This window comes from Caballeronia udeis (assembly GCF_044909315.1).
In the GTDB taxonomy this organism is placed as follows: Bacteria; Pseudomonadota; Gammaproteobacteria; order Burkholderiales; family Burkholderiaceae; genus Caballeronia; species Caballeronia udeis_A.
In genome coordinates, this window is record NZ_JBIYEB010000040.1 from 1 (window position 1) to 57,671 (window position 57,671).

A 57,671-nucleotide genomic window follows, 5' to 3' on the forward strand; every position below is an offset into this window, starting at 1 on the left:
TCAACCGTCGGCATGCCGTCCGTTCTGCTACCAACACATTGTACGAACCAGAATCCTTTATAAACCACTGGACAGGTCAAATACATATCAGTGTCGTGAGTTAGAAGTTCGTTAAATCAATTCCCTGTTCATTCCGGAATCACAAAGTGCTGATTAAACAGTCGCTCGGACTCGCGCAGTCCTTCTTCCGTAAAGATCACGGACTTCGTCTTGTTGACAGGGTCTTCGATGAAGCCTCGTTCATGGAGTCGATTCAGCACATCCCAGTCGAAGCCCTTCCATGCACGGTATCGGTCATGCAGGGTCAGGTAGAGAAGCGCCAGGGACACTTCATCAATTGCGTCGGTATTGATATTCATGATGCTCCTGCCGCAGCCTTGCGGAGCCGCACACAAAACCGTTCGAGGCTGGCCAGGATCTCATCGGCCGACTTACTCCAGACAAACGGTTTGGGGTTCGAGTTATAGACATCCAGGTAATAACGGATCGCGTCTTCGAGTTGACGTGTCGACCGATGCGTACCGCGTCGAAGGTATTTTTCAGTGAGCGTGGCAAACCATCGTTCGACCTGGTTAAGCCACGACGCCGAGGTGGGTGTGAAGTGAACATGGAAGCGAGGATGACGAGCGAACCAGGCTTTGATCGAGGGCGTCTTGTGCGTGCCATAGTTGTCCATGACCAGATGCACCTCCAGGTAAGACGGCACGCTGGCTTCGATGGTGCGCAGAAAGCGCACAAATTCGCTGCTGCGATGGCGCCGATGTACCTCGCCAATTACTTCACCAGTAGCGATGTCCAGCGCCGCGAACAGGGTGGTCGTGCCGTGGCGCATGTAGTCGTGGGTACGTCGCTCAGGGATGCCGGGTGCCAACGGCAACATGGGTTGCGTGCGATCGAGCGCCTGAATCTGGCTCTTCTCGTCCACGCACAGGACCATGGCCTTGAGCGGCGGGTCCAGGTAAAGCCCGACGATATCTCGCACCTTGTCGACGAACATGGGATCGCTGGAGAGCTTGAACGTTTCCTGCCGATGCGGCTGCAAGCCAAAAGCACGCCAGATTCGTGTGACCGCGGTCTGCGACAATTTCATTTCGCGAGCCATCGTGCGCGTGCTCCAGTGAGTCGCTCCGACAGGCACGGACTCGAGCGTCTTCGCGATGAGCGCATCGACGCGCGCGTCATCAATCGTCCTCGGTGTGCCGGGCCGAGGTGCATCGAGCAGGCCATCCATACGATGGATCACGAACCGCGCACGCCACTTCGAAACCGTTTGCTGTGTGACCCGCTGTTTCGCCGCAACTGTCTTGTTATCCATGCCATCGGCACAGGCCAACACGATGCGCGCCCGCAATGCCAAGGCCTGCGCGGTCTTGCGTCGCATCGTCAGCGCTTGCAGGTCTTCGCGCTCCGATTCACTCAGCACCAGCTCCCCCTTGGGCCGTCCACTCATCGCCACCTCCGCATATCAAGTGCTACACAGAACACTTTAGTACGTGATCGGTATCATTCAATGAATTTTCAACTCATGATACTAGTTCTTTGTGCCCCCCCTTTGTGAGTGTCCACAATACTTGACCACTACAGGACGACTTTCTCGCTCGCCTGCACTATTTGCGTCACAACCCTTCTATTCACTCTTCATGAAGCGATTACTTGCTTCGGCTTCTCCACTCCAAACAACGCGAGACGGATAAGCGAAGAACGTCGCGTTGCTACAGGGGAAAGGGCGGACAGATTCGCAACGTCGCCCCCTGGGCCGAATACGTCCGCGCATGACGATTTGTTGAGGAGGCGAACAAATCGACTTCTGTTCAGGGCATGATGTTTATCCTGTGTGGTACAGAATTCGCAGCTGAGAAAAAGGATTTTGAGGGAATTATGGAGCCGACTCTGCCGGGTCTTGAGAGGAGCAAGTCACTGCCCCGCGCGCTGATATTGATTCCCGTACTGACCCTCGTCGTCCTTTGTGTGCTGTGGATCACGATCTCCGTGAGACTGCATATCGAGAAGGTCGGGGTGTTGCGCGAAACGGAGGATGCGGCCCAGACCTTGGCGCGCTCGCTTCAAAACCACACCCTGAAGACTGTTCACGATGTCGATGAAATCGCGTTACTGATCAAGTACGGCTATGAAAGCGCACCACAAACGTTCGACCTCGCACAGTACGAAGCGCGCGGGTTGATCAGCGCAGACACCGCGCTCCAGGTGACGGTTGTTGGCGCGGACGGCCATGTCTTGGCCTCGACCCTCAAGTTTTCCGGGGTAGTCGATCTTAGCGATCGCGAACACTTCCTTGTGCATCGGTTAAATCCCGCAGTGGGACTGTTCATCAGCAAACCGGTGATCGGGCGAGTATCGAAGCAATGGTCAGTTCAGGCGACGCGGCGCATCAACCGGCCCGACGGCACGTTCGGCGGTGTCGTTGTTGTCTCAGAGGACCCCGCCTATCTGACCGACGGCTTCTACAACAGCGCCGCGCTTGGCGAGCATGGCCTGATCGCCGTCGTTTCCAGTCATGGTTTTACGTTGTCTCGCCGGGCGGGAGAGGCACCCAGCACCACCGGTGGTCCACTACCCGACGGGTACGCCACCGTTCTACGCACGCACGACGGTACCGTGGTGGACCCCGTCGATCATATCGAACGAATCGTCGCTAGCCGCTCAATCGACCGTTATGACCTGATGGTCGTCGCTGGTCTCTCGGTTGCCGAAGCGCTGGATGACTACTTCAAGATGCGACGCGTGTACGTGGTCATGGCCCTCGTCATCTCACTCATCCTTATTGGTTTCTCATTGTGGATAATGGCACTGGTCGCCAAGCTGCTAAAAGGCAAAGAAGAACTGCGGCGCCTGTCGGAAACTGACCGACTCACCGGTTTATTTAACCGGGGACGTATTACAGACCTGCTGCATGGGGCGGTCTCGTCACCCGATGCAAGCGGCAGAGTGGCGGCGATCTTCGTAGATCTGGACGATTTCAAGCAACTAAACGACACGCACGGACATCAGGCAGGCGACGAGGTCCTTGTGGTCCTTGCAGACCGGGTCCGGATCGCGGTGGGTAATCGCGGTGCGATCGGCCGCTTGGGCGGCGACGAATTTCTCGTGATTGTCGGAGCGGCACGCGCGGGGGAAATCGCCACCCAAACCGTTGAGGACATAGCACAGGCTTTCGCCACGGCGATCTCGGTGCGCGGCAAACCGCACGTCATGCGCGCGAGTCTTGGAGTGGCCGTGCTTGCGCAGGGCGACACCGCAGATGATCTTGTCAGGAAAGCGGACGAAGCCATGTACGAAGCCAAGGAACACGGCCGAGCCAGTGCTACGAGTGCATGGCGCACCTATGACCAGGTCGCCATCCGACACATTAGTTTGACGGGCGACGACCTATCTGGGAAGCAGGACCTCCGAGCGCAAAACGAATGTGGGGAGCCTGCTCATTGCTCCAGTGGAGCAGAAGTGATACTGCCTTCCAACCCGTAGATTGGCTCGGATTCGTGAGCTGGCATCGATAGCTGTTATTGGCCGAACCCGCTCCTGGGTTGACTCGCGGAGCGGCCCACCATTGATCGGCCCGCCTCAGGTCTCTTTCGGCGATGTCATACGGACGAGGTCGGTTATCAAAGGCTTTCCCGCCTTTATCGTTGTCGATCCCTTGCGGGATCTGTTCCCTATAAAATGGAAGTCAGTCCGATCGATTTGGAGACCTCTCATGGTCAAATGGCTGCTTGCGATCGCCGTCGTGTCGGCGGGCGTTGGTGCGGTGACTCCAGCTCGCGCAGATGTGGATTCAGACAGGGCCGCCATCACGGAACGGCTGCAGCGTTGGAGGGTGGCATTTAACGCTCGCGATGCCGCAGGGGTCTGTGACGTATTCGCCCCTGATCTGGTTTCGACCGTTCCTGAAGTGCTCGATGGTAGCCGCGACGCGCTCTGCGGGAAACTCAGTGCGGTGTTGGCGAAGCCTGAGTTGCAACTCGACTACGACAGCCCCGACATCCGCGAGATCATCGTGTCCGGGGATATCGCCGTAGTCCGGTTGTTCTGGACGCTTACTGCGCAGATGCGTGGCGAGTCGAGCGTGAGTACAGAAGCGGGGATGGACATTTTCAAACGGCAGCCCGACGGCAAGTGGTCCATTGCCCGGTTCATCTCGTTCAGCGCGACGCCGAACAAAGTCCTTCAGTAAGTGGTCGTTTGCCGTCCAACGGCCGTTCGCCCGTGCACGATCATTGATCGCTTGTCGACCGCCTTTCAGTCGTCGGTAATGGCTTATCCAACAATTGTCGCTGACACGACATTCGCCAGGCAGCAACTGCACTGCTAGCGTTCCGTCCATTTTCAGCGAATGCGTTTTTTCACTCCAAGGTCGGCGACAGTCCAACCGCCAAAACCTCGCAAATCCGAATAGAACGCCGATTGCAAAGACGAGGTTGAATTTGCCCTGTACGGGCGGTATTCCACGGCGAGATCAGCCTTGCCGAATCCCGCCGTGCTTCAGATCGATCTCGGTATTGCACCGCTGATTGACTGCCCAGTCCCGGCCCCACGGCTCGCGCTTCGACGCATGCACGCTTCCATCTCATGCGCCGGCAGTGGCGGGCTGAACAGGAAGCCCTGTGCCTCGTCACACCCCATCTGGCGCAGCAGGTTAAGTTGCGCTTCATCTTCGACGCCTTCAGCCACCACTCGCAGCCCGAGCGCATGCCCCATCGAGACGATGGCACGCGCGATCGCGGCATCGTCTCCGTCGATTGCCAGGTCGCGCACGAACGAACCGTCGATCTTGAGCATGTCGACCGGGAAGCGCTTGAGATAGCTGAGACTCGAATGCCCGGTCCCGAAATCGTCAAGCGCGATGCGCACGCCCATCCGCCTAAGACGATGCAGCACGTCGATCATCTGCGCCGGATACTGCATCACCACGCTTTCGGTCAGCTCGATTTCGAGTCGCGTGCCCGGCAGGCCAGCTCGTGCCAGCGTGGCCGAAACATGGTCGAGGAATTCCTGGGGCTTATGCATCTGCCGGCCCGATACATTCACCGCTACCGGCAGCGCGGGCAGGCCCGCATCCTGCCAGGCACGCGACTGCGCGCAGGTGCGGGTGATGACCCATTCGCCGATCTGCACGATGAGGCCATTCTCTTCCGCCGCAGCGATGAAGTCGCAGGGCATGACCAACCCTCGCTGGGGGTGGCGCCAGCGCAGCAGCGCTTCCATGCCGACCAGCTCACGGAGCTCCAGATGGATACGCGGCTGGTAGTGCAATTCAAACTCGCCGAGCGTAAGCGCCTGCCGCAACGCGCCCTCCAACTCGAACTGCACGCGTGCGCACTCACTCATCTCGGGCGCGTAGAAACGAACTCCGTTGCGGCCTTCTTCCTTGGCGCGGTACATCGCCACGTCGGCGTTCTTCAACAGGCTGGCAACGTCCTCGCCATCTGCGGGGCAGATCGACGCGCCGATGCTTGCGCTCACGAACAGCGTCTGGTCCTCCACCACGACCGGCAGCTCGATGGTCGCGAGAATCTTGGCAACCACCGAGTTCACCGCGCCGACCTCCGTGATCCCGGTCAACAGGATCACGAACTCGTCGCCACCCAGGCGTGCGACCGTGTCGGATTCCCGGACCGCCTCCCGCAATCGCTTGGCGATCACCTTCAGCAGCGCGTCGCCGACGCCGTGGCCGAAGGTGTCGTTGACGTGCTTGAAGCGGTCGAGGTCAAGGAACAGCAGCACCAGCAGTTCGCCTGCGCGATGCGCGTGCGCGGCCAGCACCTCGACGCGCTCGGCAAGCGCCGTGCGGTTCGGCAGGCCGGTCAGCGCGTCGTGATTGGCCATATATTCAATGCGCGTCGCGTGTGCCTCAAGACGGGCACGGTACTCCATGCTGGCCATCGCCTGCGTCGTAAGCGGTGCGAAGCGTTCCAGCATGTCGACGTGGTGCCTGTCGAAAAACGCGGTGCGTGAATGGGTGAACACGAGCACCGCACAGCGCGTGCCGGTGCGCAGCGGCACGTGGATGGCCGATCGCACCCGTTCGCGCACGGAAGGCGGCTGCGCCTGCCATTCGGGCAGGGCGGTGACGTCGAACGCCGCGACGATCTTGCCGGTGGCCACCCGCCGAAGCATGTCCTCCGCCGTCCAGTTGCCCCCCTCGAATTCACGGCATGTCGACTGCGTCACTTCGAAGCGATCGCTACCCTCCTCCGCCTGCATCAGGAACGCCGCCTCGAACGGCACGAATCGCTGCAGCACCGTGGTGAGCTCGTCGAACATCTGGCGCGTGTTCTCCGCGCGGGTGAGCACGCGCAGGCCCTCGAGCAGGCCTTCGGTCTGGAGACGCATCTGGCGCTCGTGCGCGCGTGCACGATCCAGATCGATCAGCGCCTCGCGCAACTCCTCGGCGGAGTCGCGACTCTGCGAGTCCGGATCCGGGATCCGGTGGGGTGGGCGTCCAGTGGTGCCGGACACTAGCGTGAGAACACAATCGACGAGACCATCAGGTTGCCGTGCACGCTCTCGCGGCCGACCACGCAGCCTTGCTCACCATAGGTGAAGCCACCGAGAAAGGGCTTGCCGCCGAGCGACGCGTTAAGGCCGCTGACCACCCGGGGCATGTCGTCCATCACCGTGCGCAAGCAGCCGGCGCAATACACCACGAGCGCACCGAGCACATCACTGCGTTCAACACTATCGAGTTCGAGCGCAGCGCTGGTGACACGAGCAGCTCGAGACACAAGGCTTTCGCGCGAACCGGTCATGAGCCAGATGTCCTCGCCCGCATGTACCTCAGTGAACAGGCTCAGGCCACCGTCCTCGGTCACGGCGTCCAGGTGCGACAACTGGTAGTAGGCGATGCGTTCGACCGTGCCGGCGACCCGGCCAAGAGGGGCAAACGAGGTCATCGTCACGAGGTTGCCGCCGCCGAGCATCGAGGAGATCATCCCGCCGGTCCATTCGTTGTAGACCTCGGCAGCCGGCCGTCCGTCGATCTGCTGCAGCACGCGGCCGGCGGCAGCAGTAATATGGCCGCGCTTTTCTGTCGGTGAATATCCACTTTGAAATGACGACGACATGCGGTGGCTGGAGTACAGCACACTGATAGCAACGGCGTCATCCCCAGCCGTCTCGCGTGTCAGCACGCTCCAACGCCCGGTGCCTTCGTTGTCGCCCGCAGTGCCGCCCAGCACCGGGACGGAGTTGCCCAGCACCTCGCGGATACCCGCGAGCACGGCCTCTTCGCTGCCGGGTGCCGCGCTGATCCACACCATGTGCGGCGCCTCGCCCGGCCGGCCCGCCTCGGCCAGCGCTTGTTCGAGCGCCTGCACTGCGGCGCGGCCGGGATCCGGCTGGAGCGATGCGATACCGACACCGAACGCGCCTTCGGGATCGCGCAGACCCCACAGGCCCAGGGCCCGGCCATCGACGCCGTGGAAACCCTCCTCGGTCATTACGGCAGCACAGCTCGACGTGGCGTGCACCCGCACTCCGGGCGGCAGCTCACGCACTGCCGCCAACAACTCGGCCGCAGGGTAACGTTCCGTGTGGAAGGCCAGTAGCAGGGAAGCATCTCCACTCAGCTTCGCGCGTAGCTGCAGGTAAGCGGTTTCGAAAGCGAGGCGCGGATCGGGCTCCGTGCTCCAGGCGGTGGCGATGGTCATTGGGTTGTTCCTTGTCGAGTTCAGGCTCGTCCACGCGGACTTAAAATTGACCCGGGGTGTGGACCGGTCTGAATGCGAACCGGTTGTGGATAACTGAATCGCCCCCGGGAATTCCGGAGAATATGTTGCTTGAGTCACGCCCCATGGTGGACCCCGTGAGTTGCTCATAGTAAGGAGCTTCGGCCTCGGCCGGCAGGATCAGGTGATCCACCGACCTGTCGAAGATTTCGTGGTACGTGAGGAAATCTACGGCTTTCATACTCGATCTCCTGACGCGAGATACGGTTTGTACGTGTCCTTATAAGGGATATCGGCACCGCGCCACCCCCTCTTTATCGCGATTAACCCGAAGTGGGGTTCAGTTGATTTAAGGAGTCTGATCCTCATGCCAGAGGCCTACGTGTCCCACGCATTCGAAGCGATGGAGCAACTACGTAGGCTCCTCGCCGTGCTAAGTGACACAAGCGAGCAAAGTGACGTGCGTGACATGCACTTTTCGGGCATTGTCAAGTTATCGGGTCGGTCACGTAAGATGGCACGATGACGAAACCGAAATCCCTTTATCACGGTCACCGTTTTCCAGCTGAAGTCATCAGTTGCTCCATGCGCTGGTATTTCCGCTTTCAGTTGAGTTTGCGTGACATCGAGGAACTGCTCCTCCAGCGTGGTCTGACCGTGACATATGAGACGATCCGATGCTGGTGCAACAAGTTTGACGAGGGCTTTGCCCATCGGGTGAAAGCGGCGCGACAAGGCGGCCGCCAAGCGCTTCTTCAAGCGTGTGCTGCGATCGAGCCTGGTGCCCGCTCCGATTTCGAAAGCGCGTCTAAGGTTAATGCCGGCGACGCCGTTAACGCAGTCAGCGAATGTTTGTATTTTCGATCTGACTCCCCGTGCTTCATGGTGGCAAGCTGCCTTGCACCAAGCAATTCGAGCGCTGAGCCGTCATACCGGGTGACCGTTGTCGCGAATAGTTTGTTTCGATAAAAAGGCGCTGAAGCCGATCTTGGCGAATGCAGGAAGTCTCCTCGCTTGTGGACTGCTAGCGGCAGGAGCCGCTACGAGCGTCTTCGCCGACTCGAAACAGCCCTTGCTGCGATTGGCGACCTGATGCGCGACGCAAGTTAAAGGTGGTTTCATGGCATTTGAATCAGTAAGCAAAAATATCGATGCATTGGTTCCATTGCGAACGCTGCTCAACCACGCTCGACGCAAGAATCTTGTACCCGCAGTTGCGTTCGCAGGTATTTGCCTTCTCGTTTGCATTTCGCAACTAGCCCGGGGTATGCCGCCGTCGTCCGCTGGACAACCCGCTTCGGCCACTACCCTATCCCTCGCCGAAACGCAGCGGATCATCGCCAAAGCGACGCTCCACGGTGTTCCGTGGACCGGGCCTGAATCGGGGCCGCCTGCTCAACCCGGCAAGAGTATTGCTTTCATTTCGGAGGATCTGCGCAATGGCGGGATCCTCGGCGTCGCACAGGGGGTGCGTGAGGCAGTACGGACGATGGGCTGGACGCTCAAGATATTCGATGCCGGCGGTACATCGGCCGGCCGCCTGACGGCGTTCGAACGAGCAATGGCGTCAAAACCGGATGGTCTTATTCTATGTGGCGCCGACGCACAAAACAGCAAACCGGAGCTGGCACGAATTGCAAGCCGGGGAATTCCGATCGTTGCGTGGCATGCTGGGTCAACGCCGGGTCCTATCGCCGGTACTGCCGTTGCAATGAACGTGACGACCGACCCCGTCGAGGTCGCTCGCGTCACTGCCTTGGGGGCGGTGGCGCAGTCGAACGGTCATGCCGGGGTTGTGATCCTGACGGACTCCAGGTTTGAAATTGCGGTAACTAAGTCGAATGTCATGGCGGACATCATCCGGGCCTGTAAAGGGTGCACATTGCTGGAGGTGCGCGACGTTGCCATTTCAGAAAGTGCTGAGAAGATGCCGGCAATAACAAAGGCGTTACTCGCGCGATATGGTAAGCGCTGGACCGATGCGCTTGCGATTAATGATATCTACTTCGACTATGCCACTCCTGCGCTGACCAAAGCCGGCGTGCCAAGCAGCGGGCTAAGCTTGTTGTCGGCCGGCGACGGAAGTGCCACCGCGTTTCTGCGCGTTCAGGCGAAAACATATCAAACCGGTACTGTTGCTGAGCCGCTCAATCAACAAGGGTGGCAACTGGTGGACGAGTTGAACCGTCTGTTTGCAGGCCAGCCGGTCAGCGGCTTCGTGGCACCGGTTCACCTGGTCAACGCCGACAATATTGCGTTCGATGGTGGCGAGCGCTTTCAGTACGACCCTAAGAATGGCTATAGGGACATCTATCGGCGCATCTGGAAACGTTAGGGGTGGCCTTGACTCACATCGTCGCACGCGTGTTCCACCGCATGATGCCGAAATCGCTGCGCGGCCAGTTCGCCCTTGCGCTTTCGGTGTTGGCGCTGCTGATCATTGCGGGCGCCATGACGGCGGTCCACACGCTGCGTGCGTCGAACAGCGCTGCGCAACAGCTGACAGAAGAACGGCTGGTGCGCATGCAAGACGTACAGGACCTGCTAGAGCACACGGTCTTGATAGAGCGCGCAACCTATCAGTTGCTGGCCACCGAATCGCTCGACGCGATGCATTCGAGTTACGCCGACATCGTTGTGCGGTTGAACACGCTCGATCACCTGGTGATGCGCGTGGGTGCGTTCAGCGAAGATGTAGACGTGCTCGACTTGCAGCAGTCGAGCCAATTGTTTCGCAGTACCGCCAATATTGTGGCGCAACTGCGCGAGAGCACCCTGAGAACCGAAGTCGATTTTTCCCGGACGCTAAAAACGCGTATCGCGAGCCTTCAGGCGGCTCACACGCGAGAGGGTTTCGCGCTGGCGAATGTGCTTTATCGTCTCGACGGCGCGAGCCGCATAGAGGACGTGACGCAACTGCGATTCCAGTTCGAGAAGGAGCTTAAGGCGGCAGGCAGTTTGCCTAAACCTTTGCGAGCCAGGCTTGACGATTTTGGGTCGAGGAAAGCTGACAGTATTGATCCCGATCCGCAGGATCCATTCTCGCTACGCATGAGGCTTATCAAGGATAACGAAGGTCTGCTGCGCTTCCGCGATGAGTTGCAGAAGCAATCGATCGCACTGGTTTTAGCTGCACGGCGGCAATCCAGCTACTTTGCGCGGGACTACCGGGAAGCGGTGCAAGCGCTTGTCGGTGTCTCGAATCGCAATCAACAGTGGGTACTGGCCATACTCGTCTGCAGCCTGACGCTGGCGTGGCTGATCGCGTACTTGTTCATGGGGCGGCACGTACTTGCACGGCTGCGCGGCATTAGCAAGCATCTTCGTCAGCAGTCGGCAGAGGACACAACCGTGACGGGGCCGTTGAGCGGCACAGATGAAATAGACGAGATGGCGAACGCGGTCGGGCAATTGCTGAAGGACCGCAATCAACTCAAGCAAAAAACAAGCGAATTAAGCGTTATCAAAGAAAGACTGGGTACGCAGAATGCCGACTTGCAGCGCGAGGCAATCGTTCGCTCGCAAGCGGAGCAGGAAATTGTTGCCCTGATGACAGAACAAAAAATCATTCTCGACCACATTGGCGTCGGCATCGCCTTTCTCGCGGATCGCCGCATTGTCCGATGTAACCATTCGTTTGCCACCATGTTCGGCTATCAGATTGATGATCTGACGGATGTCTCGACCGATCGACTGCATCCGTCGAAGGATGGATATCAAGAGGATGGCGATGCGGCATCTGCTGCGGTCGAAATAGAAGGCGTACACGCCGTCGATATACAACTGAAGCGGCGGGATGGAACGGTTTTCTGGGTTGAACGGACCCTGATCGCAGTCGATCGTGGCGACTTGTCCAAAGGTGCGATCTGCGTAGTGCACGACATTGATCAGCGCAAAAGAGCGGGAGTTTTGCGTATAGAACAAGGTCGGGTCCTGGAGATGATCGCGATGAGCACGCCGCTCGACAAGGTTCTGGACAGCCTCGCGCGCCTTGTCGAATCGCAATTGACCGGAATGACCGCCTCCATCCTGCTTCTCGACGTGGATGGAATACATATGCGCCATGGTGCTGCACCAAGCCTTCCAGACGCGTACATCCAGGCCATCGACGGCGTTGCAGTCGGCCCGAAGGTGGGCTCTTGCGGTACAGCAGTACATCGAGGCGAGCCCGTGATCGTTACCGATATCATGCAGGACCCGCTATGGGAAGACTATCGGGCTCTGGCCAGCACTTACGGGTTTCGCGCCTGCTGGTCGACCCCTATTCTGTCGCATCACGGCAAGGTCATGGGGACGTTTGCGTTGTATGCCATGGAAGTACGCAAACCGGCCCAGATCGAGACCCAGATGATTGATATCGCTACCCGCATTGCGGGCATAGCCATAGAGCGCAAAGACACAGAAGACAGCATTCGACACATGGCACTTCATGATGCGCTGACTGGCTTGCCAAACCGCGTACTGCTGGAAGAGCGCATTCGACAAGCCTTGCTTCACAGCGACCGCGACGGTCGCGGGGTAGCAGTCGTGTTTATCGATCTCGACCAGTTCAAACTGATCAACGACAGCCTGGGCCATAGCGCCGGCGACGAACTGCTTAAAACGGTGGCCGACCGGATGGTGAAGTGCGTACGAAGTATCGATACGGTCGCACGCCTGGGCGGCGACGAATTTGTGATTGTCCTGTTCGATGCGCCCGACAACATGGACGGCATCGCGCACACGCTGCAGAGAATCCAGGACGTGATCGGGCAGCCCCTGCAGATTGGTGCCCAGAAACTTCAGGTCACATGCAGCGTGGGGGTAGCAACCTACCCTGAAAACGGGACGGACATAGATACATTGCTCATGAATGCGGATGCCGCAATGTATTCCGCCAAAGAAATGGGGCGAAATAACTACCAGTTCTACGCGAGCGAGATGAATGCGAAGGTTCAAGAAAAGCTCGTGCTGCAGGATGGATTGCGCAGGGCAATCGAGCACAGTGAGTTCTTGTTGTTGTATCAACCACAGGTCGATTTAGGCTCTGGCCGGATCACGGGTGTGGAAGCGCTAATACGTTGGCGACATCCCGAGCTGGGCGTGATTTCACCGGCCAGGTTTATTCCGCTAGCCGAAGAAACTGGTTTGATCGTCCCTATCGGCGAATGGGTGCTTCGAACGGCGTGTGCGCAAAATAAAGCTTGGCAGGAGGCGGGGCTGCCGTTGATCCGCATGTCGGTCAACGTATCCGCCCGCCAATTCGCTGAAAAAAACCTGATTCATCGCGTGGCGAGAGCCTTGGAGGATAGCGCTCTGGATGCCTGCCATCTTGAACTGGAACTGACCGAGAGTCTCATCATGCAAGACGTGCCGCAGGCAATCGTAAAGATGGAGGCGCTGCAGACCATGGGCGTCCAGATGTCAATTGACGACTTCGGAACCGGCTATTCCAGCCTGAGCGCATTGAAGCAATTTCCTGTGTGTCGGCTGAAGATCGATCAGTCCTTCATTCGTGACATCTCGACAGACCCGGATGATAAAGCGATCGCGATGGCCGTCATATCGCTGGGCCACATGCTGAACCTGAAAGTTATCGCGGAAGGGGTCGAAACTGAACAGCAACTGGCTTTCCTGCGCGAGAACGAATGCGACGAAGCACAGGGGTATCATTTTGGCAGACCCGTTTCATCCGATAAGATTGTGACACTGCTCCACCGGTCTGAGAGAACGCGGTCGGTCATCAATATCGAAGCCAGACAGGGCAGGTATAAAACGACGTAAAGGGTTGTGTAGAACATCGTCATGAGCGAGGACCGCGCTATCGCGCTGTTTCGCCTCGTCCAGGAGGCGCTGACGAACGTCGCCCGTCATGCGGCGGCCAGCGAAGTGATCATTACGCTCGAACAAGCGCCCGACGCCTGCGTACTGGAGGTTCGCGACGACGGCAAGGGGTTCGACGCGCAGGCGATCAGAAAAACATCGTTCGGCCTGGCGGGGATGGAAGAGCGGGTCTTGATGCTGGGCGGTCACATCGAGGTGGTGAGTGCGGCGAGAGCCGGTACCGCGATCAAGGTCAGTCTTCCCGATCGCCAGGCGGCGTCCAGCTAGTTGTGTTTGAAGGAGAGCGCGCCATTCTGTTCTGTCGCGGTAACGGTGGACGACTGAGCCTGATTAATATAATCAGGATTACTTATATCACTAGCGATTATAACGGGTGTATCGGCGGGCCAATCAGGGTGCCAATGCGCAGTTATCTGGCCGCGGCGGGACGGATAAAACACCTACGTTTTTAACGTCGAGCTCGCGCATGATTTCGACCCGCTGCAAGTGGTTGTTGTTCCGTTCGAGCAAGCATTCGGCCACCAATGAGCAGATCAGCCGGCATTATCGAAGCTCTGCTTGTAGCCAAAGTCACGTGTTGCCTGATGTATTGGTGCCGGATCGCGCGCAGGCAGAGCGTCCGGGGTGTATAGAGCGGCGCTGCTATTCAGCGGTGGCATAAAAGAGAGGCCGGCCGCGAAGCGGCAAATCAACGAAAAGAGGCCAGAAACAAGGCCTGTTCGTGATGCAAACGCATGCACATTACCCATAGAATTCAGTTGTGTACTGTCACGCGTTCGATACCTGTCAGATCGCTTCCTAACACACGGATTCCCGGTTAATTCAGCATGACACCGCTTGCACGGCACTACGTCCCAGAACAACCGCAGCACGTTATCTTGCAGGGGCTCACGGGGCCCGCATTCCTGGATGAAGGAGACTACCTGTACTTCCTCGCCTGCCTGGCGGACGCGGCGCGCGTCGCCGATCTGGCAGTCCACGCGTGGGTACTCATGCCTGACGCGGTACAGTTCCTCGTCACACCTTCATACGCGTCGAGCGTGGCCATGGCGATGCAGGCGGTCGGCCGTCGCTACGTCGAGACCTTCAACCGCCGCCATGGACGCCGCGGTTCGGTGTGGCGTGGCGGTTACTGGGCAACAGTGATCGAACCCGACCGGTATTTCCTGCTCGCGAGCCAGGTCATCGATCATGCGCCGGTGCGCAACCGCCTTGTGGCAGAGCCGGGCAACTACCGGTGGTCTAGCTTCATGCATCACATCGGGCTGCGTGCCGATAGCTTCATCAAGGACCATCCACTCTACCGGACGCTCGGCAATACACCGTTCGAGCGCCACCAGGCTTATCGCGATTTGGGCGCACACCCCCCTGACGAACTTGAGGTCAATAACCTGATGCAATCGACGCTCAAGGGCCGGGTGCTCGGCAGCGCCGCGTATTGCGAGTGGGCGGCGCAGACAGCCAACCGGCGTTTGATGCCGCTGTTGCTGCGCGACCGGCCGCCCAAGGTTCGCACGACAGGCGCCCTCACACACGTGGGCTGATCCTTCGACCTGGCGCGCCCTCACCGGCAGCTTCCAGGTGTAACGGTCATTCCCGCAGTGTTGTCAGCCGACGTGGCCGATCGAACCAAGGGACCGCAGCGAAAGACCCTGCGTAACGTGAGCTTTATCGCCTACGCTTCCGGGACTTCGATTGTCCCTTCAAGATACTGAACGGCCTGACCGGAGATATACACCCGGTCGTCTTGTACGCGGCAATGAAGCAACCCGGTACGGCGTGAGACCTGCATGGCCACGAGTTCGGGCTTGCCCAAACGCTCGGACCAGAATGGCGCGAGCGCCGCGTGAATGGATCCCGTCACCGGATCTTCATCGCCACCATTGGCAGGCCAGAAGTAGCGGGACACGAAATCGTGGTGATCGCCGCGCGCCGTGACAACGACATCGAGCGGAGCAAGTGTGGACAATAGATTGAGTTCAGGTACGACGGATCGTACCTCGTGCTCTGTTTCGTAGATGGCGACGTACGCTTGCTGGCTTATCAGCACTTCTTGAGGCCGTATCGAAAGCCCCGAGATCAGGTTTTCAGGTATCTCGTTCAGTCTTTCAGGCCGGCGCTGTGGGAAACTCATTTCGATCAGACCGTCACGCATACGGCAAACAGCAAGCCGACCGACCGCTTTCGCAACAAATTCGATGACTTCCAGATCATTACACGCCTTGAAGATCACATATGCGCTTGCCAGCGTGGCATGTCCACAAAAGGCGATTTCGGTGAGCGGTGAAAACCAGCGGATGTCGAACGCGTCGTCAGCATTTTTAACGAAGAATGCTGTTTCAGATAGATTATTCTCGGTAGCGATCGACTGCATCAAGCTATCGGGCAGCCAGCGGTCGAGCGGCACCACCGCAGCGTAGTTGCCCTTGAAGACCTTGTCCGAAAATGCGTCAATCTGATAGATCGGCAGTTTCATAAGATGCTCTTGTTCAAAGCGGTAGGTTAGTCAGTGAGTCAGCAACCCGCAGTCCAATTCGTTGAATACGATACCAGCCCGTCAAGCTGGCGAACATGTACAGTTTGCGATGCCGGGCACACAATGCGACCGTGCCCAGCGGCCGTCCCATGTCCCATGCGAAGACCTTGACGTGCCTTTGGCAGCAGATAGGGGGAGTTCGTCATCGACTCCATACCACCGGCAATGGCCACAGTGGCAGTGCCGCAGCGAAGCAGATCATGCGCAAGCATGACCGCCTTCATGCCGGAGCCGCACATCTTGTTGACAGTCGTTGCCGGAACCGAATACGCCAGGCCTGCGCCCTGTACCGCCTGACGCGCCGGCGCCTGCCCAAGACCGGCGGGCAGACAGCATCCGAGATGGCCTCGTCGATCGTTGCCGGATCGATTCCCGCCTGCTTGATCGCAGCGTTGATCGCCACAGAGGCGAGACGCGGCGAAGAGAGGTCCTTGAACTGCCCTTGAAAGGCACCGATAGCCGTGCGCTTTGCGCCGACAATCACAATGTCATCCTGGTGAATTGTCATCGTATGCTCCTGTTAATCAGTATCAGCGCGGTGCCATGCGAAGTGCGCCGTCGAGGCGGATCACCTCGCCGTTCAGATAGGCGTTCTCGGCAATATGGCCGACGAGCGATGCAAATTCACCGGGACGACCGAGGCGTTGGGGGAATGGCACGCCTTCGCCCAATGCCTTCTGCACCTCTTCAGGCATGCCGCGAAGCATGGGCGTTTCGAAGATGCCGGGAGCGATCGTGACGACCCGGATTGCGTGGCGGCCAAGCTCGCGCGCCGCGGGTAGTGTCAGCGACACGACCCCGCCCTTGGACGCGGCGTATGCTGCCTGACCAATCTGTCCGTCGAAGGCGGCCACCGATGCCGTGTTGATGATTACGCCCCGCTCGCCATGAGCATCCAGTTCGTTGCCCGCCATCGCCGCGGCCGCGATACGCATCACGTTGAAAGTGCCAATCAGATTGACCGAAACAACCTTGGCGAACAGATCGAGCGAGTGCGGTCCTTCGCGACCAATAATGCGCTGCGCCGGCGCAATCCCTGCACAATTCACCACGCCTCGCAACGGACCAAAACGGCTTGTCACTGAAGTGACCGCTTCCTCGACGCTCCCGCCGTCAGTCACATCAACCCGAACCGCAAAACCGCGCTCCGCGTTACGGACTGCTTCCGCCTGAGCCCCCTTCAAATCGATGTCCGCAAACGCGACGTTCGCGCCGCGCTCGAGCAACAAACGGCCAACCGCTGCGCCAAAACCAGAGCTGCCGCCCGTGACCAGAAAAGTGCTATCGCCAATCACCATATTCACCTCCTCCTTGTTCGCTTGTGCAAACCGATTACTAACCGCTCGTCAGCAACATCGCGCGGTACCGTTGACGCACCGGACGGGCGTTTTCGTAATTGCGCTCCTTGATCACGCCGAAGCCTCGAATTGATGACGGCACGCGCAGCAGAGCGATTGCAGTCTCGATCGTCCCAGGTGTGAGACTTTGAACGGCCAGACTGACGTCTTCCTCGAATTCGCCGATCAACGCACGCTCGATGACCCTGTCCTGCTGGCGGCCAAACGGATCCAGCGGTGTCCCGCGCAAGACCTTGCCGTGCTTCATCACGCGCAGCAGCGGGTCGAGCCACGCAGCGCGAAGCGCAATCTTGTTTCTGCGGCCGGTGCGAGGGTCGCGGCGGGTGAGAATCGGAGGCGCCATGTAAAACGTCTTCTTGCCGCCGCCATCGAAGGCGCTGGACAGATAGGACCGGAAGCTGCCGTCGGTATGCAGCCGCGCCACTTCGTACTCGTCCTTGTAGGCGAGAACCTTGAAGTAGTTGCGGGCAACCGCTTCCGTGAGCTCACCAACAACCCCCGCCACGCGTCGCTCGGTTTGCTGCACGCTATCGACAAGCGCCTTGTACCGGCGGCCATAGGCGGCGTTCTGATAGCACTCGAGGTCGCGCACCCGATCGGCCACGAAACGCTCGAGTTCGAACACGCTTGATTCTGCAGCCTTCGTGCCGGAGACCCGCTCGATCACGCTGGCGTCGTGTGCCATCAGACGCCCCCAGAAGAACGCGCGCTCATTCATCTTCACGGCTGTGCCATTCAGTTCGATGGCTCGCCCGATTGCTTCTTCCGAGAGGGGAATCAGCCCCAGTTGATACGCATACCCAACCATCATCATGTTCGATGCAATCGCATCACCGAAAAGGGTCTCGGCCGCGCCGGAACCGTCCCAGAAAACGGACGGGGATCCGCCAATTGCGCTTTCGATAGCGCTCTGATGGATCGCTTTGCTAATCGGCAGGTCGCCATCGCGCACGAAGTCCGATGTCGGCGTAATCCGTTCGTTCACGATAGCCCGCGTCATCCCCGAGGCAACCCGTGAGAGCGCTCCGGCGGACGCCGCGACCACCGCGTCACAGCCGAGCAGTACATTCGCGGCATGCGCACCAATGCGGGACGTAACGATTTTTTCCCGGTTACTCGCGATCTGTATGTGACTGATAACAGCACCATTCTTCTGAGCGAGTCCCGTGAAATCCAGCGTGGAGACGCCCTTGCCTTCCAGATGTGCGGCCATGGCGAGAATTGCACCAATCGTGACCACACCTGTGCCACCGATGCCTGTCACGACAATGCTCGCGTGTTGCTTCATTTCGGCCGGCACGGGCGCAGGCGCGGGAACCCTTGGTCGCCATTCTTCTTCGATGGCGCCGATGAGCTTCTGGTCCGGGCGCTTCGGCTGCAGTCCTTCGATCGTAACGAAGCTCGGGCAGAATCCTTTAAGGCACGAAGTGTCCTTGTTGCAACTCGACTGATTAACCGCGCGCTTGCGGCCGAGTTCCGTTTCCAGCGGTTCGATCGCAATGCAATTCGACTGCACGGAACAATCGCCGCAGCCTTCACAAACAGCCGGGTTGATTACAACGCGCTTAGGCGGGTCGATAAGCTTTCCGCGCTTACGCCGGCGGCGCTTTTCAGCCGCGCAGGTCTGGTCGTACACAATGACCGAGACGCCTTTGGTCTCACGCAAGGTCCGTTGCAATGCGTCAAGATCGTCGCGATGCTGAACTTCGACAGTTGCGGGCAAGCCGGAGCGGCGCGAATACTTTTCCGGTTCATCAGTGACAACCACCACCTTTGTCACGCCCTCGGCGACCACTTGGGCTGTCACGCGCTGGACGGTGAGGTTGCCTTCCGCGGGCTGGCCTCCTGTCATCGCCACCGCGTCGTTAAAGAGGATCTTGTATGTGACGTTCGAATTCGCCGCAACCGACTGGCGAATGGCAAGACTGCCCGAGTGCTGATATGTACCGTCACCAAGATTGACGAACATGTGCGGGATGTCCATGAACGTTGACATCCCGATCCACTGGACCCCCTCCCCGCCCATCTGGCAAAACGTCGCGGTGTCGCTCGCTTCGCCCAACGCCATGATGTGACAACCGATACCGGCGGCAGCATATGAACCGTCCGGCAATTTGGTCGACGTATTGTGGGGACATCCTGCACAGAAGAAAGGCTTGCGGGTAAGCGGTTCAGCATCCTTGCCGAGCGCAAGCGAAATCACGCGCAAGCCGCGTCGTTGAACGGGCGATGCGAGCGAGGCCGGGGCGCTCAGTTCAACCTGGGTGTGGGCGAAGAACCGTTTGAGCGCCGCCACAATTTGCTCGGGCGCGAACTCCATCGCGGTGGGCAGCAACGGGCCCGCTTCTCCCAAGTCCTTGCCGAACACGGCAGGCCGATCGTGCGTCGGCAGGTTGTACAACGCTTCCTTGATCTGCCGTTCTACAAAAGAGCGCTTCTCTTCGACTACGACAAGCGCCCGCATGCCGCGGGCAAATGTGCGGACCCCTTCGGCTTCGAGTGGCCAGATCATGCCGATCTTGTAGACACCAATGCCAAGGCGCTCCAGTTCTTTTGGCGAAAGCCCGAGTGCTTCGAAAGCAGCCAGCACATCACCGTGCGCCTTGCCCACCGTGACAATACCAACACGTGCAGCTTGCGGCCGCACCAGCGTGCGGTCGAGGGGATTTGTGCGGATAAAGGCCAGTGCTGCGGGCAGACGCTCATCGAGCACACGTCGCTCGAGCTCGTCTCGCTCAGCCGGCCAACGAAGATTCGGGTCGTAGTTGAAACCCCGAACTTCCGGAATCTGAATGTCTGCGGGCAACCTGAAGCGCAAAGCCGCATCCGCACCATGGCCCTTCACGGTCATCGAGCGTCCACTTTCGACGGTCTCGGTGATTGCCTTGAATGCGACCCAAAGGCCTGAGAAACGGGACATCGCGTAGCCCGTCAGGCCGAACTCGATATATTCCTCCACCGACGCCGGGAAGAGAATCGGCATCATCGCGCCTTCGAACACGTGGTCAGTTTGGTGCGGGAACATCGATGATTGCGCCGCGTGGTCATCCCCCGCTACAGCCAGCACGCCACCCTGCTTCGACGTGCCCAGGATATTGGCATTGCGGAAGACGTCGCCGGTGCGATCAACGCCTGGACCTTTGCCGTACCACATGGAAAACACACCGTCGACACGCTTGCCCGGAAATGCGTCGACCTGTTGGGCACCCCAAAGCATGGTTGCGCCCAGATCTTCGTTAAGCCCCGGCTCAAAGCGAATGGCATGCTCTGCGAGCAGCTTCTTCTGACGCCAGAGTTCCTGGTCAAATCCCCCAAGCGGCGATCCACGGTAGCCCGATACCAGGCCCCCAGTGTGGATGCCGGCAGCGCGATCGTGGCGAGCCTGCTCAACCAGAATTCGCACGAGCGCCTGGGTACCTGTCAGGAAAACTGTTCCGTTCTCCCGACGATAGCGGTCCTCAAGACGGTACTCCATGTCGAGTTGGTGCTCGATCTCGACTGCTCGCATATTCATTGTTTGTCTCCGTTGCTGCATGTGTGGGATACGACCCATTTTAGTTAGCCGATGGAGACGACTTGTGCCAAACTTGACCATCAAATTGACGAAAATTGGCAATCAACGCCGAATTCAGCCGTTTTGCAGGGAAAGTTAGCCAATGAAATTCGATCGTAATGATGTGACCATCCTGCACGCACTTCAGCACGATGCACACGTGAAAGCAGCCGACCTCGCCGAGTCTCTGGGCCTGTCGCTATCTCCATATTACCGACGCATCCGGTTACTCGAAGAGTCCGGTGTCATCACCCAGTACGTGACCCTCCTCGACCAGGAAAAAGCGGGGTTTCCGGTCAACGCTTACGTGTCGGTCGCGATTGAAAAAAAGAGCGAAGTGCGGCTTGCCGCGTTTGAGCGCGCAATCGCAAACTTCGAGGAAGTGATGGAGTGTTATCTGATGACCGGCGCCTTCGACTACATGCTTCGTGTAGTCGCCAGCGACATTGCCGGTATCGAGCGGTTCGTGATGACCAAGCTCACGAAGATTGAAGGTGTGCGCGACATCCACACATCGGTAGCCCTGCGCCGCGTTGAATACAAGACAGCGCTACCTGTGCGCATTCGCACCGAATGATCGCAGACCAATCCAGCGGCACGTAGTGTTTGCAACTGCCGATAACCAGGGCTGCCTATATTGGAGCGCCGCAGTGGGACTGTTGCGCAAGATACGCTCACAGGCGCTTGTATCTCTCCAATCGGCGCGGCGGCTCCTCAGGGCTTGAGTACCAGCGAGGCCGTCCGCTCACGGGACTCAAGTTCAGTATGTGCCTGAGCGGCGTCCCGTAGGGAAATCGACTGAATCTCGCCAGCTTGAATGATGTTGGCCGACAACGCATCAAACAAGCTCGCTGCCGCCTCGCGCAACTTCGTGGGAGTGCGGAGATACTCCATTACGTTGGGGCGAGATAGAGAGTTTGATTTCGGAAAAAGTTGCGAGACCTCGAAAGGCTCCACAGCGCCGGAGGCCTGGCCGAAGTTGGCCAGATGGCCACACGGCGCGAGGCACTTTAGTGAGCCGAAGAACGTGTCCTTGCCTACGGAATCATAGGCAACCTGCACACCTTCGCCAGCGGTAATATCGAGCACGCGCGCAATGAAGTCTTCCTCACGATAGAGGATGACAGATTCACAGCCGGCCGCTAATGCCGCCTCGGCCTTCCTTGGTGTGCCTACTGTTCCAATCACGCGGGCACCAAGATGCCGCGCCCACTGACAAAGAAGCAGACCGACACCACCAGCAGCAGCATGGACCAACACCCAGTCACCTTTTTTCACGCGATAGACCTGCTCGATCAGCACCTGGGCCGTAAGGCCCTTCATAAAAATTGCGGCGGCCACCTCATCCGATACGTTTGGGGGCAACAGTACCAAGCTCTCTTGACCGATGACACGCTTCTCTGCATATGCCCCATAGGATTTCGTGACATAAGCAACACGGTCGCCAGGGCGGAAATCTGTTACATCAGCGCCAACCGCTTCAACAACGCCTGCCGCTTCAATACCGAGAACGCCGGGCAATTCCAGGGTCTTGTAGGCACCTGATCGTACATACACGTCATGAAAGTTGACACCGATCGCGGCGTGACAAACGACAACTTCGTGCGACTGCGGCAGTGGCACGCTGACCTCTTCGAATTTCAGAACGTCTGGGCCGCCAGGGGCGTGCATCACGATGGCAAACGGCATTAAAATCTCCTTCAGGATGTTTGTATCCGGAATCGATGTCTGTTGTTTGTGCCGATAGGTGTGCAATAAAATAAGGAATCCATATAATCTGGAATTCTCCTGGTTTCCCCATCATTGCGTGCAGTTTTCCTCAGCGATTGCGCGCCGGTCTCAGTCAGGCAACGTTACATCGGCTGGAATCTCGGCTATTGCCTCGATCTCCACGGCCGCACCCAGAGGAAGCCAAACAACGCCTACAGCAGTACGAGAGGGGAAAGCGCCGATGAATAGTTCTGCCATGATACGGTTCACATGAGCCCAGTCATCCCTCTCAACGAGGAAAACTGTCAGCTTGGTAATACATGCAAGCGTTGCACCGGCCGCCTCGCAAATTGCCTCAATGTTGGCAAACGATTGGCGGATCTGCGCTTCAATCCCGTCGACTAACTTCAGCGTTCCTGGATCCAGACCGATTTGACCCGAGGTATAGAGCATGCGACCGGATCGAGTGCCTTGCGAATAGCTCCCCAGTGCAGTCGGCGCCTTTGTGGTCTCAATTCTTCGTCCAACGCATTTGTTAGATTGATGCATTTGTAACTCCTGATCCAATTTTCGTTTAGGGGTTGTTCTCGAGAAACGGGAAGGACAAGATCCCGAACAAAAGTTCATCTCCCGTTGGTGGGAGCGCTATGCTTGAAGCATCCATTCGCATCCGGTAACTGACCATACGGGACCGACGCCAGGGAAAATGATAGTCCCTCCAGATTCTTTTGAAAGCCATACATGCCAATATCAGATATCGAACCTGCTTATAGCTTGACGCTGGCTGAGATACGAGCCTTTTGCATGGTTTGCGAATTCGGCAACCTAAGCCAAGTCGCGGTCCACCTTGGTATCAGCCAATCCTCCGTCTCTCAGATGGTGCAGCGGTGGCGCCAAGTGGTGGGAGACCAGCTATTCGTGAGATCGCGCTACGGTGTTACTCCGACAGAGGCTGCGCTAGCGCTCCGGCAACGAATACAGCCGCTGCTAAACGAAATGCGCCTGGCGCTGGCCCAACCGTTAGGCTTCGATGCCATGAAGTCGGACCGTATTTTCAAACTGCACATGTCTGACATAGGTCAGTTGGTTTTCCTTTCAGAGCTGGTATCGCATTTGAGCAAAAGAGCGCCACATGTACGTCTGTTTGTGCGCAATTTCGCATGGGACGACATCGAGACCGCGCTCGGCTCCGGTGATGTGGATATTGCGATGGGGTCGTTACCGATGATTAAAGGGCGTGTACACGCGCGTACATTGCGTGCTGAAAGGTACGTGACGATCATGCGGCGCAAGCACCATCTGGCAAAAGCGAAGCTCGATCTGGCTGCGTTCGCTTCCGCCGAGCATCTGGTGATCGATTCCACGAGCAGCGGCCACTCTCTGATAGAGGGGGTCTTGAGGGCGAAAGGTATCCATCGGCGTATCGGACTGAGCATTCCTCACTATTTGGCAATAGAGGGCGTGCTCGCCAGGAGCGACTATCTGCTGACCGTGCCGGAAGTAGCGGTGTCAGTGCTGCATCAGGTTTCCGCGTACCATATTGTGCCGACCCCGCTACAGCTTCCGACGTTTGATATTCGCGTTCACTGGCACGAAAGAAGCAAGCACGATGACGGAGTCCAGTGGTTGCGAAACAGCATCGTCGAGATGTTTGCAACGCAATGATCGGTTTGCGTCCATCCGATTGAGCCTCACGCGTGCATGGTGCGATTCGTCACGGCCAGGGATTGAAGAAACGAACTCGCCAAGGCGAGCGAGAAGGGGCTTCTTCAACCGGTTCAGCACTCCAATCACACGCCATCTACAACCGCGAAAATGCCTTTACTGCTAGAGAGTCGCGTGGGCAGGATTTCTTGATATTCAGCAGAGTTGTACCATGCAATCGCGTCTTGGCGCGTAGGGAACTCGATGATGACGAGGCGCTTGTGCGGCAATTCGCCCTCCATCACTTCGAGGTTGCCGCCACGCGCGAGGAACTTGCCGCCATATGCCTCGATCGTCGCTGGCGCCTTTGCGCGATATTGATTGAAAACAGCTTCATTTTCTATCGATTCCTGCACGACGACAAATGCTGTCATGTGTTGCCTCCTTAAAGTGAACGGCGATGCTGCAGAAGAACGGCGCTCAAGCGCCGAACGTGTACAAAGGTTGCCCGAGCGCTTGCACGTCGACGTCGATGCCCAGGCCCGGTGCGGACGGCGCGCAGCCGAAGTTATCCTTGCTGCGCGGCTGGTAGCCTGCGACGTGCTCGTTGACCCAGTCGTTCATGAAAGACACGCTCAAGAGCGCCTTCTTCCTGGTCGATGCGGCGATGTGCGCGGAGGCCGCAGATACCACGTCTCCGCCCCAGCAGTCTTCCACGGTGACCTGCAATCCGAGATCCTGGGCAAGATCCCGCATCAGCTTGGCTTTCGTCAGCCCTCCCACTTTCGATACTTTCAGGTTGAACGCCCCTGCGCCACCCTCGCGAACCGCGCGAATGAGTGTGGCGGGATCGTTGACCACTTCGTCATAGACCATGGGCAGCGTGGTGTGTTTGCGCACTTCGATGCACTCGTCCATGGTCGCGCAGGGCTGCTCGAAGTAGAAGCGTGGCAGATTTTCCATGGCGCGGGCGGCGACGATGGCGTCGTTGACACCCCATCCGCAGTTCGCATCGCCGATGACGATATCTTCAGATCCCGTACTTTCGACGACATGCTTCGCGCGAACGCCATCCTCTCGCGGATCGCCGCCAATCTTCAACTGGAAGCAGTGCACGCCTTCCTCGCGACGCGCCAGAACATACTTCGACATCTCTTCGGGGCTTCCCAGCGGCACCGCGAAATATAGGGGGAAACGACTTTGACGAACACCGCCCAGCATGTCGGCGACACTTGCGCCCCATACCTTGCCCGTCAGGTCCCAGCAGGCGACATCAATCGGACTCTTTGCATAGGCATGGCCCGAGAGCACCCTGTCCATCGTATCGTTGATGGCAGCAAGATTGGTCGGATCCAGGCCGATCAGCGCCGGTGCGAGCAATTCGAGCGCTGCGCGTGCGCCACCAGCATGCTGCGGCAGATAAGCGGAACCCAGTGGGCAAATCTCGCCCCAACCTTTGTGGCCGGAATCGCTCGTGATCCGCACGAGCGTCGACGGAAGCGAGGAAATCTCCCGCCCTCCCGATAAGGTTAAGACACCATGTACGTAGGTGAGGTCGAAGTTATAGACATCGATTCGGGAGATCTTCATTCTCGGTAACCACAGATGGGCGGATTATCGGGGCTTGTAGTCGGCAAATCTGTTTGAGCGCACCACGTCGTATGAATGAAGCTGCATCCGGCCCGCTCACAGCTCACGCTCTGCAGCCATCAGAAAATCACAACAGGCGGCCGTGGGCCGCAAGTTGCTTTGGTCATAAAATACACCATCGAAAGTTCGTTAGTGGCAGACGTCATGCGTGTCTGAGGGTAGTTGCCATACAGTGAAACTATCCTCGACCCACGAACGTCCAGCCAACGTCTGCCTCGCACGAAACATGCTCGTCCATTGCAACGGTTTTCCGCGTCAACCGGTACTGGAGAAGAGAGTTCATCGAACAAGGAACCCGTACGCCAGAGGGTCACGCTCGTCCACAATCCAATTCGCGAAGCCGCAGATATACGCCTTGCCTTCGACTTCCGGGACAACTGCATTAAAATCCCCGACTGTTGTTTCGCTCAACACACGTCCTTTGAAAACTGTTCCGACGATGGACTCGTTCACGAGAGTCTCATCCTTACCCAATTCACCACGCAGGTAGAGCTGCGCGACGCGTCCTGCGGTAGCGGAGCCGGTCGGAGAACGGTCCACCTCGCGATCAGCGAACACGCAGCAGTTGGCCTGCGTCGAACCCTCATGGCGCGGTGCGTTGGCAATGATCGTGCCGTAAACGTGATTGATTTCCGGAATATCCGGATACTCGACTTTATATGCTTTATTTGCAGCTTTCTTGACCTCATCACCGAAGCGCACGAGTGCTTCCACGTTAGATTCTCGAATTTCGAGGTCGTGCGGCGCACCATCGGTGTAGAAAAAGAACGCCCCTGAAAAAACGATATCGCCCTTGACGGTACCGAACAAGGGCGTCTCAACGACAGCATCGCGCTTCCAAATGAACGACGGCACGTTGACAAACCGAACGGTACCGGCGTGCTCCCCATCCCATTGCACAAATGTTTCGATCAAGCCACATGGCGCGTCGATGCCAACGCGAGTCTCAGGAATCTGCCGTTGAACCCATCCCAACTCTACCGCCGCGGTGGCCAACGCGATAGCGCCGTGTCCACAGTGGTCGGCATAGCCCTCGTTGTGGAGAAAGATGACTCCGAAGTCTGCAGTGGGACTAACCGGTTCGGTCAGATACCCGCCGTACATGTCCGCATGCCCACGCGGCTCGAACATTAGCGCTTTCCGGATGTCGTCCGCGTTCTCTTTCAGCCATGCGCGGCGCTTGACGATGGTGTCCCCCGGAACGCGGGGAAGCCCGCTCGTCACAATTCGGAATGCCTCTCCGCCGGTGTGTACTTCAACGGTGGAAATGGTGCGACTGATTTTCATGTGTGCTTCCTCATCACTTCGTTCGCGTCAATGACCATGCGCCACCCGAAGACGCTTCCCCCATGACGTAGCCGATTTTCGGCGGACCCATCAGAATGGCATTCTCTTCGCACGTGTCTGCGCCTGTACGGCCCTTTGTTGTATCGTCGCCGATAGCAGCGCGTATTTGAAGCGACGTTTTGTTATCAGGTCATGAGCCCGTGGAATGACAGTCAATGCGTCGTCCGTAGATGCGCCCTCCTCGCACAACCACGGCAAAGCCAGGTCCGTCCCCGCCAACGCGCGCCGTTTCTACCGCCCAATTAGGCGCGAGGATGTTGGTCTGGAACGCGATTTCGTCGCGTCACACTCCAGGACCGATCATCCTGCTTTTCCGGCATAGCTGATATGCCGGCAACTCCATTGATGCTCCATTTCTCCCATACAACAATGCGCTAATGCGATCTGCAGGAAGAGCAATGTTTCATGACTTCCCTCGCCTGCTTTGAAGCGGTCGTTCATTCGCGAATTCCATGGAACCAACTTAGGGAGACCCTTGCCATGGCAGGACGACGAAAAGGTCACCTCACACTGCAATTGGCGCATGCGCTCGCATAGCCCCCTGAAATTGCATGATGGCTCAGAGCCACGCGACACTTACGATCAACGAACTCGCGATTGCGAACCGGACCATCCAGGTCCGAAAGACACGCATAACAGTTGCAAAGGAGACTCATGCAGATTGTCGACCAAAACGAAACCATCGCGCGCTTGCCTGCAAGCAAGCTCATCAATGCGCTGGAAGAAATGTTTGTGCAAGGTTGCGACGTACCGTTGAGGCACTCACACAAGATCGAGTCTGGTTCAGATGGTCAGGATGGAATTTTTCTATTGATGCCTGCGTGGCAACAAGGTAAGAAGTTCGGGTTGAAGACCGCTTCAGTCTTCCCGGGCAATCGAACCCGCGGACTTCCTGCCTTGCACTCGACTTACTTGCTGTTTGATGCAGAAACGGGGGTTCCTCTCGCCATGCTGGACGGAGACACCATCACCTCCCGGCGTACCGCAGCCGCCTCCGCATTGGCCGCCCGCTATCTCAGCCGGCCGGATTCGTCGACACTACTCCTTGTGGGTAGTGGCCGGGTGGGCTCGTTGATTCCCGAAGCGTACGCTGCAGTGCGCCCCATCCGGAAGATCATGGTATGGGACATTGAGAACAACAGTGCTGCGTCGCTCGCGGAGAAGCTGAACCAAGCGGGTGCGGTCGCAAGGGTTGTCGAGGATCTCGAGTCCGCGGTCGCCGAGGCTGACATCGTGTCGTGCGCAACGCTCTCTACCAGGCCATTGATTCAAGGTAAGTGGCTCAGACCAGGCATGCACCTCGACCTCATTGGCGGATTCACTCCGACAATGCGCGAGAGCGATAACGACTGCTATGTGGGCACGTCTGTCTTCGTTGATACTGACGAAGCCTTGGCGAAGGCAGGCGACCTTCTGGAGCCCATCGCTGCCGGCGTGTTTAAAGAGCAAGACGTGCGGGCGCGTCTCCATGAACTCTGCCATGGACAACACCCGGGACGGACAAACTCCGAGGAAGTCACCGTCTTCAAGGCCGTCGGAACAGCGCTGGAAGATCTAGCCGCGGCCTGTGCTGCGCTGTAAGCTCTTCGTTCGCCCGTGTTGGCTGGCGAAACCTGCGATATTGACGAGTGCCACCAATATTACGAGCTTCGGATTTTAGTGACACCGTCAGTCGGCCAGGGAATGATTGCCGCAATCTCACGAGCGCAAAATGACTTCTGCTGGAACCTCGCGCCGCTCCCGGATTTCCCTTTCGGTTGCCTGTACCATAAGAATGCGCTCGCATGCTACGTGATGCCCGGTTACTGCGGCGCCACCAGCCCAAATTTCTCGCTTTCGTCTGCAATTATTTCACTAATCAGCTCATTGATCTGTTGCTCCACGATTCGGATGCCACGAGTAATCGGCCGTCGCACCGCTGTTGCAAGCATGAGCTTCGTATGCATGGCCGGAGCAGTGATGCGATGGGCGACCAAAGTACCGTCCTCAAGTTCACGGAGTACAGCCGCTTTCGCCAGAACCGTGCAAGCAAGTCGCGCGATGACAATTTGTTTGAGTAGCTCCAGGGTGTCGACTTCATAGGTAACCCTAAGCGCCCCGCCCGCTTCGCCTGCTGCGTAATCAAGCGTCCGCCTCAAGCCGTGATTTCGCGTTGGTAAAACCAGAGGGATCTTGCATATGGACGTCATGGTCAAGACGTCTGAAGGATCGAACTCCGGACATTCCTTCGGCACGATGAGAAACAGTTCCGCAGCGGCAAGCGGATCAACAGCCACTGTTGATGAGCGACGGGCGTCGTGCAATATCGCCATGTCGAGTCGCCCGTCTACGAGCCATTCGTGGACGTAACCGCTGTAGCCTGAGATCACGTTGACATGTAACTGCGGGTATTTCTCCCGGACCGCCATGACAAGCCTGAGGCCCAGAAGATTGCACACAGTGGGCGTAAGGCCCAAGGTCACGGTCCCACTCGGCGAATCGTGCTCTGACTGAAGATCTGCCGGAATTAATGCGAGCTGCCGCACGAGCGGCCGCGCTCGTTCAAGCAGCAACTCTCCTTCGGGCGTCAACGACACGCCACGACCGTGACGATAGAAGAGGCGGAAACCGCACTCCTCCTCGAGCTTCTGAATCTGTCTGCCCAAGGCGGGTTGGGCAATACCCAATACCGTCGCAGCCTTCGAAAAACTGTCAAAGTCCGCCACCTGGAGCAGTAGTTCGAGTCGTCTCAAGTCCATTCCACCCTCTGCCATTTCGGCATAGCTGATATGCCAGCCAACTCATTGATGTATCGCCACGATCATACAACAATGCTGTGCATACGACTCCTCTCCCTTCTTTTGAGGCCATACCAGATTGAATCCTGCATCATGAAAAAAGGCGAACTGAATACTTCCTCTCACGCATTGCTTTCCGCCTTCACCGCGAATGGCATAGATCGCATCTTCCTGGTTCCAGGCGAAAGTTACCTGGGCATCCTTGATGCACTTGGTGATTTTCCGCGAATCGATGTCGTTACTTGTCGCCACGAAGGCGGAGCGAGCTTCATGGCTTGCGCAGATGGCCGTATCACTGGTCGTCCTGGTGTCGTCATGGTCAGCAGAGGACCCGGTGCGACAAACGCATCGATCGGAGTCCATACAGCTCAGCAGGACGGCATTCCCCTCATCCTTGTTGTTGGGCAAATTCCGAAGGGGGACTTGCGCAAGGAAGCCTTCCAGGAAATCGACTATCAAAGGATGTATGGCTCGATTGCGAAGTGGGTTGTTGAAGTAACTGAACCGGACCGACTTGCTGAAGCAGCATTCAAGGCAATCCGTATTGCGACGAGCGGCACGCCCGGTCCGGTCGTTCTGGTTGTCCCCGAGGATATCCAGCAACAGCTGGTCGAACAGCCTTCCTGGAAAGCCGCTCGCCACGCGCCTACGCTGCCGTCATCCAACACCGTACAGCAGATCGCACAGTTGCTCAAAAGCGCCGAGCGCCCTCTCATAATTGCAGGCGGAGGGTTTGTCGCTCCTGGTGGTCGCGACGCGCTGCTGCGCCTTGCTGAGACCTTCGACGTACCTGTTGTCGTGTCGTTCCGCCGGCAGGACATCTTTCCGAATCAGCACGCGTTGTACGTGGGAGACCTCGGACTCGCGAATCCTCAGCATCAGATGGAAGCCTTTGAATCGAGTGACCTGATCATCGCGCTCGGTACACGCATGGGCGACATCACCACGCAGGGCTATCGCTTTCCGAAATTGCCGCGGCCCGTGCAGACCTTCGTTCACTGCTGCGACGACGAGCACGCCGTCGGCTTGAACATTGCTCCGGACATCGGCGTCGTTTGTGATCCAGTGGCATTGGCGGAAGCACTTGTGACCTCCACCGTGCCGCTTCGACGGGATAGCGACTGGGCCGGGCGGTTACGTGTCATAGCCACGAAGATCGCACAGTGGCCGGCACATGAGGTCGTTGATGGGGTGCCGTTCGTTGACGTAGTTCGTTCCCTGGCTTCGCATGCACCCGCGGACGTGTCGATCTGTCTCGACGCGGGTACGTTTGCTGCGCCTGTCTATCGTTACTTCCCGTTCTGTTTCCCCCAGCGGCTGATGGCACCCCTGTCAGGTGCGATGGGCTACGGCACTCCCGCCGCTATCGCCACCCAACTGCGTCTGCCTGGCCAGAAGACCGTGTGCCTCGTCGGTGACGGCGGTTTCCTCATGACAGGAAACGAAATGATTGCCGCGGTTGAACGCAATCTTCCGATCCTGTTCATTCTTTCAAACAACAACTGTTACGGGTCAATCCGCATCCACCAGGAACGCACGTATCCCGGCCGCCACGTTGGCACGACGCTGTCAAACCCCGACTTCATAAAAATCGCCAGCGCGTTCGGCGTGGAATCAGAGCGGATTTCCCGGCCGGACGAAATCGATTCAGCCATTAAACGCGGGTTGACGGCGCAGGGACCGTACTTCATAGAGGTAGCGTCGAGCCTCGCAGCCGTACTTCCTCATGGGGCCGCCGCTAGCCTGGAGCGAACCGGCGACTGAATAGACTCCTGAATGCATCGAGAGGGACATATATGTTGAATCTTCAGCGCACTGACCTGTTTCGCGAGGCGGCATACGTCGGTGGAGAATGGTCCGCAGGAAGCGGTGATTCATGGCAAACGATCCACAATCCCGCCGACGGGGAAAGGCTCGGAAGAGTACCGTGCCTGACACGCGCGCAAGTAGCGGATGCTATCCGCGCTGCCGACAAGGCTTTCGCTGAATATCGTCAATGGACGGGCAAGGCAAAGGCGGCGGTACTGCAGAGATGGGCTGCACTTATGCAAGAGCATAAGGCCGATCTCGCGCGGATCATGACTGCCGAACAGGGTAAGCCATACGCGGAGGCAATGGGTGAGATCGACTACGCATCATCTTTTCTTGAATGGTTTGGCGAAGAGGCAAAGCGGATCTATGGAGAGACAATTCCGGCACCCCGCGGAACTCAGCGAATAACGGTCATCCGCCAGCCCGTTGGCGTATGTGCGGCGATCACACCATGGAATTTTCCGTCAGGCATGGTGACGCGCAAGGTTGCGCCAGCGCTCGCCGCAGGCTGTACCGTGCTGCTGAAGCCCGCACCCCAGACACCATTTTCTGCGCTCGCGCTGTGCGTTCTTGCGGAAGAAGCCGGCCTGCCCAAAGGCGCCTTGTCGATTCTGACGGGCAACGCGGAGGACATTGGCGCGGAACTAATTGAAAGCGAGACGGTTCGCAAATTGTCGTTCACCGGTTCGACGGCCGTAGGCAAGAAGTTGATGGCTGCGTGCGCCGGGACCATGAAGAAGCTGTCGCTTGAATTGGGTGGCAACGCGCCGTTCATTGTCTTCGATGACGCGAACCTTGATGCCGCCGTCCAAGGCGCCCTCGCCTCCAAATTTCGAAATGGTGGCCAGACCTGCGTCTGCGCGAACCGCTTCTTCGTGCAAGCGGGAATTTACGACTCGTTCGTAGAGAGGCTCACAAAGGCCGTAATCTCCATGCGTGTGGGACGTGGAACGGACCACGGGGTGACGTTGGGACCGCTCATCGACGATGCGGCCTTTCGCAAAGTCGAACGACTCGTCGACGATGCACGTGCGAAGGGTGCCCAGGTGAGAGCCGGTGGCCAACCGCATTCTGCAGGCCCCAGGTTCTACACACCGACCGTGCTGACTGAGGTCGACTACTCCATGTCGATCATGCATGAGGAAATTTTTGGTCCCGTCGCCGCCATAACGCGCTTCACTGACGAAGCAGAAGCCATTACTCTCGCAAACACAACGCGCTACGGTCTTGCTGCTTATTTCTACACGTCCGATCTCAACCGAAGCATTCGCGTTACGGAAGCCCTCGACTACGGCATTGTTGGCCTGAACGAAGGCGCCATCTCGACGGAGGTTGCGCCGTTTGGCGGCATAAAGGAATCAGGGTTTGGCAAGGAGGGGTCCAGACACGGTATCGACGAATATTCCGAAAGGAAATACGTCTGCGTCGGCAACGTCAGCTAAGCGGAAATGCATGCCTGCCTATCGAGACGCGACAACGCGTCCTTCACCCTGAACAAGGAGACACCCGTGGCCGACATGCTACGTCCCGATTCAGCCGACGATCGCCACAACGTGGATATTTCGGCTTCCTAAGGCATTCGTTCCATTTTTGGTGGATGCAAGGTCTCGGCCGAAGGCATGACGGCGCCGCTGGTTGAGCAGAACGCGCGTCTGGCGCTGCAGACGGCGAATCGCGGCTACGTGATGGACTCGGGTCTGGTGACGATGTCCGGTGACGCGAAGACCATGCTCGACGATCCGAAGTCTTCCGTTCCGCGCCTTTCCCCCTAACGGGATACTAACCGCCGCACCGTAATTCGACGCCGTACCCGAACCTGAATGCCAGCGGTCGACTACCGCATTGAAACCCATCGTCCTTTGTTGCTGTTCGTTTCGCGAGATTGATCCCAACATGACTTCCATCGCATATAACTTTACCGCCCCCTATCAGACTCCTCGCGGATCGGCGATTCGCGAACTCGCGAAGCTTGCTGCCGATCCATCCGTCATTTCGTTTGCCGGGGGATATCCTGCCGCTGAATCGTTCGATCTGCACGGTCTGCGGCAGGCGGCCGACGACGCCTGGGAAGCAAATCCCCTGCAGTGCATGCAATATGGTGCGACCGAGGGACTCCATGAACTGCGTGACGCGCTTCTTGAACTGAGCGAAAGACGCGGCATTCATGCCAACACGGACGAATTGCTCGTCACAACCGGATCGCAACAGGCATTCGACTTCCTGTTGCGCAGCAACGTCGTGTCTGGCGACACGGTTCTTGTGGAAAACCCAACGTATCCCGGGGCTTTGGCTGCGCTGCGGTTGGCCGGCGCGAATGTCATTGGGATCGACGGCGATACGAACGGGATTGATGCGGACGCCGTCGAAAGGGTCCTTTCAATGCTGCCGAGCAAGCCCAAGATGCTTTACGTCGTTGCAAACTTTGCCAATCCAACGGGGGCGACACTCACACGTGAACGGCGCATCAAGCTCCTGGAATTGGCTGCACGGCATCAGTTCTTGCTCGTTGAGGACGATCCGTACGGCGCGCTGCGCTTCGCTGGGGAAACAGTCCCTCCAATGCGTGCGCTCGCCTCTGAGGTTCCCTCGTCCGAGCACTGGAGCGTCTATCTCTCAACCCTTTCCAAGGTCGTCACGCCCGGGATCCGCATCGGCTGGATAGTCGCTCCGGCAGCGGTGGCGAGGCGGTGCGTAATGGCCAAGCAGGTATCGGATATGTGTTCGTCGCCGTGGAATCAGGCGATCGCCAACGAGTATCTGCGTTCCTCCCGATTTGAATCCAACCTTCCCGGTACTATCGAGATTTACCGGGCACGTGCGAACGCACTGTCCGATAGTTTGCGCCAAGCCTTTGGTGACAACCTTTCCTTTGCAAAACCGGAGGGAGGGATGTTTCTATGGGCCAATTTCCAGGGGAAATTGGACATGCAACAACTATTCGACAACGCCGTTACGGAACAGGTTTTGTTTATACCGGGCAGTCAGTGTTACTTCGACACCCGCGCATCGAACAGTTTGCGTTTGTCATATGCCACGTCGTCGCCTGAGGTAATCCAGCAAGGCGTTGCGCGTCTCCATCGTGCATACGTCAAGACCGTCTGAACGAGGCTCTTCCCATTCCGATACGAATCAGGCGATCTGCTACCGCCCGTGGTCGCGAATAGACCTGTTGCGAAACCCGCTGGCCGCCACGCGCGCCCTCAAGAACTGGTGCGCGATGGTTAAGAATGGAGGAATCCTAATCGGATACTGGAGAGATCAAAAAGGCATTAAATTATTTTTTCAAACCGTTACCAGACGTGTCTATGACCTATCGACATGGATTGGCGTGAAATTGATATAAGGTACAAGGATTCCAGCATGAAAACTGTTAGTTCGAGTTTCCTCTTAGCCGGTGTTGCTACCGCAGTGTCCCTTGCGACAATCCCCGTCGCTCAAGCGCAGGCGCAAACGCAAACGGTCAAGATTGGGTTCTCCGCCCCGATGACCGGCCCTCAGGCGATGTACGGCAAAGACTACGAAATGGGTGCCATGCTGGCGATCGACGAGTTCAACGCCACAAAACCCAGGATTGATGGAAAGATCACCACGTTCGTGCTCGATTCGGCAGACGACCAGGCGGACCCGAAGACCGGCACGATGATTGCGCAACGACTTGTCGACGACGGAATCAAGGGAATGCTCGGGCACTTGAATTCCGGCGTGTCGATTCCCGCATCCGCGATCTACGCTCAGGCAGGCATCCCTCAGATTTCCATGTCCACCGCCCCTGCGTACACGCAGCAGGGCTTTAAAACAACCTTCCGTGTGATGACATCCGATACGCAGCAAGGTGGTGTCATGGGACGGTATGTCGTAGACAAGGTGCACGCCAAGCGCGTCGCGATTGTCGATGATCGCACCGCATACGGGCAGGGCCTGGCGGATGAGTTCGAGAAGTCGGTGAAAGCGGCGAGCGGAAACGTCATTGACCGTCAATACACTACCGATAAGTCTACAGACTTCAAAGCCATTCTTACCGTGCTGAAAGGGAAGAACCCCGACCTTATCTATTATGCCGGCGCAGATGCTCAGTCGGCACCTATGGTCAAGCAGGCGCGGAGCCTGGGCATGACAAGCTTGTTTGTTTCCGGTGAGATGGCAAAGACCGACAACTTCATCAAGGTAGCCGGGCAGTCCGCGGAAGGAGTCCTTGTATCGCTTCCCGGTAGTCCTCTCGACCGCATGCCCGGTGGAGAGACATTCGCCAAACGATATGACGCGAAGTTCGGAAGCAAACCGGTGCTCTACGCGCCGTTTAGCTATGACGGCGCGATGGCCATGATGAAGGCAATGTCGGAAGCCGGCTCGTCCGATCCATCCGCTTATCTGCCCAAGCTCGCCAAAATCGACATGAAAGGCGTCACGACCGACCACTTTTCCTACGATCGATACGGCAACTTGCGTAATGCTACGGTCACTGTCTATAAGTGCGAGAACGGCCAATGGGTGGCGCTGGAAGTGACGAACCCCAAGTAGCAAACCATTCCGGCGCGGGCCGAGGGCAAGCCCTCCTTGCCCTCGGCCCGCGCTTAAGCGATATTCTCATCCAGATAGTGACAAACCCGGCGAGGGACTTATGGCTATTCCCCGGCGGTTTTTACCGCCCACTGCGATGCTCGCAGCCTTCGAGGCAGCCGCCCGCACAGGAAGCTTCACTCAGGCTGCCATTGAGCTTAACCTGACACAAAGCGCCGTCAGTCGGCAAATTCGGACCCTCGAAGAGCGACTCGGGGCCGATCTGTTCGTACGGGAGCGTCAGACGGTGATTCTCACCGCTGCGGGCGTCAAGTACGCGCGCGACATCAGACACGCCCTGAAGCACATCGGGGACGCGTCAATGGCTATTAGAGCCAGCCCACGGACCGCGTCCCTGGATCTCGCAGTCGTCCCCGGTTTCGCCGAACGGTGGTTGATCCCCCGGTTACCCTCGTTCTGTTCTGCGAACCCCGATCTCATCATCAACTTTTCGACGCGTACCACGCCGATTGAATTTGATGCAGAGCCGTTTGATGCCGCGATTCACTTCGGCCAGCCGTTGTGGATGGGGGCTGAATCAATTCCGTTGATGGGGGAGTCAGTTTTCGCCCTCGCTAGCGCAGGCTTCGCGGAAACTCACCCCTTCCCATCTCCCGAAGATCTGCTGACGGCGCCGCTGCTGATCCTGCGGTCGAGGCCCGACGCATGGGAAAGGTGGTTCCTCTCGAACGGCGTGTACTACGACTCGGTAACGGGTCCACTATTCGACCAGTTCGAGACGATGGCATCTGCCGCAAAAGCCGGACTTGGCGTAGCGTTGTTGCCGGCCGTCCTGTATCAGCAGGAAATAACGAGAGGCGAACTGGTCCCTCTGTTCGATAAAGTAACGCCGTCGGACAACTCCTACCATCTCCTTTGGCCGCAAAGCAGGCGCGACAATCCGGAGTTGATCCTTTTTCGCGACTGGTTGGCACGGGAAGCGCAATTCAAACCAACCGTGTTAATCGAACCATGCCCCGATCCATACCCCATACGGTCACGCAAGCGCTCCGGGGGCTAGACTCTTCCGCATCGTCAGTAATACACGCCACCAGCATTCCTGATTTACATGACATAGTACAAATTCGTCTCTTTGAGTATTCATTGGCCATCTGTATCGTGTCCCAATGCATCTCATGGAGCTATCGCAACTATGTCATTGACGAACGAGACTCATGGTCTTTGGGAGAAGACAGCAATAAGTGCCCCTTTAACCGCCCGCCTGCAAGCTCACTTGCAAGTGGACGTGGCAGTAATCGGGGGCGGGATTACGGGTTTGTCCGCAGCCCTCCATCTTGCCGAAAAGGGAGCCAAGGTCGTCGTTCTCGAAGCTCAACAATTCGGATACGGGGGATCGGGAAGGAACGCCGGACTGGTTAACCCCGGGATGTGGGTCCAGCCGGAAGTTGTCTGTGCCGAGCTCGGCGAGGAAGCCGGTGAGCGACTCCTGAGTGTTTTAGGAGAGGCACCGAGTCTCGTGTTCGATCTGATCTCGCGTCACGGTATCGACTGCGAAGCAGTCCGGAATGGCACGCTTCAATGCGCAGTCGGACGGTCTGGTCTGCACGAGATTCAGCAACGCGAAGAACAATGGAAGCGACGCGGCGCACCTGTCCGTCTTCTGGACGCGGCGGAAACCGCAAATCGCACAGGCAGCACGCAATTCACCGGAGCGCTCCTCGATGAACGCGCGGGCACGATTCAACCGCTCTCCTACGTGCGTGGCCTCGCGCGCGCTGCGATCAGCAAAGGTGCGAGTCTATTTTCCGAAAGTGCCGTGTTGGACATCAAACGAGAGTTTAATTGCTGGAAGATCCGCACGGAGACGGGGACAATACTTGCGGACTGGGTTGTTGCCTCTACCAACGCTTATTCAGACTCCTTATTATCTTCACTCAAGCGGGAAATCATTCCGCTGTACTATTTTCAGTTTGCCACATCACCGTTGCCGGATGAAATCAGGCGGCATATTCTGACAAATCGAGAGGGGCTTATCTGCACCAGGTCCGTCGTTACCTCCCTGCGAGCAGACGCTGCGGGGCGCCTGATCTTCGGCAGCGTCGGTGCACTGCGAAATATTGGCTCCGCGGTGCACCGCGCCTACGCAAGACGATCCCTCGGGCGAATGTTTCCAATGTTGCGAGATGTGAAATTCGAGGCCGAGTGGTTTGGAACAATCGCTGCAACGACTAATAGCCTTCCCCGTTATCATGAGCTTGACCGCCAGGTTATCTCGTTCCATGGTTACAACGGGCGCGGAATCGGCACGGGGACAGTGTTCGGTAGAATAATGGCCAATCGGATCCTTGATCCGAAGCAGGATATGCCCCTTGCGGCCACGGATCCGGAAAGGCCTTTGTTCCGTGGAGTACGTTCCGGCTACTACGAAGCCGGATCTGTGCTGGCGCATCTTTTTTGATGACCTCTCCTTGTTTTCTCGCGGACGTGGATACGGCAGCGCTAAATCGATTGGTACGGGTTCAAGTCAGCTATGACCCCGCTCCTTAAGGAGCGGGCTGACTACCCGGCGAGCGCGATCGGGTGGCGCTCGTGTCCGCAGGTGCCGCATTGGCTTTAACCCGGCGACTGTGGAAACAATGTTCGATGCTGGAACTGTCCAACCGAAATCTGCACACGAGTGCAGGTGAGCATGGCGAGGCCGTCGCTCTCACGATGTGTTTCCTGTCGAGCGCAGGTGACAATCAGGACGCCTCGCTCCAGACCAAATCCGATGCCGGGATCAGGAGGACAGACTGAGGTCCTCCCCTACCCTTTAATCGATCACCGGAACGGTATAGTTGACGATCATACGGCCGCCGTCAGGGTAGATTGTTTGTCCAACCATGTACGACGCGTCGTCACTCGCCAGGAATGAAACCACGCTTGCGACCTCCGCCGGCTCCCCGCATCGCCCGATAGGCGTTCGCGCAAGAAGATTGCGCCGGGCCTGATCATTCCCCATGACTGACTTCGTGACAAGCTCCGTCAAGATGGTGCCGGGGCCGACAGCGTTCACGCGGATCCCGTGGGGGATCAGCGAGACACCCATCACTGCCGTGAGTTGCTTCATCGCCCCCTTGGAAACCGCGTATGCCACCGCAGTTGGAATGGCCAGGTTTGCGTTCACCGACGACATGTTGACGATCGCACCACCCTGTCCCTGCTTGATCATTTGCCGCGCAACTGCCTGACCAATTAGGAAGGCTGCCTTGACGTTGATCCGTTGCGTCCGGTCGAAAACGTCCTCCGGAAAATCAACGAAATCAGCAGTTGCCATAATGCCCGCGTTATTTACCAGGACGTCCACCCGCCCAAACACCGCAACAGCCTTCGCAACAATATCTGCCGCCAGTGCGCTTGAAATTTCCGACAAATCGCAAGCGTACGCCGATACCCGGTCTCCCAATCGCTCAACAAGCTCATCCAGCTTGTCTTTCTGAAGATCAACCATGAAGACCTTCGAGCCGTCCGACAGGAATCGCTCCACGCACGCAAAACCAAGACCTTGAGCAGCGCCCGTTACAATTACAACCTTATCTTCATGTTTTTTCATACATACTCCTGATTGATTGTGTATCCATTCTCAATAAATACGACCCAACTCACTCACGCTCGACGAGTTACCAACGCCGAACCGCACACGTACATAGGTGGCTGATGTCGTACAAGTCGAACGGTTCTCAATGGTAATGACACACATATTCCGTCGGCTCCTGAACTTCGATCTCGAAGCTGGAATTTTCGGGAACCACGAATCGCTCTCCGGCCTCGTATGTCGACCATTCGTCGCTGCCGGACATCCGAACGCGACACGATCCGGCAACTATCTCCATCGTCTCTCTTCGCTTCGTGTCGAAGTTAAGTTTCGATGGAAATAACACGCCAAGCGTTGCACGGCTGCCATCCTGGAAAAGAACGAGGCGGCTAATACATTTCCCATCGAAATAGATGTTTGCCTTTTTCAGGACGGATACGCCATTGAACTGAAGCATCATTTGATCCGCTAGTGGGTCCATATACATTTTCAACCTCGGAAACACCCTGCCTCACCGGTTCCCGAGGCATGCTTGCGCAGACATGCCGGTAGTCCGCTGCCGCGCCAACTCTTAGACGGTGGCTTCCGGTCTGCCATACCCTCCGCCGCCCGGCGTAGAGATCTCAAACACGTCGCCAACTGCCATTTTGACCTCGCCGATGTGATCCAATATCTCGATCGTGCCGTCGTTCCGGATGATCCGGTTGACACCGACCGCGCCTGCCTGGCCTCCCTTCAGGCCAAATGCCCCGTGCTTCCGCCCATTGGACAAGATGCTGGCGGTCATCGGTTCAAGGAAGCGGACACGCCTGACGCTGCCATCGCCGCCGTTCCACCTTCCAGCTCCGCCCGAAGACGATCGAATCGTAAAGCTATCAAGCCGGACGGGATATCGGAATTCCAGAACTTCAGGGTCCGTAAGTCGTGAGTTGGTCATGTGGGCCTGAACAGCAGAGGTACCATCGAACCCTTCGCGGCCTGATTCGTCAAAGATATCAGTCCGTCCGGCTCCTGTACCACCGCTGATCGTTTCGTAATACTGAACTTGCAAATTTCCGAAGGTGACGTTGTTCATTGTGTATTGACTACCCGCCATCACGCCCAGCGCGCCGTAGAGCGCGTTCGTGATGCACGTCGATGTCTCGACGTTCCCCGCAACCACAGATGCCGGTTCCTTTGGATTCAGCATGGAACCAGGCGGAATGACAACTTTCAGCGGTATGAGACATCCTGCGTTAAGCGGGATGTTATCGTCCACCAACGTCCTGAACACGTACAGCACCGCGGCCATGCAAATGGCCCTTGGCGCATTGAAGTTGTTCTCTTGCTGCTCCGACGTTCCTGTGAAGTCAATCACGGCCGAGCGCTCTGCGGTATTTACACTGATTTCCACCTTGATCTGCGATCCATTATCCAGTGGCAAACAGAATGAACCGTTTCGCATGCGGGAAATCACCCGGCGAACCGATTCTTCTGCGTTATCCTGGACATGTCGCATATAGGCGTGAACGACATCAAGGCCATATTGATCGACCATGCTCTGCAGTTCGTGCACGCCCTTCTCGTTCGCCGCGATCTGCGCGTTGAGGTCGGAGATGTTCTGCGTCGGGTTCCGACTCGGCCAGGCACCACTTGTCAGGACCTCCAGTACTTCTGCTTCGCGAAATCTCGAGCGCTCCACGAGCTTGAAATCACTTCGAAAACGCACGCCCTCTTCGTCGATCGACTTCGAGAACGGTGGCATCGAGCCCGGCGTTGTACCGCCGAGTTCGCCATGATGTCCGCGGCTGCCTACGTAGAAACTCGGGCCGTCGGCGTCGTGACCGTCCAGATACACAGGTGTGACAACCGTTACGTCCGGCAGGTGGGTTCCACCGTCATAGGGATCGTTGATAACGAAGACGTCACCGCGGGAGATATTTCCCACGTTGTTATTGATGATCGATTTCACGCTCTCGCCCATGGACCCCAGGTGAACCGGCATATGCGGTGCATTGGCGACCAGATTGCCGTCAGCGTCAAATAGCGCACAGGAGAAGTCCAGCCGTTCCTTAATGTTCACGGAGTGAGCCGTATTTTGAAGCTGCAGGCCCATTTGTTCAGCAATGTTCATGAAGAGGTTATTGAACACCTCAAGCATGACCGGATCGACCGTAGTGCCGATTGCAAACTCAGCCGTCTTCGGCTCCCTGCGCTCAAGAACCAGATGGTTGAGTTCCGTGAGGCTCGCATTCCATCCGGGCTCCAGTACCGTCGTAGCGTTCTTCTCGGCTATCACCGCAGGTCCCACAACGAAGTCCCCTGGGGTCATGTCTTCACGAGCGACCAGTGCCGCCCCGTGCCAACGCCCGGAGGAATACAGTTGCACCGTCTCCCGGCGCGGCGCCTCCTTGCCTGAATGGATCTGGAATCTCGGCTCCTCCGGGGCATCACCCTTGATGATCGCCTCCACCGAAACAGCTTCGACCACCATCGCTTTGCCTTGCATGAGGAACGCGTATCGCGTGCGATAGGCAACTTCAAAGTTCTCGACGATTTCATCGAGCTTCCCGAACGGCACGATCAGTGCAGAATCGCTACCCTCGTATCGAACATGCACGCGATACTCGATTCGAACCTTTCCGGAGCTGACCATCTGTTTCTCGAGCTCCTCCGATGCTGCGCGTCCAAGCTGGTCGAGCTGCTCCGCAATATGTGGCAGCGACGACTCCTGAAGCGTCAGTTCACTTGCCTGTTCGCGAATGACGGTTTGGTCAGCCAGCCCCATGCCGTAGGCGGACAAGACGCCAGCCAGCGGATGCACGAAGACGCGCGTTATCCCGAGGGCATCGGCCACCAGGCACGCGTGCTGCCCGCCAGCGCCACCGAAGCATTGCAGGGCATAGCCAGTTACGTCATAGCCTCGTGCGACGGAGATCTTCTTGATTGCATTTGCCATCTGTTGAACGGCAATCTGGATGAACCCTTCGGCGACGCACTCAGCGCTGCGACCGGTCTGCTGAGCCAGCTCTTCAAACTTGTTCCGCGCGACTTCGACGCCAAGCGATTCGTTGGCGCCGGGTCCGAACACACGGGGAAAATAGTGAGGCTGAATTTTACCAAGCAATACATTCGCGTCAGTCACGGCGAGCGGACCACCGCGCTTGTAGCTCGCCGGCCCAGGGTTGGCGCCAGCACTTTCCGGACCGACCAGAAAGCGCGATCCGTCAAAGTTCAGCACCGACCCTCCGCCGGCGGCGACGGTGTGGATGCTCATCATAGGTGCGCGGACGCGAACCCCGGCGACTTGGGTTTCAAACTCCCGTTCAAATTCGCCGATGAAATGCGACACGTCCGTAGACGTTCCACCCATGTCGAAACCGATCACCTTGGACTCGCCGCCCAACTGAGCCGTACGTGCCATGGCGACGATGCCGCCGGCCGGGCCCGACAGGATTGCATCCTTTCCCTGGAAGGAATTGGCATCCGTAAGGCCTCCCGACGACTGCATGAAGAAAAGCCGGACACCGGGCATTTCTTGCGCCACCTGGTCTACGTATCGACGCAAGATGGGCGAAAGATAAGCGTCGACAACCGTTGTATCTCCGCGGCTGACGAACTTCATCATGGGACTCGTCTCGAAGGACGTACTTACCTGGGTGAATCCAGTTTCCTTTGCAATACCTGCGGCTGCTTCTTCGTGTTCGGAGAAGCGATATCCGTGCATGAAAACGATTGCTGCACTACGCACGCCAGTCTCATACGCAGACGTCAGGTCGCGGCGCAGGGCAGCACAATCCAGGGCACGGATCACCTCGCCATCCGCGCCGATCCGCTCATCAGCTTCCACTACCAAGCTGTAAAGAAGCTCCGGCAAGACTATATGCCTGTCGAAGATCCGGGGGCGGTTTTGGTAGCCGATTCGTAGCGCATCTCGAAAGCCCGCGGTCGTGACCAGTACCGTCGGCTCTCCCTTTCTCTCCAAAAGTGCGTTCGTGGCGACCGTGGTCCCCATCTTGACGCACTCGACCAGCTCGGAAGAAATCAATTGGTCCGGCTGAAGTCCCAATAACGTCCGGATACCTGCCACGGCCGCGTCGCGATACTGTTCCGGGTTCTCGGAGAGCAATTTGTGAGTTACCAGCGCTCCGTCCGGGCGCTTCGCGACAATGTCTGTAAACGTGCCTCCGCGGTCTACCCAAAACTGCCATTTGTTTGATTGCATGTCGCTGCCTTGATACGGTTAATAAACATTTGCCAACGATGCGAGCCACGCGACGGCCGCTTCCTGCACGTCTTGACGGGCACCAGGTATGCGCCCGACAACTTGCCGATCCCTGGGGCGCTATAAATGGCTAGTTGAAAATCACGAATAAGGTCCCGAAGACGGTGAGTTACAAGCGGAGTCAAACGAAAGCGAGGCGAGAATGGAAACTGTGTCGTTCCCTCTAAACCCTGCTCACTTCCGCCCAACGGGTCTTCTCGGGCGGGAAGACATTCCAGTCACCTTCATCGTGGTGAAAGAAAGCAATCGTCAGCGGGCCAGCCAATCGCATGACCTCGACACACACATAACGCACACCGTTTCTGGTACGCCCGAATCGGGTGACACGTAGCGGACTCGCCTGCGTAGGGGCAAGCCATTTTTCACCTGCGAACAAGGATGTTTTACAGGTTTCCATGATTGTCAATTCACGTCGTGCATCTACCCATGGCAGCATCAAGGGGCAGATTCGCGGAACCGTTAATTTGCCCTGTCTTCGGCGACCGGCTTTCGCGGTTACAAGCCTTCCGCTCACTCCACCCTTGGACGCACCTTGTGCGGCATGTCACACCGGCTGCCGTCCGACCCGCTCGTCCGGCGACTTCCAAGGACTCCCGGCGATTACCTTACGGTTGAGAATACACAACCGCGGTTTGCCCCGAAAGCGACGGATTCGCACGTGTTCATGACATTCCGGAATGCTTCGTCGTCCGCGTAGACGGCAGATTGCTGGCGACCGGATGGATCCCTCTTTCCGACGGGACCTGGAACGGCACCCGCTATAGGCTCATCCTCTGGCCGCCACATGAATCTCGTATTTCCGCGTGCCTCGCCGTTCAAATAAAGTCTCCGTACCGAAGACGAATCAGCCGGAGACATGCATGAACCATCAGATCGCTGAGGCCAGCGACCGAACCGAAACCGCAAGCGACATCCTTAGTCCGACGCCTGCGGCCGCCATGAGCGCGACGCTGGATTGCGCGATCGCCCCGCAAACCGGTGACGAGCTTCCTCATTTGTGGCATTGGATCTTTTTTCGGCCGGCTGTTCCCCAGCACCTGATCGCCGAAGACGGACATCCACGGAAAGGCGGCTTCCTCCCCGATCTTGGACTTCCCCGGCGCATGTGGGCAGGTGGCCGTCTGCGCTTTTTGGCTCCGCTCACAATCGGCAGCGAGATCAGCCGCGAGTCAAGGATTCTGAGCGTCAGCGAAAAGGAGGGTAGAACCGGGAAGCTCGCGTTTGTCACGGTCAATCGTCAAATTTTCTGCGCAGGAGCGCTCGCCGTCGACGAAGAACAGGACATCGTCTATCGGGCGCCAGCCGTTCCGGGCGCGCCAGCGCCGGCGCCGGCCGCTGCACCCGATAACGCGCAGTGGCGAAGGGAAATCGCGCCGAATGAAGTGTTGATGTTTCGCTACTCCGCGCTGACGTTTAACGGGCACCGCATCCATTACGACAAGCCGTACGCCATGCAGGCAGAAGGTTATCCCGACCTCGTCGTGCATGGGCCACTCATCGCCACGCTTCTGATGGATCTTGTGCGCCGGCACCGGCCTGATGCCCAGGTCCTGCGCTTCTCGTTCAAGGCAATGCGCCCGAGTTTCATTGGTAACGCACTTCTTCTATGCGGCAATCCATCGCCCGATGGCAAGACGGTCGAGCTTTGGACCGCAGACCATGAAGGCTGGATGACCATGTCGGCGCGCGCAACCCTCGCTTAAATCTACTCTCGACAGTGATTCACCATGTTCAATACGACAATCGATTCACATCAAGACATCCGCGAAGCAGTGCGCGACCTGTGTCAACAGTTCGCGGGTGAGTACTTCCGCAAGGTCGACGAGGCGCGCGGCTACCCCGAAGACTTCGTCAATGCACTCACGCAAGCGGGCTGGCTCGCGGCGCTGATTCCGCAGGAATATGGCGGTTCGGGGCTCGGCTTGACGGAGGCCTCTGTCATCATGGAAGAGATCAACCGTTCTGGCGGCAATTCGGGTGCCTGCCACGGCCAGATGTACAACATGGGCACGCTGCTGCGTCATGGTTCTGCGGAACAAAAAGAACGCTACCTGCCCAGGATCGCCTCGGGCGAGTTGCGACTGCAGTCGATGGGCGTCACCGAGCCGACCACGGGCACTGACACCACGAAGATCAAGACCACAGCAGAACGCAAAGGCGACCGCTATGTCATCAACGGCCAGAAGGTCTGGATTTCACGTATCCAGCACTCGGACCTCATGATCCTTCTTGCGCGCACGACACCACTGTCCGACGTCAGGAAGAAAAGCGAGGGTATGTCCATCTTCATCGTCGATCTTCGCGAAGCAATTGGACATGGCATGACGGTTCGGCCGATCTTGAATATGGTGAACCACGAAACCAACGAACTCTTCTTTGACAATCTCGACATTCCAGCCGAAGACCTCATTGGCGAAGAAGGGATGGGCTTCAAGTACATCCTTGACGGCCTGAATGCGGAGCGCACGCTGATCGCTGCGGAATGCATCGGTGACGGCTACTGGTTTATCGACAAGGTATCGCAATACGTGAAGGACCGCGTCGTCTTCGGCCGGCCGATCGGCCAGAACCAGGGCGTGCAGTTCCCTATCGCGCGCGCGTTCGTCAACGTCGAGGCCGCCAACCTGATGCGCTACAAGGCCTGCGAGATGTTCGACGCGCACAAGCACTGCGGCGCACAGGCAAACATGGCGAAGCTGCTCGCGGCAGACGCGTCGTGGGAAGCAGCCAACGCCTGCCTTCAGTTTCACGGCGGCTTCGGGTTCGCAGCAGAATACGACGTCGAGCGTAAGTTCCGCGAGACGCGCCTCTACCAGGTGGCACCCATCTCGACCAACCTTATCCTTTCATACGTCGCCGAGCACATCCTCGGTCTGCCCCGCTCTTTCTAAATGGTGGTCTGATCATGCGTCCGCTTCAAGGTATCAAGGTCGTCACTTTCGAACACGCCATAGCTGCACCCTTTTGCACCCGGCAGCTTGCCGACCTCGGCGCGCGCGTGATCAAGATCGAACGCCCCGGGACAGGAGACTTTGCCCGCAATTACGACGAACGCGTCTCGGGTCTCGCGTCTCACTTCGTCTGGACGAACCGATCAAAGGAAAGCCTCACCCTCGATGTCAAGCAACCGCAAGCGCTCGACGTCGTGCACAAGCTGCTTGCAGATGCCGATGTCTTCGTGCAGAACCTCGCTCCCGGTGCGACCCAACGGCTCGGCCTCGACTATGCATCGCTTCACGAGAAGTATCCGCGGCTGATTGTCTGCGACATCTCCGGCTATGGCCTCGACGGTCCGTTCCGCGACAAGAAGGCGTACGACCTGCTGATCCAGAGCGAATCCGGCTTTCTGAGCATTACCGGCTCGGAAAACAAACCTGCAAAGGCCGGATGTTCGATCGCGGACATCGCCGCAGGCATGTACGGCTATACCAACATCCTCGCCGCGTTGATTGAACGCGATAAAACGGGACACGGCAAACATATCGACGTGTCGATGCTCGAGAGCATGGTTGAGTGGATGAGCTATCCGCTGTACTACTCGATTGACGGGCAGACTGCACCTCGTCAGGCCGGTGCGTCACATGCAACGATCTTCCCATATGGTCCCTTTCTGGCGTCCGACGGCAAGACGGTCATGCTCGGACTGCAGAACGAGCGCGAATGGAAGAACTTCTGCGAGACCGTGATATGCCACCCCGAGCTGACTACCGACGCCCGGTTCAGTTCGAACAGCCGCCGGGTCGGGAACCGTGAAGAGCTGACGCAAATCATCGTCGAAGCGTTCGGCGCCCTGACTGCCGCACAGGTCATCGAGCGACTCGAGCAGGCAAACATCGCGAACGCGCGAATGAACGATATGCATGACGTCTGGAACCACGAACAACTGACGGCGCGGCATCGATGGACGACGGTACGAACAACTGCCGGCGATGTTCCGGCCTTGTATCCGCCGGGACAAACGGCGGCCGACGAACCGCGCATGCATGCAGTTCCCGCTCTTGGTGGAAACACAGAGGCCATCTTGCACGAACTGGGCTTCAATGCATCCTCGATCAAAGACATGCGAACAACAGGGACCATCTAGGTGAGCCGTGTTCACCTGATGATCAAGGCTTTCACTGGAAGATTCTTGCCCGTGGCGGATATTTTATCGTTGCCGTGGACTTTTCTCCGGTGAAGAAATAAGCGGAGTATGGAAATGAGGAACGCATTGGGCCGTGAACTGCCCGATTACATCGACGGTTTTGGCGACTTGCACGCTTACGGCCAACTGACCGTTGCATCCTTGCCCGACAAGACGGCGCTACCCATTCCGTCAGCAGATGACAACTGCAGCAAGCTTGTCCCCGACCTGCGTACCGCATTAAAGATTTGCAGCGTGCGTGACGGCGCGACGCTGTCGTTTCATCACCACCTGCGCAACGGAGATCATGTGATGAACATGGTCTTGCAAGAAGCTGCGCGCATGGGTTTGCGTGACCTGCGGATCGCGCCAAGTTCGATCTTTCCCGTGCATGAGCCGCTAGTCCGCCTGATCGAAGCCGGAGTGGTCCGGACGATCCATACCGGCTATGTTTCCGGGCCAGTAGCCGATTCAATCACACGTGGCTTGCTGGCGGGGCCGGCAATCCTCCAAACGCACGGAGGCCGGGCTCGCGCGATCGAAGCGGGCGAGTTGCCCATCGACGTCGCATTCATCGCGGCACCCACCGCAGATGACTATGGGAATATCAATGGCGTGTCGGGACCCAACGCCTGTGGAACGCTCGGCTATGCGATGGTCGATGCGCGTTTTGCGAAGCGCGTCGTCGCCGTGACTGATAACCTGGTTAGCTACCCGGCCTGCCCCGTCGATATCACGCAGGAGTGGGTAGATCTGGTCGTCAAGGTCGAGAGCATCGGCGAGGCATCGCGCATCGTGTCCGGCACAACGCGCATTACCGATGATTTTGTTGGCCTCGCGATCGCAGCCACTGCAGCGAAAGTTATCGAGGCGGCGGGCTTTATCGAAAATGGCTTCTCGTTTCAGACGGGTGCCGGAGGAATATCGCTAGCCGTCGCGGGATTCGTGAAGAACGCCATGCAACGTAAGGGCGTGACCGGTAGCTTCGCATCGGGCGGTGTCACCGCGCAGATCGTCGAAATGCTCGAACAAGGGCTGTTTCAGACCGTTTTCGACGTACAGTGCTTCGATCTTCGAGCCGTCGGCTCATATCGTGCAAACCGAGCACACCAGGCAATGTCGGCGTCCATGTATGCTAGCCCCGCGCAGCGCGGTGCGGTCGTCAACAGGCTCGACGCGATGATTTTGGGCGCGGCTGAAGTCGATATGCAGTTCAACGTCAACGTAACAACAACCGCGAACGGCCGCCTGATCGGTGGCTCCGGTGGTCACAGCGACACCGCTGCCGGCTCGAAGCTGGCAATAGTGACAACCAGACTGACCGCGGGCACCCACGCGAAGATCGTCGAGTCGGTCAGCACAGTCACCACCCCCGGGGCTTCGATCGACGTTGTGGTGACGGAGGCGGGCGTGGCCGTCAATCCTTTACGCGCCGAACTGGCCGGCCGGCTAAGCGCTGCCGGCATCGCGCTTGTGCCCATCGCGCGCTTGTATGACCTGGCGCGCGAAGCTTCGGTGGCAGGACAGATTCTCAAGCCTCGTGATTCGAGTACGCGCGTGGTCGCTCTCCAACAGTACCGCGACGGATCCATAATCGACGTGATCCGCGCAATACGCTGATCCGGCGCGCGTACCTTTTTGTTCATTTATCGGCCTTGGGTTCACGAAGCGTTACGCCTTTCCAGGCGTTTTGCAATACCTGCTCTTTGATCAGATCGATCAAAGTCTCCCGCACAGCTATTGTCGCCGAATGAATCGGCACGCCGTTTGGCCAGCAAATGCTCGCAGGACGCCGGATAAGCGGGTCCACGATTTTTCGCATTTTTGGAAGGCGAGACCGATGCCATTGCGCGACCGCCGACCCCGGAAGTATCGTGCATGCCCTGCCCGAATTGGCAATCAGTAGCATCGATGGCAGCGAGTCAATATCGGCCACGATGTTGAGATCGACTTTCTCGCTAAGGAACGTACGCTCAAGCAAGAGACGCAGACCGTTCGACGCTCCCGGTGCCACCATCGGGATACCGCCGAGATCTGCCAAAGGGCACGTTGATAGATGCGGCGAGATAGCACCGCCCGGTTCTCCGAACAGGTAGAGCGTCTCGTCCAGAACCGGCAACGCGGTAATGCCGGGCGTGTCCGATTCCCGGAAAAGAATCCCAAGATCCAGTCGGCCGTTGGCCAGTAATTCGTTCAGGTAGCCGCTCATCGTTTCGAAGAATTGCAGGCGGATGCCAGGATATCGATCCTGTATTCGTTCGAACAGCGGGACCGCTAACACGGATGCCATGGTTGTCGGCAAGCCTAGCGCCACGGTGCCGGATTCGACACCGACCCCTTTCATGACTTCCTGCTTCAACTGCTCCATCTGCTTGAGTACCAAGCGCGCATGACGGTAAAGCGCATCGCCTTCGGCGGTGGGAGTGACTCCGTGATTGCTTCGCAAAAGTAATGGCACGCCCAGTTCATCTTCAAGCCGGGCCATTTGCTGACTGAGGGAAGGTTGTGCGACAAAAAGCTTCTCAGCAGCCTTACCCAGGCTGCCAAAATCGACGATGCTGACAAAGTAGCGGAGTTGGCGAACGTCCATGGATTTCAACGCGCGGTCATATCGCTCTCGTGCGGATCACATCATGCAAACAGTCCACATGGGTTCTCAGAGAGAATGAATTCACCATCGTGCGGGGCTTGCGAGGAGTATCAGTCAGTCACGCGCCCACGGAGTCAAGAATGCTCTGTGCCCTGAGAAAAACCGGCCGGTCAACCATTTTCCCATCGACAGCCACCGCGGCCCCGTCCGCATCTTCGAACGCGTCGCGCACGCGCCTCGCCCACGCGAACTCCGCCTCGCTCGGCCCGAAGCACCGGTTGACCACCGGGATCTGTTTAGGGTGAATGCAAAGCTTTCCTCCAAATCCCCAGCGCTTCCCTTTTGTCGATTCAGCGCTCAACACTTCCTCGTCATCGATTGACTGAGTAACACCGTCGATCGGCGCACGGATACCCGCAACCCTCGAGATGACGGATAGCTGACCTCGAAATTGATCCAGTTCTGACCCGTTCGGCTCCATGCCCACGTCGGCACAGAAATCCAGCGTCCCGAACATCAATTGACATACAAACGGCGCCTCTGCGATCTCAAGCGCGTTCCAGATTCCCTTCGCCGTCTCTATTAGCGGATAGACAGAAACCCGTCTCCTGGCTCGTCCGACCAAATCAATGATGTCGTGCGCACTCTCGGCTTTCGGCAAAACAATGCCCGCTACGCTGCGCAGCTTCGCTAGCTGCGCGTCCTTCTCGTACTCCGGCGTACCCCTGGCGTTCACCCGGACCAGGACGGGACGATCCGGCGCAAGCCATGCGGCTACAGCCTCCCTTGCCAGTTCTTTGTGTTGAGGAGCGACCGCATCCTCAAGGTCGAGGATAACGGCATCTGCCCCACTGTTCATGGCCTTCTCAAAGCGCTCGGGCCGATTGCCCGGCACGAACAAAAACGAGCGATGCTGCCGTATATCAGATTGCGACATCTCAACTCCCGACACTCAGGTACGTTCGTTGGTCACAGCAATGCCGACAGTTCCGGCACAGCCGTGAAAAGGTCGCCAACCAGCCCGTAATCCGCTACGCCGAAAATCGGCGCTTCTTCGTCCTTGTTGATTGCGACGATCACCTTCGAGTCCTTCATGCCCGCCAGATGCTGGATCGCGCCTGAGATGCCAACCGCGATGTACAACTGCGGCGCGACTATCTTGCCCGTCTGGCCAACCTGATAGTCGTTCGGCACATAGCCTGCATCAACGGCCGCACGTGATGCGCCCATTGCCGCACCGAGCTTGTCGGCCAAAGGCTCCAACACCTGCGTGTAGTTCGCGCCGCTGCCCAGACCACGGCCACCAGACACGATAATCCTCGCCGATGTCAGTTCCGGCCGATCAAGCTTCGTCACCTCACGGCTGACGAACTGCGACAGGCCGCTGTCCACCGCCGCTGCGATCTTCTCAACCGCTGCGCCACCGCCTTCTGCTGCGACCGGGTCGAAGCCGGTCGTACGAACCGTGATGACCTTGATCGGGTCGATCGATTGCACCGTGACGATTGCATTGCCGGCATAGATCGGACGCTCGAACGTGTCAGTCGAGGCGACGGCCGTGATGTCGCTGATCTGCGCGACGTCGAGCTTTGCCGCAATGCGCGGCGCAACGTTCTTGCCGAAAGCCGTAGCCGGTGCGAGTATGTGCGAATATTCCTTCCCGATATTCAGCACCGTCGCCTCGACGTTTTCGGCAAGGCCTTCTGCCAGTTGCGGCGCATCGGCGAGCAGCACCTTCGCGACGCCCGCAACCTTCGCAGCCGCATCGGCCGCGCCTTGCGCGTTGTGCCCTGCAACCAGCACATGGATGTCGCCGCCGATCTTCCGCCCGGCAGCAACCGTGTTCAGCGTCGCCGCTTTCAGCGCCGTGTTGTCATGTTCAGCAATTACCAGAATCGTCATTTCAGTCGCCTCCGCTACTGTGAATTCGTGCGATCAAAGTACCTTGGCTTCGGTCTTGAGCTTCTCGGCCAGCGTCTTCACGTCGGCCACCTTCACGCCAGCGGAGCGCTTCGGCGGCTCGCCAACTTTCAGCATCTTCAGACGCGGGCTCACGTCGACACCGAGGTCTTCAGGCTTGAGCGTTTCGAGCGGCTTCTTCTTCGCCTTCATGATGTTCGGTAGTGTCACGTAGCGTGGCTCGTTCAGGCGCAGATCGGTCGTGACCACAGCCGGAAGTTTGAGCGACAACGTTTCCGCGCCACCATCCACCTCACGCGAAACCGTCGCCATGCCATCCCCCACAACAACTTTCGAAGCAAATGTCGCCTGCGGCAGACCCGCCAGCGCAGCGAGCATCTGACCCGTCTGGTTGGAATCATCGTGGATGGCTTGCTTGCCGAGAATCACCAGCGAAGGTTGTTCCCTGTCGATCAGCGCCTTGAGCAACTTCGCAACGGCCAGCGGTTGCAGGTCTTCGTTTGATTCGATCAGGATCGCACGGTCCGCGCCGATGGCAAGCGCGGTGCGCAGAGTTTCCTGCGCCTGCGTCACGCCCGCCGACACGGCGATTACTTCTGTCGCCACGCCCGCTTCCTTCTGACGCACCGCCTCTTCCACAGCAATCTCGTCGAACGGGTTCATCGACATCCTCACATTCGCAATGTCGACGCCCGCGCCGTCCGGCCTCACGCGGACCTTCACGTTGTAGTCAATCACTCTCTTGACTGGCACAAGAATTTTCAACGTCATCTCCTGACAATCGGCACGGCGCTCAAACGGCAAGCGCTTGAACAGCGTCACCGTTGCACCATCCATGGAAAAATAGTAGATCGATATTTGGCACAGGTTCCATTTGACGTCCGGCTACGACGCATTGCAAATATCGGATTTATTCTGGCCGCCATAGGTTCTGCTTCTGGGAGACCGCGTTGTCGCGAAGTGCATTGCATCGCCGAACAGGCACATCCGACGCCCCGGCTTGCTCCAGCATCACTGTTTCGATCTCAACTTCAGTCAGTTCTCAACCGTGACCTCGCGACAGCGGGTCTCCGGAAAAGGCAGGCAAGGGACGACTACAAAACCGTAGCCTGCGGCAGCCACCTAGGCCACCGCGATGTCTGGCGCGTCATGCAGAGTAGCCGCAAGAAGCGGGGGACGAATTCTCACCCATTGTCATGTGGTCGCAGCACGACATCAACTGGACATTCGGCATATCAGCAATGCCGCTTTGGCATCGAAGGAACGGTTTCTAGAGTAAATGATGGTGTCCTTAGGAATGAACGGTGTCATTGGTAGTTGCGTCCGTTCAGTTTCCCACCGCTTCGGGACGCGAGCATCTGGCACAGAGCATTTCAGGCAGCGGCAATCCAGTGAACTCTTAATTCACAACCCGGAGAGGACTTCCGGAATGTCATGAATTCATGCTAATCCGTCGCTTTCTCGGAGAAATTCGTCGACGTACGGTGGTCACCATGCAATCAGTCAGGGTCCGTGGAAGGCCTCGGCCGGACGAATTGCATGCTGTCACACGGGACCGGCAGCAAAGCGCTTTGCCGGTTGTTTGGACTATTCAAGGACCCAACATGAGTCTTCGGAATTCGATGAAACCACGTGCATTTCTCGCTGGGTTGGTAATCGCAGCCGCACCGCTCGCCGCGCACGCCGCTGACCTCGAAGTGAAGGTCGGTTTTGCCGCACCCCTCACAGGGCAGAACGCCGGCTACGGCAAAGATCTCGAGAACGGCGTGAAACTCGCGCTTGATGAAGCCAACGCGGCGAACATCAAGATTGGCGACCAGGTGGCGCACTTCACGCTCGTCAGTCAAGACGATCAGGCTGACCCACGCGTTGGAGTTCAGGTTGCGCAGAAACTCGTTGACGAGCACGTCGCAACAGTGATCGGCCATTTGAATTCGGGCACGACGATTCCGGCATCGCAGATCTATGAGACTGCCGGCATTCCAATGATCAATGGAGCAGCCACGAACCCCGTCATCACCGGGCGCGGTTTCAAGAATGTTTTCCAGACCATCTCGAACGACAGTCAGAATGCCGGCTATGCAGGCGCGTATGCGGTCGAGACAACGAAGGCAAAACGGATCGCAATCCTCGATGACCGCACCGCCTTCGGCCAGGGCGAAGCCGACAAGTTCGAAAAGTCCGTGAAGGCACACGGCGGCAACATTGTCGCGCGCGAATTCACGGACAATAAGGCCGTCAATTTCAGCGGCCAGCTGACCAGGATAAAGTCGGCGAACGCGGACCTAATCTTCTTTGGGGGTCTTGATAGTCAAGCTGCAGGCGTCGTGAAGAGAATGAAGCAACTCGGCATGAACGCGCAGTTTCTCGCCGGCGGTGGCGTGATGGATCCGGACTTTATCAGTCTCGCCGGTGATGCGGCGGAGGGCGCGCAGGCGTGGGAGTATGGACGGCCCCTGACGTCGATGCAAGCCGGGCGGGATTTTGCCACCAAATACAAAAAGGTCTACGGCATCGATATTCTCGTCTATGCCCCGTTTGGGTATGACGCAACCTGGACTGCAATCAAGGCCATGCAGGCCGCCAAGTCGACTCAGCCCGGTGACTATCGCGAAGTGCTTCGTTTGATCTCGTTCAATGGCGTGACGGGACCCATTGCTTTTAATCCTGATGGGTCTTTGAGGAACGGGGCATCCACGCATTATCAGGTTGAGCATGGCGCCTGGGTCGCGACTGTTTCCAAGGGCGGCTCTTGAATTGTGGCTGATTCGCTAAAGAGATGCGTAACAGAGGCCGGACCGAGACTCAACTGGTAGCAATTCGACTGTCGATTCGAGGTCTGCATAAGCAGAACCGGGACTTTGCCGTTCAGCGTGCGAGTTCTTTGAACAGCGAGCCCGCTCGTAGGCCGGCCATGGATTACAACTTAGCCGCTACCAACGCCAACTTAGCGGGGGCCATCCAGCGCGGGTGGTCGGCGTGGACGTTGACGCGCAGGAAGCCCGAGTCCGCGCTGACGTTCGCCGGGTGGGCCGCGAGGCTGCCGTTCTGCTCTGTCTCCCGACGAAATGCATCCATCTATCGACGCAGCTATATTAGTTATCCTGGCTATTTTAAATACACACCGAGTTATCGATTTGCGCGAACCGCCCGACCGGGTCGTGAGGGTTCACCCTTCGTGGAAAGTTCTATCGTGCAACGAGCTAAGAACAAAGCACCGAACAGGTAACGGCGATCCACTCGCATGCAACGTCGAGTTGCTCGACGGACGTCGCAAATGAAATGCGGAATGCGGGCGTCGGGCGCCTACGCCGTTCAATCGTCCATCGGGCGATCATTCGGATGCAAAAAGATGGCCTTTAGAGAATCGCTCATCGGCAACCCGAGCGTGATGCCCTTGGGGGCAATCGGTGACATGAACCACGTGTTGTAAAGCGACTGGCCGCGGCCATTTGTTTCAAGCCGCGAGATGGTCCGATCGACTACCGCCTTAAGCGAGGCGTCGCCTTTGGGAAGCATGCATGCGATCGCTTCGTGCGTTTGCGGCTCCCCGGCAATGACATAGTCTTCCGGGCGGTGCGCAGTCGCCCGTTCGCTTGCGAGCACATCGGCATCCATGAAAAAGGCTGCGGCGCGGCCTGTTTCGAGGTTCAGGAACGAAGCGCTGTGGTCTCGTGCTTCGACAAGCGTGATATTCGCGTTGTTCTTCTGGATATAAGACCTGAGGTAGCGTTCGGATGTCGTCCCGGTCGTGACCGCCACTGTCTTGCCAATCAGGTCGTTAAACGAATGGATGTTTGAATCCGCCTTCGTCAGTAACCGCGTTTCCGTCACCGAGATCGTATTGGAAAAATCAACCTGCTGTGCGCGCTCCTTGTTGTTCGTCGTCCCGCCGCACTCAAGATCGATCGTGCCGTTCTGAACCAATGCGATACGGTTCTGCGCGTTCACCGGAATCATGCGAACCTGAAGGCCTGGTGCACCAATCGCTATCTTGATCTCCTTCACGATCTCCTGCGCAATGTCTTGCGAATAGCCAATGACGTGGTCGTCGTTGTCATAGTAGGAATACGGCACCGACGACTCGCGAAAGCCCAGCACGATCATATTCCTGGCTTTGATCGATGCGAGCCGTCCCGTGAGATCCTGAGCGTGAGCGCCGAGCGCCACGCAGCTGAACAACACGAGGGCAGCAGCACGATAAGGCAAGCTGTTCATTTTTTTCCTTTCCCCATAGTCCGATAGTTGATAGCGCCCTCTTCGCCCACAAGTCAGGGACGAAGCGCCGAACACGCAGCCGCAATCCGCTTGCACGCCTCTTGGAGCTGCGCGAAAGAAGTGGCAAATGAAATGCGAAAGGCCGGAGACAGGCCAAAGGCCGCGCCCTGGATTACCGCGACTTCCTGGCTCTCTAGCAGGTACATGACGAAATCGGTGTCGTTACCGATTACCTGGCCATTCGGAGTGCGCTTGCCAATGACGCCCGCACAAGAGGGGTAGACGTAGAACGCGCCCGTAGGACGGGGACAATACAGACCTTCTATCGCATTCAGGCTCTCCACGACCAGGTCGCGCCGCCGCTGATATTCACTGCGCCAGCCGGCTAGAAAATCGGTTGGGCCGGTCAGGGCGGCCAGTGCCGCGGCCTGGCTCACGGAGGATGGATTGCTGGTGCTTTGCGACTGTAGTTTGGCCATGGCCTTGATAAGCACCTTGGGACCGCCCGCGTAGCCAATGCGCCACCCTGTCATGGCAAACGCCTTCGACACGCCGTTGACGGTGAGCGTGCG

General features: G+C 57.9%; 46 protein-coding genes and 2 pseudogenes (1 of these 48 running past the window's edge). 22 read left to right on the forward strand and 26 right to left on the reverse strand.

Annotated elements, in window-relative coordinates; genetic code table 11:
- Positions 1 to 128: 128 nt before the first annotated feature.
- Positions 129 to 359, reverse strand: coding sequence for a DUF6429 family protein (locus ABH944_RS39570; protein WP_404613880.1), 231 nt, complete (start codon positions 357 to 359; stop codon positions 129 to 131).
- Positions 356 to 1,450 carry an IS630 family transposase gene (locus ABH944_RS39575; protein ID WP_404613878.1) on the reverse strand — a complete coding sequence of 365 codons (1,095 nt, stop codon included), beginning with the start codon at positions 1,448 to 1,450 and terminating at the stop codon, positions 356 to 358. Before ABH944_RS39575 ends, ABH944_RS39570 begins: the two co-directional genes overlap by 4 nt.
- Before the next feature lie 368 nt (positions 1,451 to 1,818).
- Between ABH944_RS39575 and ABH944_RS39580 the strand changes: the two genes are divergently transcribed.
- On the forward strand, positions 1,819 to 3,483 hold the full coding sequence (locus ABH944_RS39580; RefSeq protein WP_404613876.1) for a sensor domain-containing diguanylate cyclase: 1,665 nt from the start codon (positions 1,819 to 1,821) through the stop codon (positions 3,481 to 3,483).
- 229 nt (positions 3,484 to 3,712) lie between these two features.
- Positions 3,713 to 4,189, forward strand: a complete 477-nt coding sequence (locus ABH944_RS39585) for a YybH family protein (RefSeq protein ID WP_404613874.1) — start codon at positions 3,713 to 3,715, stop codon at positions 4,187 to 4,189.
- 308 nt (positions 4,190 to 4,497) lie between these two features.
- Here ABH944_RS39585 and ABH944_RS39590 read toward each other — a convergent pair whose 3' ends face one another.
- From ABH944_RS39590 to ABH944_RS39600, 3 genes are all read right to left on the reverse strand, one after another.
- On the reverse strand, positions 4,498 to 6,399 hold the full coding sequence (locus ABH944_RS39590) for a putative bifunctional diguanylate cyclase/phosphodiesterase (protein ID WP_404613872.1): 1,902 nt from the start codon (positions 6,397 to 6,399) through the stop codon (positions 4,498 to 4,500).
- Positions 6,400 to 6,473: 74 nt separating this feature from the next.
- A complete protein-coding gene (locus ABH944_RS39595) occupies positions 6,474 to 7,664 on the reverse strand; it encodes an FIST signal transduction protein (RefSeq protein WP_404613870.1) in 1,191 nt (396 codons plus the stop codon).
- A 40-nt stretch (positions 7,665 to 7,704) separates the two neighbouring features.
- Positions 7,705 to 7,923 (reverse strand): hypothetical protein, encoded by a 219-nt coding sequence (locus ABH944_RS39600; RefSeq protein ID WP_404613868.1) that lies wholly within the window; start codon positions 7,921 to 7,923, stop codon positions 7,705 to 7,707.
- A gap of 281 nt (positions 7,924 to 8,204) precedes the next feature.
- Here ABH944_RS39600 and ABH944_RS39605 point away from each other — a divergent pair.
- The 5 genes and pseudogenes from ABH944_RS39605 to ABH944_RS39625 all read left to right on the forward strand — a co-directional run.
- A pseudogene (locus tag ABH944_RS39605) lies at positions 8,205 to 8,508 on the forward strand (IS6 family transposase); the annotation flags it as partial.
- A 441-nt stretch (positions 8,509 to 8,949) separates the two neighbouring features.
- Complete coding sequence (locus ABH944_RS39610; protein WP_404613890.1) at positions 8,950 to 10,017, forward strand: substrate-binding domain-containing protein; 1,068 nt, start codon at positions 8,950 to 8,952, stop codon at positions 10,015 to 10,017.
- A gap of 8 nt (positions 10,018 to 10,025) precedes the next feature.
- Positions 10,026 to 13,445, forward strand: a complete 3,420-nt coding sequence (locus tag ABH944_RS39615; RefSeq protein WP_404613866.1) for an EAL domain-containing protein — start codon at positions 10,026 to 10,028, stop codon at positions 13,443 to 13,445.
- A gap of 21 nt (positions 13,446 to 13,466) precedes the next feature.
- Positions 13,467 to 13,772: a sensor histidine kinase gene (locus tag ABH944_RS39620; RefSeq protein ID WP_404613864.1), complete on the forward strand. Its 306-nt coding sequence runs from the start codon at positions 13,467 to 13,469 to the stop codon at positions 13,770 to 13,772.
- A 560-nt stretch (positions 13,773 to 14,332) separates the two neighbouring features.
- The gene (locus ABH944_RS39625; protein ID WP_404613862.1) at positions 14,333 to 15,049 is read left to right on the forward strand and encodes a transposase; all 717 of its coding nucleotides are present in this window, start codon (positions 14,333 to 14,335) and stop codon (positions 15,047 to 15,049) included.
- 131 nt (positions 15,050 to 15,180) lie between these two features.
- Here the strand turns inward: ABH944_RS39625 and ABH944_RS39630 are convergent, their stop codons facing one another.
- The 4 genes and pseudogenes from ABH944_RS39630 to ABH944_RS39645 all read right to left on the reverse strand — a co-directional run bounded on the left by ABH944_RS39630 (position 15,181) and on the right by ABH944_RS39645 (position 20,913).
- Complete coding sequence (locus ABH944_RS39630) at positions 15,181 to 15,981, reverse strand: PhzF family phenazine biosynthesis protein (protein WP_404613860.1); 801 nt, start codon at positions 15,979 to 15,981, stop codon at positions 15,181 to 15,183.
- A gap of 38 nt (positions 15,982 to 16,019) precedes the next feature.
- A pseudogene (locus tag ABH944_RS39635) lies at positions 16,020 to 16,549 on the reverse strand (thiolase family protein).
- Between the two features lie 22 nt (positions 16,550 to 16,571).
- Complete coding sequence (locus ABH944_RS39640; protein ID WP_404613858.1) at positions 16,572 to 17,339, reverse strand: SDR family NAD(P)-dependent oxidoreductase; 768 nt, start codon at positions 17,337 to 17,339, stop codon at positions 16,572 to 16,574.
- A 37-nt stretch (positions 17,340 to 17,376) separates the two neighbouring features.
- Positions 17,377 to 20,913: an indolepyruvate ferredoxin oxidoreductase family protein gene (locus ABH944_RS39645; RefSeq protein ID WP_404613856.1), complete on the reverse strand. Its 3,537-nt coding sequence runs from the start codon at positions 20,911 to 20,913 to the stop codon at positions 17,377 to 17,379.
- A gap of 142 nt (positions 20,914 to 21,055) precedes the next feature.
- Here ABH944_RS39645 and ABH944_RS39650 point away from each other — a divergent pair, with 142 nt between their 5' ends.
- Positions 21,056 to 21,529 carry an Lrp/AsnC family transcriptional regulator gene (locus tag ABH944_RS39650; RefSeq protein WP_404613854.1) on the forward strand — a complete coding sequence of 158 codons (474 nt, stop codon included), beginning with the start codon at positions 21,056 to 21,058 and terminating at the stop codon, positions 21,527 to 21,529.
- A gap of 137 nt (positions 21,530 to 21,666) precedes the next feature.
- Here the strand turns inward: ABH944_RS39650 and ABH944_RS39655 are convergent, their stop codons facing one another.
- Together ABH944_RS39655 and ABH944_RS39660 are read right to left on the reverse strand one after the other, a co-directional pair.
- Positions 21,667 to 22,641: a quinone oxidoreductase family protein gene (locus tag ABH944_RS39655; protein ID WP_404613852.1), complete on the reverse strand. Its 975-nt coding sequence runs from the start codon at positions 22,639 to 22,641 to the stop codon at positions 21,667 to 21,669.
- A 150-nt stretch (positions 22,642 to 22,791) separates the two neighbouring features.
- Positions 22,792 to 23,211 (reverse strand): RidA family protein, encoded by a 420-nt coding sequence (locus ABH944_RS39660; RefSeq protein WP_404613850.1) that lies wholly within the window; start codon positions 23,209 to 23,211, stop codon positions 22,792 to 22,794.
- Positions 23,212 to 23,403: 192 nt separating this feature from the next.
- On the opposite strand from ABH944_RS39660, the gene ABH944_RS39665 reads away from it, so the two are divergent.
- The gene (locus ABH944_RS39665) at positions 23,404 to 24,327 is read left to right on the forward strand and encodes a LysR family transcriptional regulator (protein WP_404613848.1); all 924 of its coding nucleotides are present in this window, start codon (positions 23,404 to 23,406) and stop codon (positions 24,325 to 24,327) included.
- A 125-nt stretch (positions 24,328 to 24,452) separates the two neighbouring features.
- Here ABH944_RS39665 and ABH944_RS39670 read toward each other — a convergent pair whose 3' ends face one another.
- From ABH944_RS39670 to ABH944_RS39690, 5 genes are all read right to left on the reverse strand, one after another.
- Positions 24,453 to 24,740, reverse strand: a complete 288-nt coding sequence (locus tag ABH944_RS39670) for a DUF1330 domain-containing protein (protein ID WP_404613846.1) — start codon at positions 24,738 to 24,740, stop codon at positions 24,453 to 24,455.
- A 46-nt stretch (positions 24,741 to 24,786) separates the two neighbouring features.
- Positions 24,787 to 25,896 carry a mandelate racemase/muconate lactonizing enzyme family protein gene (locus ABH944_RS39675; RefSeq protein ID WP_404613844.1) on the reverse strand — a complete coding sequence of 370 codons (1,110 nt, stop codon included), beginning with the start codon at positions 25,894 to 25,896 and terminating at the stop codon, positions 24,787 to 24,789.
- A gap of 339 nt (positions 25,897 to 26,235) precedes the next feature.
- A complete protein-coding gene (gene lhpH, locus ABH944_RS39680; RefSeq protein WP_404613842.1) occupies positions 26,236 to 27,243 on the reverse strand; it encodes a trans-3-hydroxy-L-proline dehydratase in 1,008 nt (335 codons plus the stop codon).
- Between the two features lie 190 nt (positions 27,244 to 27,433).
- Positions 27,434 to 27,577 (reverse strand): methyl-accepting chemotaxis protein, encoded by a 144-nt coding sequence (locus ABH944_RS39685; RefSeq protein ID WP_404613888.1) that lies wholly within the window; start codon positions 27,575 to 27,577, stop codon positions 27,434 to 27,436.
- Between the two features lie 26 nt (positions 27,578 to 27,603).
- A complete protein-coding gene (locus ABH944_RS39690) occupies positions 27,604 to 27,744 on the reverse strand; it encodes a hypothetical protein (RefSeq protein ID WP_404613840.1) in 141 nt (46 codons plus the stop codon).
- Between the two features lie 213 nt (positions 27,745 to 27,957).
- Between ABH944_RS39690 and lhpI the strand changes: the two genes are divergently transcribed.
- Positions 27,958 to 28,884, forward strand: a complete 927-nt coding sequence (lhpI, locus tag ABH944_RS39695; RefSeq protein WP_404613839.1) for a bifunctional Delta(1)-pyrroline-2-carboxylate/Delta(1)-piperideine-2-carboxylate reductase — start codon at positions 27,958 to 27,960, stop codon at positions 28,882 to 28,884.
- A gap of 221 nt (positions 28,885 to 29,105) precedes the next feature.
- Here the strand turns inward: lhpI and ABH944_RS39700 are convergent, their stop codons facing one another.
- Positions 29,106 to 30,041, reverse strand: a complete 936-nt coding sequence (locus tag ABH944_RS39700; protein WP_404613837.1) for a LysR family transcriptional regulator — start codon at positions 30,039 to 30,041, stop codon at positions 29,106 to 29,108.
- Between the two features lie 132 nt (positions 30,042 to 30,173).
- Between ABH944_RS39700 and ABH944_RS39705 the strand changes: the two genes are divergently transcribed.
- From ABH944_RS39705 to ABH944_RS39735, 7 genes are all read left to right on the forward strand, one after another.
- Positions 30,174 to 31,844, forward strand: coding sequence for a thiamine pyrophosphate-dependent enzyme (locus ABH944_RS39705; RefSeq protein ID WP_404613835.1), 1,671 nt, complete (start codon positions 30,174 to 30,176; stop codon positions 31,842 to 31,844).
- A gap of 32 nt (positions 31,845 to 31,876) precedes the next feature.
- A complete protein-coding gene (locus tag ABH944_RS39710; RefSeq protein ID WP_404613833.1) occupies positions 31,877 to 33,334 on the forward strand; it encodes an NAD-dependent succinate-semialdehyde dehydrogenase in 1,458 nt (485 codons plus the stop codon).
- Between the two features lie 177 nt (positions 33,335 to 33,511).
- The gene (locus ABH944_RS39715) at positions 33,512 to 33,664 is read left to right on the forward strand and encodes a hypothetical protein (protein WP_404613831.1); all 153 of its coding nucleotides are present in this window, start codon (positions 33,512 to 33,514) and stop codon (positions 33,662 to 33,664) included.
- 121 nt (positions 33,665 to 33,785) lie between these two features.
- Complete coding sequence (locus ABH944_RS39720) at positions 33,786 to 34,994, forward strand: aminotransferase-like domain-containing protein (protein ID WP_404613829.1); 1,209 nt, start codon at positions 33,786 to 33,788, stop codon at positions 34,992 to 34,994.
- A gap of 258 nt (positions 34,995 to 35,252) precedes the next feature.
- Entirely contained in the window at positions 35,253 to 36,410 is a 1,158-nt protein-coding gene (locus ABH944_RS39725) for a branched-chain amino acid ABC transporter substrate-binding protein (protein ID WP_404613886.1), read from the forward strand.
- 136 nt (positions 36,411 to 36,546) lie between these two features.
- Positions 36,547 to 37,470, forward strand: a complete 924-nt coding sequence (locus tag ABH944_RS39730) for a LysR family transcriptional regulator (RefSeq protein ID WP_404613827.1) — start codon at positions 36,547 to 36,549, stop codon at positions 37,468 to 37,470.
- 132 nt (positions 37,471 to 37,602) lie between these two features.
- Positions 37,603 to 38,868 carry an NAD(P)/FAD-dependent oxidoreductase gene (locus ABH944_RS39735; RefSeq protein ID WP_404613825.1) on the forward strand — a complete coding sequence of 422 codons (1,266 nt, stop codon included), beginning with the start codon at positions 37,603 to 37,605 and terminating at the stop codon, positions 38,866 to 38,868.
- A gap of 354 nt (positions 38,869 to 39,222) precedes the next feature.
- Here ABH944_RS39735 and ABH944_RS39740 read toward each other — a convergent pair whose 3' ends face one another.
- The 3 genes from ABH944_RS39740 to ABH944_RS39750 all read right to left on the reverse strand — a co-directional run bounded on the left by ABH944_RS39740 (position 39,223) and on the right by ABH944_RS39750 (position 44,188).
- Complete coding sequence (locus tag ABH944_RS39740; RefSeq protein WP_404613823.1) at positions 39,223 to 40,002, reverse strand: SDR family NAD(P)-dependent oxidoreductase; 780 nt, start codon at positions 40,000 to 40,002, stop codon at positions 39,223 to 39,225.
- Positions 40,003 to 40,129: 127 nt separating this feature from the next.
- On the reverse strand, positions 40,130 to 40,441 hold the full coding sequence (gene ppnP, locus ABH944_RS39745; protein ID WP_404613884.1) for a pyrimidine/purine nucleoside phosphorylase: 312 nt from the start codon (positions 40,439 to 40,441) through the stop codon (positions 40,130 to 40,132).
- Positions 40,442 to 40,555: 114 nt separating this feature from the next.
- A complete protein-coding gene (locus tag ABH944_RS39750; RefSeq protein ID WP_404613821.1) occupies positions 40,556 to 44,188 on the reverse strand; it encodes a hydantoinase B/oxoprolinase family protein in 3,633 nt (1,210 codons plus the stop codon).
- Positions 44,189 to 45,108: 920 nt separating this feature from the next.
- On the opposite strand from ABH944_RS39750, the gene ABH944_RS39755 reads away from it, so the two are divergent.
- The 4 genes from ABH944_RS39755 to citF all read left to right on the forward strand — a co-directional run bounded on the left by ABH944_RS39755 (position 45,109) and on the right by citF (position 49,991).
- On the forward strand, positions 45,109 to 45,951 hold the full coding sequence (locus tag ABH944_RS39755) for an HTD2 family dehydratase (protein WP_404613819.1): 843 nt from the start codon (positions 45,109 to 45,111) through the stop codon (positions 45,949 to 45,951).
- Between the two features lie 24 nt (positions 45,952 to 45,975).
- A complete protein-coding gene (locus ABH944_RS39760) occupies positions 45,976 to 47,139 on the forward strand; it encodes an acyl-CoA dehydrogenase family protein (RefSeq protein ID WP_404613817.1) in 1,164 nt (387 codons plus the stop codon).
- A gap of 14 nt (positions 47,140 to 47,153) precedes the next feature.
- A complete protein-coding gene (locus ABH944_RS39765) occupies positions 47,154 to 48,332 on the forward strand; it encodes a CaiB/BaiF CoA transferase family protein (RefSeq protein WP_404613815.1) in 1,179 nt (392 codons plus the stop codon).
- 114 nt (positions 48,333 to 48,446) lie between these two features.
- On the forward strand, positions 48,447 to 49,991 hold the full coding sequence (gene citF / locus ABH944_RS39770) for a citrate lyase subunit alpha (protein ID WP_404613813.1): 1,545 nt from the start codon (positions 48,447 to 48,449) through the stop codon (positions 49,989 to 49,991).
- Positions 49,992 to 50,013: 22 nt separating this feature from the next.
- Here citF and ABH944_RS39775 read toward each other — a convergent pair whose 3' ends face one another.
- The 4 genes from ABH944_RS39775 to ABH944_RS39790 form a co-directional block, all read right to left on the reverse strand.
- Positions 50,014 to 50,961, reverse strand: a complete 948-nt coding sequence (locus tag ABH944_RS39775) for a LysR substrate-binding domain-containing protein (protein WP_404613882.1) — start codon at positions 50,959 to 50,961, stop codon at positions 50,014 to 50,016.
- Between the two features lie 118 nt (positions 50,962 to 51,079).
- Positions 51,080 to 51,898: an HpcH/HpaI aldolase/citrate lyase family protein gene (locus ABH944_RS39780; protein WP_404613811.1), complete on the reverse strand. Its 819-nt coding sequence runs from the start codon at positions 51,896 to 51,898 to the stop codon at positions 51,080 to 51,082.
- Between the two features lie 32 nt (positions 51,899 to 51,930).
- On the reverse strand, positions 51,931 to 52,863 hold the full coding sequence (locus ABH944_RS39785) for an electron transfer flavoprotein subunit alpha/FixB family protein (RefSeq protein WP_404613809.1): 933 nt from the start codon (positions 52,861 to 52,863) through the stop codon (positions 51,931 to 51,933).
- Between the two features lie 33 nt (positions 52,864 to 52,896).
- Complete coding sequence (locus ABH944_RS39790) at positions 52,897 to 53,646, reverse strand: electron transfer flavoprotein subunit beta/FixA family protein (protein ID WP_404613807.1); 750 nt, start codon at positions 53,644 to 53,646, stop codon at positions 52,897 to 52,899.
- Between the two features lie 839 nt (positions 53,647 to 54,485).
- On the opposite strand from ABH944_RS39790, the gene ABH944_RS39795 reads away from it, so the two are divergent.
- On the forward strand, positions 54,486 to 55,637 hold the full coding sequence (locus ABH944_RS39795) for a branched-chain amino acid ABC transporter substrate-binding protein (protein WP_404613806.1): 1,152 nt from the start codon (positions 54,486 to 54,488) through the stop codon (positions 55,635 to 55,637).
- A gap of 559 nt (positions 55,638 to 56,196) precedes the next feature.
- On the opposite strand, the gene ABH944_RS39800 is transcribed toward ABH944_RS39795, so the two are convergent.
- Both ABH944_RS39800 and ABH944_RS39805 read right to left on the reverse strand, forming a co-directional pair.
- Positions 56,197 to 57,099 (reverse strand): transporter substrate-binding domain-containing protein, encoded by a 903-nt coding sequence (locus ABH944_RS39800; protein ID WP_404613804.1) that lies wholly within the window; start codon positions 57,097 to 57,099, stop codon positions 56,197 to 56,199.
- A 53-nt stretch (positions 57,100 to 57,152) separates the two neighbouring features.
- On the reverse strand, positions 57,153 to 57,671 hold the 3' end of the coding sequence (locus ABH944_RS39805) for an aminotransferase class I/II-fold pyridoxal phosphate-dependent enzyme (RefSeq protein ID WP_404613802.1). It continues 687 nt past the right edge of the window; the window shows 519 of its 1,206 coding nt (coding positions 688-1,206); its start codon lies beyond the right edge, outside the window; the stop codon is at positions 57,153 to 57,155.

Bases quoted from the DNA above. Each gene is read 5' to 3' on its own strand.
- ABH944_RS39675 (WP_404613844.1), bottom strand. From the start codon at position 25,896: ATGAAGATCTCCCGAATCGATGTCTATAACTTCGACCTCACCTACGTA.
- ABH944_RS39765 (WP_404613815.1), top strand. From the start codon at position 47,154: ATGCGTCCGCTTCAAGGTATCAAGGTCGTCACTTTCGAACACGCCATA.
- ABH944_RS39795 (WP_404613806.1), top strand. From the start codon at position 54,486: ATGAGTCTTCGGAATTCGATGAAACCACGTGCATTTCTCGCTGGGTTG.
- ABH944_RS39625 (WP_404613862.1), top strand. From the start codon at position 14,333: ATGACACCGCTTGCACGGCACTACGTCCCAGAACAACCGCAGCACGTT.
- ABH944_RS39705 (WP_404613835.1), top strand. From the start codon at position 30,174: ATGAAAAAAGGCGAACTGAATACTTCCTCTCACGCATTGCTTTCCGCC.
- ABH944_RS39760 (WP_404613817.1), top strand. From the start codon at position 45,976: ATGTTCAATACGACAATCGATTCACATCAAGACATCCGCGAAGCAGTG.
- ABH944_RS39610 (WP_404613890.1), top strand. From the start codon at position 8,950: ATGCCGCCGTCGTCCGCTGGACAACCCGCTTCGGCCACTACCCTATCC.
- ABH944_RS39660 (WP_404613850.1), bottom strand. From the start codon at position 23,211: ATGCATCAATCTAACAAATGCGTTGGACGAAGAATTGAGACCACAAAG.
- ABH944_RS39700 (WP_404613837.1), bottom strand. From the start codon at position 30,041: ATGGACTTGAGACGACTCGAACTACTGCTCCAGGTGGCGGACTTTGAC.
- ABH944_RS39650 (WP_404613854.1), top strand. From the start codon at position 21,056: ATGAAATTCGATCGTAATGATGTGACCATCCTGCACGCACTTCAGCAC.
- ABH944_RS39670 (WP_404613846.1), bottom strand. From the start codon at position 24,740: ATGACAGCATTTGTCGTCGTGCAGGAATCGATAGAAAATGAAGCTGTT.
- lhpI (WP_404613839.1), top strand. From the start codon at position 27,958: ATGCAGATTGTCGACCAAAACGAAACCATCGCGCGCTTGCCTGCAAGC.
- ABH944_RS39750 (WP_404613821.1), bottom strand. From the start codon at position 44,188: ATGCAATCAAACAAATGGCAGTTTTGGGTAGACCGCGGAGGCACGTTT.
- ABH944_RS39720 (WP_404613829.1), top strand. From the start codon at position 33,786: ATGACTTCCATCGCATATAACTTTACCGCCCCCTATCAGACTCCTCGC.
- ABH944_RS39645 (WP_404613856.1), bottom strand. From the start codon at position 20,913: ATGAATATGCGAGCAGTCGAGATCGAGCACCAACTCGACATGGAGTAC.
- ABH944_RS39570 (WP_404613880.1), bottom strand. From the start codon at position 359: ATGAATATCAATACCGACGCAATTGATGAAGTGTCCCTGGCGCTTCTC.
- ABH944_RS39800 (WP_404613804.1), bottom strand. From the start codon at position 57,099: ATGAACAGCTTGCCTTATCGTGCTGCTGCCCTCGTGTTGTTCAGCTGC.
- citF (WP_404613813.1), top strand. From the start codon at position 48,447: ATGAGGAACGCATTGGGCCGTGAACTGCCCGATTACATCGACGGTTTT.
- ABH944_RS39640 (WP_404613858.1), bottom strand. From the start codon at position 17,339: ATGGTGATTGGCGATAGCACTTTTCTGGTCACGGGCGGCAGCTCTGGT.
- ABH944_RS39715 (WP_404613831.1), top strand. From the start codon at position 33,512: ATGACGGCGCCGCTGGTTGAGCAGAACGCGCGTCTGGCGCTGCAGACG.
- ABH944_RS39740 (WP_404613823.1), bottom strand. From the start codon at position 40,002: ATGAAAAAACATGAAGATAAGGTTGTAATTGTAACGGGCGCTGCTCAA.
- ABH944_RS39730 (WP_404613827.1), top strand. From the start codon at position 36,547: ATGCTCGCAGCCTTCGAGGCAGCCGCCCGCACAGGAAGCTTCACTCAG.
- ABH944_RS39665 (WP_404613848.1), top strand. From the start codon at position 23,404: ATGCCAATATCAGATATCGAACCTGCTTATAGCTTGACGCTGGCTGAG.
- ABH944_RS39655 (WP_404613852.1), bottom strand. From the start codon at position 22,641: ATGCCGTTTGCCATCGTGATGCACGCCCCTGGCGGCCCAGACGTTCTG.
- ppnP (WP_404613884.1), bottom strand. From the start codon at position 40,441: ATGCTTCAGTTCAATGGCGTATCCGTCCTGAAAAAGGCAAACATCTAT.
- ABH944_RS39785 (WP_404613809.1), bottom strand. From the start codon at position 52,863: ATGACGATTCTGGTAATTGCTGAACATGACAACACGGCGCTGAAAGCG.
- ABH944_RS39630 (WP_404613860.1), bottom strand. From the start codon at position 15,981: ATGAAACTGCCGATCTATCAGATTGACGCATTTTCGGACAAGGTCTTC.
- ABH944_RS39575 (WP_404613878.1), bottom strand. From the start codon at position 1,450: ATGAGTGGACGGCCCAAGGGGGAGCTGGTGCTGAGTGAATCGGAGCGC.
- ABH944_RS39690 (WP_404613840.1), bottom strand. From the start codon at position 27,744: ATGAACGACCGCTTCAAAGCAGGCGAGGGAAGTCATGAAACATTGCTC.
- ABH944_RS39725 (WP_404613886.1), top strand. From the start codon at position 35,253: ATGAAAACTGTTAGTTCGAGTTTCCTCTTAGCCGGTGTTGCTACCGCA.
- ABH944_RS39600 (WP_404613868.1), bottom strand. From the start codon at position 7,923: ATGAAAGCCGTAGATTTCCTCACGTACCACGAAATCTTCGACAGGTCG.
- ABH944_RS39595 (WP_404613870.1), bottom strand. From the start codon at position 7,664: ATGACCATCGCCACCGCCTGGAGCACGGAGCCCGATCCGCGCCTCGCT.
- ABH944_RS39710 (WP_404613833.1), top strand. From the start codon at position 31,877: ATGTTGAATCTTCAGCGCACTGACCTGTTTCGCGAGGCGGCATACGTC.
- ABH944_RS39580 (WP_404613876.1), top strand. From the start codon at position 1,819: ATGATGTTTATCCTGTGTGGTACAGAATTCGCAGCTGAGAAAAAGGAT.
- ABH944_RS39755 (WP_404613819.1), top strand. From the start codon at position 45,109: ATGAACCATCAGATCGCTGAGGCCAGCGACCGAACCGAAACCGCAAGC.
- ABH944_RS39620 (WP_404613864.1), top strand. From the start codon at position 13,467: ATGAGCGAGGACCGCGCTATCGCGCTGTTTCGCCTCGTCCAGGAGGCG.
- lhpH (WP_404613842.1), bottom strand. From the start codon at position 27,243: ATGAAAATCAGTCGCACCATTTCCACCGTTGAAGTACACACCGGCGGA.
- ABH944_RS39780 (WP_404613811.1), bottom strand. From the start codon at position 51,898: ATGTCGCAATCTGATATACGGCAGCATCGCTCGTTTTTGTTCGTGCCG.
- ABH944_RS39775 (WP_404613882.1), bottom strand. From the start codon at position 50,961: ATGGACGTTCGCCAACTCCGCTACTTTGTCAGCATCGTCGATTTTGGC.
- ABH944_RS39585 (WP_404613874.1), top strand. From the start codon at position 3,713: ATGGTCAAATGGCTGCTTGCGATCGCCGTCGTGTCGGCGGGCGTTGGT.
- ABH944_RS39735 (WP_404613825.1), top strand. From the start codon at position 37,603: ATGTCATTGACGAACGAGACTCATGGTCTTTGGGAGAAGACAGCAATA.